Raw genomic sequence first — 55,025 nt, forward strand, 5'->3', positions numbered from 1 at the left:
CAGATCCATCTCGACAACCGCCCCGAGGGTGAAGCCGTCGCGAGCAACTTCAAGCTCGTGACCGCCGAAACCCCGCCGCTGGCAGAGAACCAGGTGCTCGTGCGCCACCACTACATGAGCCTCGACCCCTACATGCGCGGGCGCATGAACGATGCCAAGAGCTATGCCCAGCCGCAGCCGCTCGGCCAGGTCATGCAGGGCGGTGCTGCCGGCGAGGTGGTCGAGAGCCGGCATCCCAAGTTTGCCGTGGGCGACAAGGTCGTCGGCTTCGGCGGCTGGCAGGAATACAGCGTGGTCGACGCCTCGCAGCCCGGTGCGCTCAAGAAGGTCGACACCACGCAGGTGCCGCTGTCGCATTACCTGGGGGCCGTCGGCATGCCGGGCGTCACCGCCTGGTACGGCCTGGTGAAGATCATTGCGCCCAAGGCCGGCGACACGCTGGTGGTCACCGCTGCCAGCGGCGCCGTCGGCAGCGCGTTCGGTGCGCTCGCCAAGGCGCGCGGCTGCCGCGTGGTCGGCATCGCCGGCGGCCCGGAAAAGTGCAAGTACGTGACCGACGAGCTGGGCTTCGACGCATGCATCGACTACCGCCAGCACCCCGACGTCAAGAGCATGGGCGCCGCGCTCAAGGAAGCCTGCCCCGACGGCATCGACGGCTACTTCGAGAACGTCGGCGGCTACATCTTCGATGCCGTGCTGCTGCGCACCAACGCCTTCGCGCGCGTGGCGCTGTGCGGAATGATCGCGGGCTACGACGGCCAGCCGCTGCCGCTCGCGAACCCGTCGCTGATCCTCATCAACCGCCTCAAGATCGAAGGCTTCATCGTGAGCGAGCACATGGAGGTCTGGCCCGAGGCGCTGGCCGAACTCGGCGGCCTCGTCGCGAGCGGCAAGCTCCGGCCGCGCGAGTCGGTGGCCGTGGGCATCGAGTCCGCCCCCGATGCCTTCCTGGGTTTGCTCAAGGGCAAGAATTTCGGCAAGCAACTGGTGAAGCTGATCTGACATGCACTGAATGAACGCACGGCAAGGAGGCCGCTGATGGAAATCACGCACGAGGTGTTCAACCAACCTGAACCGCTCACGGGCTACAACCTCTTCGAAACCCACCGGCCCTTGCGCGATGCGCTGAAGTTCAACGCGCCGAAGCTCGACGTGGCGCCCTTGCAGGCACTGGGCGCCAGTCTCGGCACCGCCGGCATGCAGGCGCATGCGCGGCTCGCCAACACGCACGCGCCCGCGCTGCACACGCACGACCGCCAGGGCCGGCGCATCGACGAGGTCGAGTTCCATCCGAGCTACCACGCGCTGATGACCGCCGCGGTGGGCGCGGGCCTGCACGGCGCGCCGTGGGGCGACGCGCCCGGCCCGACGGCCTCGCCGCATGTGCTGCGCGCAGCGGGCTTCATGCTCTTCACCGAGCTGGAGCCGTCGATCCTGTGCCCGATCTCGATGAGCTATGCCGCCACGCCCGCGTTGCGCGGCAATGCGGCGGTGTACGCCGACTGGGGGCCCAAGCTGACCAGCCTGCACTACGACCCCGCGCTCAAGCGCCTTAATGACAAGCCCGGCGTCACCATGGGCATGGGCATGACCGAGAAGCAGGGCGGCTCGGACGTGCGGGCCAACACCACGCAGGCGGCGCGCGACGGCAGCGACGCCTGGGGCGAGCGCTACCGGATCACGGGCCACAAGTGGTTCTTCTCGGCGCCGATGTGCGATGCCTTCCTGGTGCTCGCGCAAGCGCCGGCCGGCCTGAGCTGCTTCTTCCTGCCGCGCGTGCTGCCCGACGGCAGCCGCAATGCGCTGCACATCCAGCGCCTGAAGGACAAGCTCGGCAACAAGGCCAATGCGAGTTCCGAGGTCGAGTTCCACGGCGCCATCGCCTGGCTCGTGGGCGAAGAGGGCCGCGGCATTCCGCAGATCCTCGAGATGGGCACCATGACCCGGCTCGACTGCGCGCTCGGCACCAGCGGGCTCATGCGGCAGGCTGTGGCGCTCGCCATCGACCACACGGTGCAGCGCAGCGCCTTCGGCAAGCCGCTGATCGCCCAGCCGCTCATGAAGAACGTGCTGGCCGACCTGGCGCTCGAGAGCGAGGCCGCCACCGCGCTCGCGCTGCGCCTCGCGCGCGCCTTCGACCGGCAACACGACGAGCACGAGCGCCTGATGGCGCGGCTGCTTACGCCGGTCGCCAAGTTCTGGATCTGCAAGCGTGGCAGCCACCTGGCGCAGGAGGCGATGGAATGCCTCGGCGGCAACGGCTATGTGGAAGAGGGCGGCCAGGGCACCATGGCGCGCATCTACCGCGAGATGCCGCTCAATTCGATCTGGGAGGGCGCCGGCAACATCATGGCGCTCGACCTGCTGCGCGGCCTGCGCAAGGGCGATGCGGTGGCGGCGCTGGTCGCCGAACTCGCGCCCGCGCGCGGCCAGCAGGGCGCACTCGACCGCCTGGCCGACGCGCTGCCCGCGCGCATCGAGGCCATGGCCTCCGAGACCGAGGCGCGCCGCCTGGCACAGGACGTGGCGCTGGCGGTGCAGGCTGCGCTGCTGGTGCAGACCGCGCCGGGCGCCGTGGCTGCGGCGTTCTGCGCCTCGCGGCTCGGCGGCGACTGGGGCCATGCCTTCGGCATGCTGGGCACGGGCACCGATTTCGACGCGATCATCGCGCGCGCGCGTCCGCGCTGAGCGCACCCTCCGCACCCCATTTCGACACCCGCGGCTCGACCGCACACAAGGAACCCCGATGGCCGAACTCATCCTGCACCACTACAACACCTCGCCGTTCTCCGAGAAGGTCCGGCTCATCCTCGGGGCCAAGAAGCTGCCGTGGAAATCGGTGCTGATCCCGGCCATCATGCCCAAGCCCGAGGTGGAGACGCTCACCGGCGGCTACCGCAAGACGCCGTTCCTGCAGATCGGCGCCGACATGTACTGCGACACCGCGCTCATCGCCGACGTGCTCGAGCATCTGCAGCCCGAGCCATCGCTCTACCCGGAGCCCGAGAAGGGCATGTCGCGCATCCTCGCGCAGTGGGCCGACAGCACGCTATTCTGGGCCGCGATGGCCTGGAACATGCAGCCGCGCGGCGTGGCCGAAGTGTTCGCCAAGGCGCCGCCCGAAGCGGCCAAGGCCTTCGGCGAAGACCGAGGCAAGATGAGCGCCGGCAACATGACGCGGCTGCGCCCGGCCGATGCCACCAGCGCCTACAAGTCGTACCTGCGGCGCCTGTCGGACATGTTCGACGACAAGCCCTTTCTGCTCGGCGAGGTTCCGTGCATCGCCGATTTCTCGGCCTACCACCCGCTCTGGTACACCCGGCGCATCGACGCGGTGCGCGGCATCCTCGACCTGACGCCCGCGGTGGTCGACTGGATGGACCGCATGGCCGCCATCGGCCATGGCGCGCCCGAGAAGTCCACTGCCGACGAGGCCATCGCCGCGGCCAAGGCGGCAGTGCCGCACACGCTGCTGACCGACAGCACCTTCCAGGACGACCATGGCATTCCGCTCGGCAGCGCCGTCACCGTGCGCGCCGAGAGCTTCGGCCTCGAGGAAACCCCGGGCACGCTGGTGGCGGCCACGCGCACGCACTACACGCTCGCGCGCAGCAGCGAGCGCGTCGGCACGGTGCATGTGCACTTTCCGCGCATCGGCTATGTGCTGAAGAAGGCCGAGGCCTGAAGCGCAGCGGGGGACATCCGCGGGCACCTTCGTGACTGCGCCGGTGCGCGTTCCGTATTTCAATAGCGCCTCCAGCTTCAGAGACATTCAACGCAAGAAGGACACCGGCAATGATTCAGGACTTCAAGGGCAAGACCGCCGTTCTCACCGGTGCGGGATCGGGCTTCGGGCTCGAATGCGCACGCATCGGCGCCGCACGCGGCATGAACCTCGTCTTGGTCGACGTGCAGCAGGACGCGCTCGACAAGGCCCGCGCCGAGGCCGAGGCTGCCGGCGCGCAGGTGCTCGCGCGCAAGGTCGACGTCTCGGACGCCGCCCAGATGGAGGCCCTGGCCGCCGCCGTGAAAGAGCGCTTCGGCGCGCCGCATTTCGTCTTCAACAATGCCGGCGTGGGCGCGGGTGGCCTGGTGTGGGAGAACACCGTGGCCGACTGGGAATGGGTGCTCGGCGTCGATCTCTGGGGCGTGATACACGGCGTGCGCCTGTTCACGCCCATGATGCTCGAAGCCGCCGCCAAAGACCCGGCCTGGCGCGGCCACATCACCAACACCGCCAGCATGGCCGGCCTGCTCACGCCGCCCAACATGGGCATCTACAACGCCGCCAAGGCCGCCGTGGTGAGCCTGACCGAGACGCTCTACCAGGACCTGAACCTCGTGACCGACCAGATCGGCGCCAGCCTGCTGTGCCCGTACTTCGTGCCCACCGGCATCACGACGAGCGAGCGCAACCGTCCCAACGCGCCCAAGGAGAGCGAGCTCACCAAGAGCCAGCTCATCGGCCAGGCCATGAGCAACAAGGCCGTGAGCAGCGGCAGGATCAGCGCGGCCGAGGTGGCGGCGAAGGTGTTCGACGCCATCAGCGCCAACCAGTTCTACGTGTTCAGCCATCCCAAGGCGCTCGGTAACGTGAAGAGCCGCATGGAGAACATCGTGTCGATCACCAACCCCGCCGATCCCTTCCTCGAGCGGCCCGAGATCGGGCAAAAGCTGCGCGAGCAGTTGCGCGCGGGCTGAGCGCGCGTCACGTCACCGCGCCTGCAGCGTGCTCACCAGCGTCTCGATGCGCGTGAGCGCTGCGTTCATCGAGCGCGCAAGCTCCTCGTCGCGGTCCTCGGCATGCTCGACCGCCACGCTGTGGACCTCGGTGAGCCCGAGCAGCGCGAGCGGGCTCGCGATGCCGGGCGTCAGCAGATCGCTGTGCGCCTGCCAGCCGCCCGGGCCGTAGCCGCTGCTGCCGCACGATGTCAACAGCACCGTGCGGCGGTGGCGCTCGGCCAGCAGCGGCACGTACGGGTTCTCGCGCTCGCGGTCGTAGTCGAAGGTGGCGCCGATGCGCACCACGTTGTCGATCCATGACTTGAGCGGCGCCGGCATGCCGAAGTTGTACATCGGCACGCCGATCACCAGCACGTCCGCACGGCGGATCTCGTCGATGAGCACATCGCTTTCCACCAGCACCGCATGCATCCATGGTTCGCGCTGGTCCGCCGGCGTGTAGCCCGCGGCGATCCATTCGCCCGTGATGCTCGCGGGCGGCGCGGCGCCGATGTCGCGGTAGATCACTTCGTCGTCCGGGCGTGCCGCGCGCCATGCGCTCACGAAGTGGTGGCCGAGCCGGCGCGAATGCGAGCCGTGCAGGTGGGTGCCCGAACGCCCGGGACGGGCGCTGGCGTCGATGTGGAGCAGGGTGGTGGTCATGGTGGTTTTCCGGTCTGGGTGGATGAAGGAAATTCAGCTGTCTCTTGACATGCTTCGCAATTTATCCAAGCATCCGAAGCGCGACAAACGACGATTTATTTGCGCTGCTGAAAAATCAATTCATCCATGAATCGGCTGCACTCACTCCCGCCCCTGGCTTCGCTGCGCGCCTTCGAGGCTGCCGCGCGGCACTGCAGCGCCAAGCTCGCCGCGAACGAGCTCTCGGTCACGCCCACGGCCATCAGCCATCAGGTGCGGCAGCTCGAAGAGTCACTCGGCGTGGCGCTCTTCATCCGCCAGCCGCGCCAGCTGGTGCTGACGCCGCATGGCAGCGAACTGCAGGCGGTGCTGAGCGATTCGTTCGCCGCCATGGCGCAGGCCGTGGCGCGGCTGCGGGCACCGCCCGAGCGCAGCGCGATCACCTTGTCGACCACGCCCGCCGTGGCCGCGCGCTGGCTGCTGCCGCGCGTGGGTGCGCTGCGCGCGGCGCACCCGCGGCTCGACCTGCGCATCCATGCCTCGCACGATGCGGTGCCGCTCGACGGGCTCACGGCCGACGTCGCCATCCGCTACGGCAAGGGCCAGTGGCCGGGCCTCGTGGCCGAGAAGCTCTTCGACACGGTCTTCGCGCCGGCCTGCAGCCCGGCGCTCAAGCTGCGCCGTCCGGCCGACCTCGCGAAGCACACGCTGCTGCATTTCGCGGTGCCGAACAGCAGGAACCAGCCGGGCACCTGGGCCGCCTGGCAGCAGGTGGCGCAGGTGCCGGGACTCGACGTGACGGCCGGTCCTGTGTTCTCCGACGAAACCCACACCGTCTCGGCCGCGCTGCAGGGGCAGGGCGTGGCGCTGATGGGCCTGGCACTCATCGCCGACGAGCTGCGCGCGGGCAACCTGGTGCAGCCCTTCGGGCCGGTGCTGCAGGGCTCGCCGTTCTACCTCGTGTGCCCGCAGGCGCGGCGCGACGATCCCAACGTGGCGGCGGTGTTCGAGTGGGTGAAGGGGCTGTCGCCGCTGGACGGCGGCGTGCCCTGAGCGACGGCGGCGACACAATCGCGTGCACTGCTGTGTCGATGTGCCAATCCCCATGAAAACTACCCCGACTTCTTCCATCCTGCAGATCCAGAACCTGCACTTCGCCTACCCCGACCAGCCCGCGCTGGCCGACGGCTGGTCAATCGCCGTCAGCGATGGCGTCACGCAGCTCTACGGAGACACCGGCAGCGGCAAGTCGACCTTGCTGCGCGTGCTGGCGGGTGCGCTGCCTGCATCGGGCGGGCAACTGTGCGTGAACAGCGTGGCGCTCAACGCCGAACCCGAGGCCTACCGGCGCCAGGTCTTCTTCTGCGAGCCGGCGTCGGAAGCTTTCGACCCGCTCGGCGTGCAGGCCTGCACGGCCTTGCTGGGCGAGGGCGATGCGGGTTTCGACCAGGCCGAGTGGCAGCGCCTTGCCGAAGCCTTTTCGCTCGTGCCGCATCTGGAGAAGCAGATGTTCATGCTGTCGACCGGCTCCCGTCGCAAGGTCGGCCTGGCTGCCGCGCTCGCGTCGGGGCGGCCCGTGGTGCTGCTGGACGATCCGGTCGCCGCGCTCGACGCGCGTTCGATCCACGGCCTGTGGCAGGCGATCGAGCGGCGCATCGCGCAACCGGGGCGGGCCGTGATCGTGGCCAGCAGCGAGCGCATCACGGCGGTGCCGCTGGCGGCGTGCATCGAACTGCCGCTGGGCTGATCAACTGGTCGGCGAGTAGCCGGCCTCAGCCTGCCGCAGCCTGGGCAGCGATCCAATCCCATACCGCGCGCACCGGCGCTTCGTTCTCCCGCCCTTCAGCCACCGCAAGGAAATAGCTCCCGGTATCGAGCGCGGGGCCGAAGGGCTGCACCAGCGCGCCGCTCGCGATCTCTTCGGCGGCGAGCGTGAGGCTCAGGAGCGCCACGCCGTGGCCGCCGAGCGCGGCGAGCATGGCATGCGTCTCGTCGGAGAACGACAGGCCCGGCGACTTCATCGCGCGGCCGCGCGGCGGTGCAATGCCGGCCTCGCGGAACCAGCGCGGCCACACCGCGGGCGCGAGCGCATTCGGCTGCCAATCGCAGTGGATGAGCTGGTGCTTCGGCAGGTCGGCGACGCGCCGGAGCTTCAGCATCGGGCTGCACAGCGGCGCGTAGCGCTCGTGCATGAGTTCGCGCGCCACCAGCCCGGGCCAATTGCCGCGGCCCGAGCGGATGGCGATGTCGGCATCGCCGCGCGCGAGGTCGACCAGCCTGTCGCTCGCATGCAGGCGCAGCTCGACATCGGGGCAGGCCTTGCGGAAGGCCTCCATGCGCGGCAGCACCCAGCGCGCCGCGAACGCGGTGTTGGTGGTCAGCGTGACGGCCGGCGAGGCCGCGGGCCGGCGCAGCCTGTCGATGCCGGCCTCGAGCAGGTCGAAGCCCATGCGCAGGTCGTCGAACAGCCGTTCGCCGGCGGGCGTCAGCACCAGCTGCCGCGTGAGGCGCCGGAACAGCGCCTGGCCCAGCGAGTCTTCGAGCGCGCGCACCTGGTGGCTGATGGCGGACGGCGTGACCGACAGCTCCTGCGCGGCGCGCTGGAAACTCCGGTGTGCGGCAGCGGCTTCGAAGGCGCGCAGCGACAGCAGCGGCGGCAACCGGCGGCCGGGCCGAACAGGTGAGCTGATCTCTTGCATAGGTGGAAAAACGATCGTTTGTGGCGGAAGGACTTCGTCCCTAGATTCAAGGCCTGCGTCGCCATTGTGGCAGCGCCCCATGCACCAAGGAACCTCATCCATGAAATTCGACCACCTGAACCTCCTCCACATCGACGCCAGCGCCCGTCCGGGCCGCTCGGGCATCGATCCGCATGGCTCGCACACGCGCCGCCTGTCCGCACGCTTCGTCGAGCGCTGGCAAGCCGTGCGCCCCGGCGACCGTGTCGACTACCTCGACGTCGGCCAGCATCCGCCCGCGCATGTCGATGCGCGCTGGATCCACGCGGCCTTCACGCCGCCCGAGGCGCGCGAGCCGTGGATGGCCGAGGTGCTGGCCGAAAGCGATCGGCTCGTCGACCAGCTCGTCGCGGCCGACCTGATCGTGGTCGGCCTGCCGATGTACAACTTCAGCGTGCCCGCGCAGTTCAAGGCCTGGATCGACAACATCGTGCGCGTGGGCCGCACCTTCGGCTTCGACCGCGCGCGCGGTGCGGTGCCGTATTGGCCGATGCTCGCGGACATGGGCAAGCGCATGGTCCTGCTGGGCGCGCGCGGCGACCACGGCTACGACCCCGGCGGGCGCATCGCGCACCTCAACCACACTGAAAGCAGCGTGCGTTCGGTGTTCGGCTACATCGGCGTCACCGACATGCACGAGGCCGCGGTCGAATGCGACGAGTTCGGCGGCGAGCAACTGGCGCAGTCGCTCGCCAAGGCCGAAGCCGCGGTCGACCGGCTGGTGGACGAACTCGCGGCGGCGGCGGCGATGCCGGCGCCGGAGCCCGTCGCCGCTTGAGGGCCGAGCCGCTCAGCCCGGCAACTGCTGCACCGCCACCGGGCTGCGTTCGGCGAACTGCCCGTTCCAGTACGGGTAATAGGGGTACGGCGGCGGCACCGCGCTCGCCGCGTCGAGCCGCCGGCGCTGGTCGTCGCTGAGCTGCCAGCCGAGCGCGCCGAGGTTCTGTTCAAGCTGCGCCTCGTTGCGCGCGCCGATCAGCACGCTCGACACCGTGGGCCGCTGCAGCAGCCAGTTGAGCGCGATCTGCGGCAGCGTCTTGCCGGTTTCCTCGGCCACCTGGTCCATCGCATCGACCACGCGGTACAGGCGCTCGTCGTCGACCGGCGGCGCGAAGCCGGCGGTCTCGTGCAGGCGGCTGCCTTCGGGCAGCGGCTGGCCGCGGCGGACCTTGCCCGTCAACCGGCCCCAGCCCAGCGGGCTCCAGACGATCGCACCCAGGCCCTGGTCGACGCCCAGCGGCATGAGCTCGAATTCGTAGTCGCGGCCAATCAGCGAGTAGTAGGTCTGGTTGGCCACGAAGCGCTGCAGCCCGAGCCGGTCGGAGGCGGCCAGCGACTTCATGAGCTGCCAGCCCGAGAAGTTCGAGGCGCCGATGAGCCGCACCTTGCCGACGCGCACCAGGTCGTCGAGCGTGTCGAGCACCATCTCGACCGGCGTCATCGCGTCGAAGGCGTGCAGCTGCAGGATGTCGATGTAGTCGGTGCCGAGCCGCTTGAGCGCGGCCTCGGTCGCGGCGATCAGATGGTGGCGCGAGGCGCCCACGTCGTTCGGCCCGTCGCCCGCGCGCAGCGAGAGCTTGGTCGAGATGATGGCCTTGTCGCGCCGCCCCTTGAGCGCCGCGCCGAGGATCGATTCGGACGCGCCGTTCGAATACACGTCGGCGGTGTCGAACAAGGTGACACCAGCGCCGAGCGCGAGGTCGACGATGCTGCGCGCACCTTCGACGTCGGTGTTGCCCCAGGCGCTGAAGAGCGGACCCTGGCCGCCGAAGGTGCCGGCGCCGAAGCCGAGTGCGGGCACCTTGAAGCCCGAGCGGCCGAGAAAACGTTGTTCCATGGTGTTGGCTTTCGAGTGGTTGGAAGAGAGAAGAAAAAGGGAAAAGGATTCGTCAGGCCCGCGCCGAGGCGCAGTCCGCCGTCGTGCCATCGCTCTCGCGGCGGTCGAGCGCGCGGCTCCAGAGTGCGATCGCCAGCCCCGCGAGCGTCAGCAGCGCGGCCACCCAGCCGAGCGCGCGCAGCCCCGGCCCGTGGTCGATGACCACGCCGCCGATCCAGGCGCCGAGCGCATTGCCGAGGTTGAAGGCCGCGATGTTGAGGCTCGATGCCAGGTTCTGGCCGGCGCCCGTGGCCTTTTCGAGCACGCGCAATTGCATCGGCGCCACCGTGGCGAACGCGGCGAGGCCGAGCAGGCCGACGAACACCACCGCGGCGACCGGCGTGCCGATGGCGAACTGCATCGCACCGAGCACCGCGGCCAGCGCCACCAGCGTGCCGAGCACCGCGGGCATGGTCGCCCGGTCGGCCAGCCGGCCGCCGAGCAGGTTGCCGGCCGCCAGGCCCGCGCCGAACACCAGCAGGATCGGCGACACGGCCGATTCGGCAACGCCCGTCACCTGGGTCAGCAGCGGCTGGATGTAGGTGAACACGACGAACACGCCCGCATAGCCGAGCACCGTCATCGCAAGCCCGAGCAGCACCTGGCCGCGCGCGAGCACCGCGAGTTCGTCGCGCACGCTGGCCGGCGCGGCCTCGGCCTTGACGCGCGGCACGAACAGCGCGAGCACCGTGAAGGCCAGCACGCCGATCAGCGCGACGGCCCAGAAGGTGGCGCGCCAGCCGTGGTGCAGCCCGAGCCAGGCGCCCGCCGGCACGCCGAGCAGCATGGCGGCCGTGAGGCCGGTGAACATGATCGCGATGGCCGAGGCGCGGCGCTCGGGCGCGACCAGCCCGGTCGCCACCACCGCGCCGACGCCGAAGAAGGTGCCGTGCGCGAGCGAGGTGACCACGCGCGCGGCCATGAGCATCTCGTAGTTCGGCGCCAGCGCACAGGCCAGGTTGCCGAGCGTGAAGATCGCCATCAGCGCGAGCAGCACGGTCTTGCGCGGCAGCCGCCGCGTGGCGATGGTGAGCAGCGGCGCGCCCACTGCGACGCCGAGCGCATAGCCCGAGATCAGCAGGCCGGCGGCCGTGATGGAGACGTGGAGGTCGCTCGAGACCTGCAGCAGCAGGCCCATGATGACGAATTCGGTGGTGCCTATTCCGAAGGCACCGGCGGTGAGGGCGAGAAGGGCGATGGGCATGATGCACGTACTGTGCGGCCATCTCCCGCTTGTGACTAGAATGCCGCTGCTACACGCACTTGTGAACTGAATTCACAGAAAGAGCCCGCCATGCCCCGCATCGACGTCAACCGCTCCGGCGAAATGGAAGCTTTCGTGCAGGTGGTCGAGTCAGGTGGCTTCTCGGCCGCCGCGCGGCTGCTCGACATGACGCCCTCGGCCGTGAGCAAGCTGGTGGCGAGGCTCGAGCAGCGCCTCGGGGTGCAGCTCGTGCACCGTTCCACGCGCAAGCTGCAGCTCACGCCCGAGGGGCTGCACTTCTACGAGCGCAGCACGCGCGTGCTGGCCGACCTCGAGGAGGCCGAGCGCTGCGCCGCCGCGGGCGCCGCGCCGCGCGGGCGCGTGAGCATCAATGCGAGCGTGTCCTTCGGGCACCACAAGCTGGTGCCGCTGGTGCCGCGCCTGCTCGAGCAGCATCCGCAGATCACGCTCGACATCGCGTTCACCGACCGCATCGTCGACCTGATGGACGAGCGCGCCGACATCGCGATCCGCTGGGGCCAGCTGCCGCCGTCCGACCTGGTGGCGCGGCGCCTGGGCGAGACCAGCCAGTCGATCGTGGCCGCGCCCGCTTACCTGGAAAGGTATGGCACGCCGCGCACGCCGCAGGAGCTCGAGGCGCACAACCGCCTGGGCTGGAGCTACCGGCGCAACACACCCGAGTGGCCGCTGCGCGTGGACGGGCGCGCGATCGCGCTGCCGGTGGCCGGCCCGGTGCGCGCGGGCGACGGCGAGACGCTGCGCCAGCTGGCGATCGCGGGCGCGGGCGTGGCGCGGTTGTCGCTGTATCACGTCCAGCACGACATCGACGCAGGCCGGCTGGTGCCGCTGCTGGAGGAATTCAACCCCGGCGAGGTCGAGCCGATCCACGCGGTCTACATCGGCAAGGCGGGCACGCTGCCGGCGCGGGTGCGCGCGGTGCTCGACTTCCTGGTGGCGAATGCGGGCGTGGGCGGCGGGCGCTACACGCTCAGGCGCAGCGCGCCGATGCCGTCGAATGCCACCGTGACCTGATCGCCGCGCCGGCACGGCAGGATGCCGACCCACGAGCCGGTGGTGACGATGCTGCCGGCCGGCACGGTGCGGCCGTGGCGCGTGAGGTGGCGCAGCCAGGCCGGCAGCAGCCAGGCCGGGTCGCCGAGGGGATGCGTGCCTTGGCGCACCACGGGTTCGGCACTGCCGACGGTGGTCTCGCAGCGCTGCGAGGCCCAGTCGACGGCGGCAAAGGGCTTCCATTCGCCGAGCGCGAGTGCGCCATGCACCTGCGAATCGGCAAGGCGCAGCAATGCGGGCGTGGCGGCCAGGTCCTGCCAGCGCGAATCGACGATCTCGACGGAGACCGCGATGGCGTCGACGAGCGCGGTGGCACCGGCGGCATCGAGCGAGGCGGCCATCGCTGGCGTGACGTCGCGGCCGAGGCGCAGCGCGATCTCGGCCTCGATGCCGGGCGCATGGAAGTGGATGTCGCCGAAATCGGCCGGGGCGGTGCGCACGCCGGCGGGTGGCAGCGGCGCATGCGTGAGGGTCGCGCTGCGCGAGGCGCCGCCCGATTTCCAGGCGCGAGGTGCGGCCTCGTCGGCGAACCATCCGAGCGCTGCGGCGACGGCGTCCTGCACTTCATAGGCCTCGTTGGCGTTTTCCAGCGTGTCGAGCCAGGGCGTGGCATCGAGGGTCTTGTTGGATTGGCGGGCTTGGATCAGGGCTTGGGCGAGGGTTGTTTGCTTAGGGGTCATTCTTTGGATTGTCTTCGGCGTTGCCGGTGTTTTTGTTGTCGTTGTTCGGGGCGCGTGCCCAGGCCACCGGGTACTCCCCTCCGCGAATGTCCCCCGCCTTCGGCTCCTCCTTTATTTCGCTGCGGGGAGCACCCGGTACCCTGGGCACAGGGCACGCTCGTTGTGCATCGGCGATCAATGACTGCTCTGTGCATGATCACGCCGATGGGGTGCCTTGCGCAGCGAAATAAAGGAGGAGGGCGAAGCCCGGGGGACATTCGCGGAGCAAGGTACCCCGTCGGCGTGATCGCGCCCTCGAAACGAACCACGGCACAAAGCACACAAGGCCTCAGGTATTGACCTGAACCTTCCCGTCCTTCACCACCTTGGCCCATTTCGTGATCTCGGTCGAGATGAATTGCTTGAACTTGTCCTGCGACCCGCCACCGTCTTCCGCGCCATAGGTGTCGAGCTTCTCCTGCACGTCAGGCATCGCGAGCACCGTGTTGACGTCGCGGTTGACCTTGTCGGCCACATGCTGCGGCAGCTTGCCTGGGCCCGCAAGGCCATACCAGGTGGTTGCCTCGAAACCCGCGAAGCCTTGCTCCTGCATCGTCGGCACGTTCGGGTGGCCCTTGGCGCGCTTGGCGCGCGTCTGCGCCACGGCCAGCACGCGGCCGCTCTTCACATGCGGCGTGGCCGCGGTCATGGTCTCGAAGCTGTACTGGATCTGTCCGCCCATCAGGTCGGCGAGCAATGGCCCGCTGCCCTTGTAGGGCACGTGCATCGCATCCACGCCGGCCTGCAGCTTGAACATTTCCAGCGCCAGGTGCTGCGCCGAGCCCGCGCCCGCGGAGCCGAAGCTCACGTTGCCCGGCGACGCCTTGCACAGCGCCACGATGTCCTTGGCCGAGAGCGCCTTCTGCGCCGGGCTCGCGATCAGAAGGTTGGGCGTGACCCCGACCAGCACGATCGGCACGAAGTCGCGCTCCACGCTGTAGCGCAGCCTGGGTTGCAGGCTCGGCGCCAGCGCGTGGCTGTTGATGTGCGCCATGAGCAGCGTGCTGCCGTCGCTGGGCTGCTGCGACACGTACTCGGCCGCCAGCACGCCGGCCACGCCCGCCTTGTTCTCGACCACCACCTGATGGTTCCACATCGTCCCGAGCTTCTGCGCCACCACGCGCGCCAGCGCATCGGTGCCGCCGCCGGGCGGAAAGCCCACCACGATGCGCACCGGCGCGGTAGGCCACTCCTGCGCAAAAAGCCGCGGCACGCCGAGCGTCGCGGCCGCGGCACCTGCGACCTGGATCAGGGAACGTCTCTGCATCATCTTTGTCTCCGTTGGGGTTGGGTGTCGTCGATGCGTGGCGGCCGCCGCATCGTTCGAGCGATGCGCTGCGGCCGGCCAGGGTCCCTGTGGCGCCGCCGACGCTAGGCGGCCTTCTTCATCGTCTGAGCGGTGGGCGCCGGATGGCTGGCGAAGTGGTCCATCGCGGCCTGCACGCCGCTGCCCGCGAGCTGGATGCCGGTGAGCTTCATGCCCATCTCGACGCCCGCGACCATCGCCACCAGCGTGAGGTCGTTGCTGTCGCCGAGGTGGCCCATGCGGAACATGCGGCCCTTGAGCTTGCCCAGGCCGGTGCCGAGCGACAGGTCGAAGCGCTCGTGGATCAGCCGGCGCAGCGCATCGGCGTCGACGCCCTCGGGCGTGATCACGCCGGTCAGCACGGGCGAGTACACGGCCGGGTCGGCGCACTGGATCGGCAGGCCCCAGGCATTGACTGCCGCGCGCACGCCGGCGCCCCAGCGCTGGTGGCGCGCGAACACGTTGTCGAGCCCTTCGCCAAGCAGCATGTCGAGTGATTCCGACAGGCCGTAGAGCAGGTTGGTGTTGGGCGTGTAGGGCCAGTAGCCGTCCTTGTTCATGGCCACGATCTCGTCCCAGGCCCAGAACGCGCGCGGCAGCTTCGCGGTCTTGGAAGCCTCGAGCGCGCGCGGCGACAGCGCGTTGAAGCTGATGCCCGGCGGCAGCATGAGGCCCTTCTGCGAACCGCTCACGGTCACGTCCACGCCCCATTCGTCGTGCCGGAAGTCGGCGCTCGCAAGGCCCGAGATGCTGTCGACCATCAGCAGCGCCGGGTGGCCCGCCGCATCGATGGCGCCGCGCACCGCGGCGATGTCGGAGGTGACGCCGGTGGAGGTCTCGTTGTGCACCACGCAGAGGGCCTTGATCTTCTTCTCCGTGTCCTTCTGCAAGCGCGCCTCGATCAGCTCGGCCTGCACGCCGCGGCGCCAGCTCGGGGCTGCGGGCAACTGCTCGTCCTTGCCCGACCAGGCGAGGAACTCGGTCGAGACGCCGAGCCGCGCGGCCATCTTCTGCCACAGCGATGCGAAGTGGCCGGTCTCGTACATCAGCACATGGTCGCCCGGGCTCAGCGTGTTGCAGAGCGCGGCCTCCCAGGCGCCGGTGCCCGAGGCGGGATAGATCGCCACCGGATGCCGGGTCTTGAAGATCTGCTGGATGCCGCCCAGCACCTTCAGGCCGAGCACGCCGAACTCGGGGCCGCGGTGGTCGATGGTGGGCAGGCTCATGGCCCGCAGGATGCGGTCGGGCACCGGGCTTGGGCCAGGAATCTGGAGGAAGTGGCGGCCGGTGGGATGGATGTCGAGTTGCAGCATGGGCGGTCCTTTCGCCGCAAGTTTTGCATTCAAAATATGATTTGACGTTGTGGTTTACCCTTAAACGTCGGGCTTGTTGCTGTTGTTTTTTGCATTCAAAATGCATTCAAGGGAAACACACATGACCGCAGACATCATCGAGATCTCGCGCCTCGCGTTGCACGACCAGGTTGCTTCGCGCCTTCGCACGATGCTGGTCGAAGGCCACATCGCGCCGGGCGCCAAGCTCAACGAGCGCGAGCTCTGCCTGCAGCTGCACGTCTCGCGCACGCCGCTGCGCGAGGCCATCAAGCTGCTCGCGGCCGAGGGGCTGGTCGATCTGCTGCCGAACCGCGGGGCGGTGGCGGTGAAGCTCACCGAGGCCGATGTGCTCAACACCTTCGAGGTGCTCGCGATGCTCGAGGGCATGTCGGGCGAGCTCGCGGCCAAGCGCATCACCGAGGAAGAACTCGCCGAGGTGCGTGCGCTGCACTACGAAATGATGGCTTGCTTCGCACGGCGCGACCTGTCGGGCTACTACCGGCTCAACGCGCGCATCCATACCGCCATCAACGAGGCCGCCGGCAACCCGGTGCTCGCGGGCACCTACCGCTCGATCAATGCCCGCGTGCAGTCGCTGCGCTTTCGCACCAACCAGGACGACGCGAAGTGGAAGCACGCCGTCGAAGAGCACGAGCAGATGATCGCGGCCCTGGCCGCGCGCGACGCGGCCGCAATGCGCCGGGTGCTGGTCTCGCACCTGATGCGCAAGCGCGACACGGTGCTCGAGCTCATGCGCGCCGGCGAAATCTATCCACGAACCACTTCAAGCTGAGACCCCCTTCATGCGCATCGATCCCGCCAGCCACATGCAGCCAGCCGGAACCGTCCTGCCGCCCAACGAGACCTGCGAAGCGCTGGCCCGCCGGCTGCGCGCCGAGACGCAGGGCGAAGTGCTGTTCGACAGCGGCTCGCGCGGCCGCTACGCCACCGACGCCTCGATCTACCAGATCACGCCGGTCGGCGCCTTCGTGCCGACCAACGACACCGACGTCGCCTGCGCGATCGACATCGCGCGCGAGCTGAAGGTGCCGGTGCTCGCGCGCGGCGGCGGCACCAGCCAGTGCGGCCAGACCACCGGCGCCGCGCTGGTGATCGACAACAGCAAGCATTTCCGGCGCATGCTCGAGCTGAACGTGGAAGAGGGCACCGCCACCGTCGAGCCCGGCCTGGTGCTCGACCACCTGAATGCGCAGCTCAAGCCGCACGGCCTCTGGTATCCGGTCGACGTGTCGACCAGCGCGCAGGCCACGCTGGGCGGCATGGCCGGCAACAACTCGTGCGGCTCGCGCTCGATCGCCTACGGCAACATGGTGCACAACGTGCTGGGCGCGAGCGCCTGGCTGTCGAACGGCGAGCTGGTCGAGTTCGGTCCGCAGCGCACGCTCGGTGCGCGCGCGGCGGGCATTGCCGAATTCGTGCACGGGCTCGCGCGCAAGCACCACGACGCCATGGCGCAGCACTGGCCCAAGGTGATGCGCCGCGTGGCGGGCTACAACCTCGACATCTTCGACAACCAGAGCGAGCGGCCCTACACCGCCGACGGCAGCGTCAATCTCGCGCACCTGCTGATCGGCGCCGAGGGCACGCTGGCCTACACCAAGAGCCTCAAGCTCCAGCTCGCACCGCTGCCGCGCGCCAAGGTGCTCGGCGTCGTCAACTTTCCGACCTTCCATGCGGCCATGGACGCGGCCCAGCACATCGTGAAGCTCGGCCCCACGGCGGTCGAGCTGGTCGACCGCACGATGATCGAGCTGAGCCTTGCCAACCCGGCCTTCAAGCCCACGGTCGAAACCGCGCTGATCGGCCGGCCCGCGGCGATTTTGCTGGTGGAGTTCTCGGGCGCCGAGAAGGCGCCGCTCTTGCCGCAGCTCGCGCGGCTGGTCGAGCTCATGGGCGACCTGGGCCTGCCCGGCAGCGTGGTCGAGATGCCCGACGAGGCGCGCCAGAAGAACCTGTGGGAAGTGCGCAAGGCCGGCCTCAACATCATGATGAGCCTCAAGGGCGACGGCAAGCCGGTCAGCTTCATCGAGGACTGCGCGGTGCCGCTCGCGCACCTGGCCGAATACACCGATGCGCTGACCGAGGTGTTCGCGCGCCACGGCAGCCGCGGCACCTGGTATGCGCATGCGTCGGTCGGCACGCTGCATGTGCGGCCGATCCTCGACATGCGCGTCGATGGCGCCGCCAAGATGCGCGCAATCGCCGAGGAAGCCGCGGCGCTGGTGCGCAAGTACAAGGGCGCCTTCAGCGGCGAGCATGGCGACGGCCTGTGCCGCGGCGAATGGATCGAGTGGCAGTTCGGCCCGGCGATCAACGAGGCCTTCCGCGCGATCAAGCAGGAGCTCGACCCGATCGGCCTCTTCAACCCCGGCAAGATCGTCGATCCGCCGCGCATGGACGACGGTTCGCTGTTCCGCTTCGCGCCGCCCACGGCACCCAGGCCCTACCGCCGCATCGAACTCAAGCCGGTGCTCGACTGGTCGGCCTGGAACGTGAACGCCGACCCGGTGACCGAGGAAACCACCGCGCCCGGCACCGGTGGCGACAGCACCGGCGGTTTGGCCAAGGCCGTGGAGATGTGCAACAACAACGGCCATTGCCGCAAGTTCGATGCCGGCACCATGTGCCCGAGCTACCGCGTGACGCGCGACGAGCAGCACCTGACGCGCGGCCGCGCCAACACGCTGCGGCTCGCGCTCTCGGGCCAGCTCGGACCCGACGCCTTTACCAGCGAGGAGATGCACGAGACCATGGACCTGTGCGTTGGCTGCAAGGGCTGCAAGCGCGACTGCCCGACCGGCGTCGACATGGCGAAGATGAAGATCGAGTTCCTCGACCACTACAAACAACGCCATGGCCACACGCTCAAGGACCGGCTGGTGGCCCGCATGCCCGACTACGCGCACCGCGCGAGCCGCGTGCCGTGGCTCATGAACCTGCGCAACACGGTGCCCGGCGCGGCCTGGCTCGGCGAGAAACTGCTGGGCTTTTCGGCCCGCCGCTCGCTGCCCGAATGGCGCTCCGACACCTTCTGGCGCGCCAAGGCCGACCTGCACGGCATGTTCGCCAGCCGCGAGGCCGTGCTGTCGGTGCAGGCGAACGGCGGCCGGGCGGCGGTGCTCTTCGTCGACACCTTCAACGGCACCTTCGAAAGCGAGAACGCGCTGGCGGCGGCCCGCGTGCTCAAGGCCGCCGGCTACACGCTGCACACGGTCGAGAAGCGCGGCGGGCACCATTGCTGCGGCCGCACTTTCCTGGCCAGCGGCATGGTGAGCGAGGCCAAGCGCCGTGCCGAAGCACTGATCGACGCGCTCAGGCCGCTGGCCGAGGCCGGGGTTCCCATCGTCGGCCTCGAGCCCTCGTGCCTGCTCACGCTGCGCGACGAAGCCCTGGTGATGGGCTTCGGCAAGAAGGCCGAAACCGTGGCGAAGCAGGCTTTGCTGTTCGAGGAGTTCATTGCGCGCGAGCTGAAGGCCAGCCGCTTCCAGCTCGCACTCACGCCCGCCACCGCCCCGATCCTGCTGCATGGCCATTGTCACCAGAAGGCCTTCGGCGCGGTGAGCCCGGTGCTCGAGGTGCTGCGGCTCATCCCCGGCGCAGAACCCGAGCTGATCGAGAGCTCGTGCTGCGGCATGGCCGGCAGCTTTGGCTACGAGGCGCGCCACATCGACGTCTCGATGCGGATGGCCGAGGCCAGCCTGCTGCCGGCGATCCGCGCGCGGCCCGAGGCCATCGTGGTGGCCGACGGCACGAGCTGCCGGCACCAGATCGCCGATGGCGCGGCCCGCGAGGCGGTGCATGTGGCGGTGCTGCTGGAGCGGCATCTGCTGCCGGACGCGGGGTGAACGACCCGCCCACGCTGCGGCTCGCGTTCGCGCTCTCGATGGGCGCGGCCGTCTCGCTGGGCATCGCGCGCTTCTCGTATGCGCTCTTGCTGCCGCCGATGCGTGACGACCTGGGCTGGACCTATGCGCTGGCGGGCGGCATGAACACCGCCAACGCGATCGGCTACCTGCTCGGCGCACTCGCCACGCCGGCGCTGATGCGCCGCTTCGGCACGGCGCGGCTGTTGATGGTGGGCGCCGTGCTCACGAGCCTGTTCATGGCGGGCAGCGGCTTCGTGAGCGCGGCGCCCGCGCTGCTGCTGCAGCGGCTCTTGGCCGGCATCGCGAGCGCCTGGGTCTTCGTGGCCGGCGGGCTGATGGCCGCGCGGCTCGGCGAGGCTGGCTCCGCGCGCGGCGGGCTGCTGCTGGGCATCTATTACGGCGGCACCGGCTTCGGCATCGTGCTGTCGGCGCTCTTGGTGCCGCAGGTGCTGCGTGCTGCCGTCGACCAGCCGCACGGCTGGGCCTGGGCGTGGTGGGCGCTGGCGCTGGCCTGTGCGGCGGGCACCGGGCTGCTGGGCTGGGCGGCGCGTGCGATGCCGGTCCGGCCTGCGGCACCCGCAGCGGCTGCGTCGCATCCGGGTTCGGCCGGCGACGCCGCCACGCTGCGCCGCTTCGGCTGGGCGCTTGCGGGCTACGGCATGTTCGGCGTGGGCTACATCGGCTACATGACCTTCGTGATTGCGCTGCTGCGCGAGCAAGGTGCGGGCACCGCGTTCGTGACCCTGTTCTATGCCTTGCTCGGCCTGGCCTGCATCGCGTCCTCGCGGCTCTGGGCCGGGCTTCTGGAGCGCCACCGCGGCGGGCGGCCGCAGGCGCTGCTCAACGGGCTGCTCGGCATCGCGACGCTGCTGCCGGTGCTCAGCGCGTCGGTGCCGGTGGCGCTGGCCTCGGGACTGTTGTTCGGCGCGGTGTTCCTGTCGGTGGTGGCTTCGACCACCGCGCTGGTGCGCCACAACCTGCCGCACGCGCAGTGGGCGCAGGGCATCAGCGCCTTCACGGTCGTGTTCGCGCTCGGCCAGATCGTCGGGCCGACCGTGACGGGCTGGATCTCCGATGGGCCGGGCGGACTGGCGCGCGGCCTCGTGGCGTCGGCGATCGTGCTGTGGGGTGGGGCGCTGCTGGCCGCGCGCCAGCGTCCGCTGCGCGAGGGCGGAGAATGGCGCCCATGACCGCTGCCATCGACGACACCGCCTTGCCGATCGACGACGCGAACGCGCCGGGCTTTGCCGTGTTCGACACGGCGATCGGCGCCTGCGGCCTCGCTTGGGGACCGCGCGGGCTGATCGTCGGCGTGCAATTGCCGCAGGATGACTCCGGCGCCGAGGCCACGCGGCGGCGCATGCGGCAGCGCTTTCCCGCGCTGGCCGAGGCCGCGCCGCCCGCGAGCGCACTGCGCGCCATCGCTGCGGTGCAGGCACTGCTCGACGGCACGCACGACGACCTGCGCCACATCGAACTCGACATGGCCGGCGTGTCGGATTTTCATCGCCGCGTCTACGAGATCGCGCGCCGCATTCCGCCGGGCCAGACCCGCACCTACGGCGAGATCGCGGCCGAGCTCGGTGACCTGGGCCTTTCACGCGCGGTGGGGCAGGCCATGGGCCTCAACCCGTTCGCGCCCGTGGTGCCGTGCCACCGCGTGCTCGCGGCCGGCAACAGGCCGGGCGGCTTCTCGGCCGGCGGCGGGGCATTGACCAAGCTGAAGATGCTCGACATCGAGGGCGCCACGCCGAGCGGGACGCTGCCGTTGTTCTGAGCGCCACGCTGTACTGAAAAAAGCTGAACGCGCCGGCGACGACCCCACGCCTGCAGCGATCGCCGCGCTTGGCGACAATTGCCGCGATGCGTTCTCGTTCTCCTTCTTCTCCGTTCTTCAAGATGGCTCTGCTGCTGGGCCTGCTGTCCGCCATCGGCCCCTTCGCCATCGACATGTACCTGCCGGCGCTGCCGGCCATCGGCCAGACGCTCGGCGCCGACATCGGTGCGGTGCAGATGAGCCTCACGGCGTTCTTCCTCTCGCTCGGCGCGGGCCAACTGCTGTTCGGGCCGGTCTCGGACATGGTCGGGCGCAAGCCGCCGCTCTATGCGGGGCTGGCGCTGTTCGCGCTGGCGAGCATCGGCTGCGCGCTCGCCACCGACATCCAGACGCTGATCGTGCTGCGCCTGCTGCAGGGCCTGGGCGCGGCAGCGGGCATGGCGATTCCGCGTGCGGTGGTGCGCGACCTGCACACCGGCACCGACGCCGCGCGGCTCATGTCGTTGCTCATCCTGGTGTTCAGCGTCTCGCCGATCCTTGCGCCGCTCGTGGGCAGCGCGGTGATCGCGGTCGCAGGCTGGCGCGGCGTGTTCTGGGCGGTGACGATCGCGGCGGTCGCGGGCCTCGCGATGACGGCCGCGCAGCTCAAGGAAACACGGCCGCCGTCGCAGCGCGTCGAGAGCAGCATTGGCAGCGCGCTTGCCGCGTACTGGCTGCTGCTGCGCGACCGGCACTATCTCGGCCTGGTGTTCATCGGCGGCTTCGCGATGGCGGGCTTCTTCACCTACCTGGCCAATTCGTCGTTCGTGATGATCGACCATTACGGCCTCTCGCCCGCAATGTACAGCGTGGCTTTCGGCGTGAATGCGGCGGCCTTCATCGGCGCCTCGCAGCTCACCGGCCCGCTGGGCGAGCGCCATGGCCTCGTGGCGCTGGTGAAGTTCGGCGTGGTGGCGTCGAGCGTCACCATGCTCGCGATGTTCGTCTACTTCGCGGCCGGCGGCGACAGCCTATGGGTGCTGATCGTGCTGTACTTCATCGCCTCGGGCTTCATGGGCCTGGTGATCCCGACTACCGGGGTGCTCGCGCTCGAGATGCACGGCGCCATCGCCGGCACGGCCTCGGCGCTGCTCGGTACGCTGCAGATGCTGACCGGCGCACTGGCCATGGCCGTGGTGGGCCTGTTCAGCGACGGACGGCCGCTGCCGATGGTCACCGGCATGGCGACCGGCGCCTTCGTTTCGCTGGTGCTCACCTGGCTCACGCTGGGCCGCGTGCGCACCGAGCCCGGACGCAGGGTGCAGGGGGCGTGAGGGGCACCGCAGGCACGCAAGCACCGGCCGGCGAGGCGCCGCAGGTCGTCGACGGGCTGCCCCAGCCGGCGCGCCGCAACGCGATGCTGGTCATCATCCTCGGCATCATGGTGGCGGTGCTCGACGGCACCATCGTCAACCTCGCGCTGCCGGGCATCGCACACGAGCTGCAGACCAGCGCCTCGCATGCGATCTGGGTGGTCAACGCGTACCAGATCGCGACGCTCGTGATGCTGCTGCCGCTGGCCTCGCTCGGCGACCTGGTCGGCTACCGGCGCGTCTACCTGGTGGGCATGGCAGTGTTTACCGTGGCCTCGGTCGGCGCCATGTTCGCGAATTCGCTAGCCACGCTGATCGCGGCGCGCACCTTCCAGGGCCTCGGTGCTGCGGGGATCATGAGCGTGAATGCGGCGCTGGTGCGGCTGGTGTTTCCTGCTGCGCTGCTCGGTCGCGGCATGGCGATCAACTCGATGGTGGTCGCCACGTCCTCGGTGGCGGGGCCGTCGGTGGCGGCGGCGATCCTGTCGGTGGCCTCGTGGCCGTGGCTGTTCGCGCTCAACGTGCCGCTCGGGGTGCTGGTCTTCGCGCTGGGCCTGAAGTCGCTGCCGTTCAACCGCGTGCCGCCGGCGGCCGGGCTGCGTTTTTCGCCCATCGACGTGGCGCTCAACGTGCTGATGTTCGCGCTGGTGTTCCTCGGCGTCGACCGGCTCGGCGTGCGCGACCCGGCAGCGGCAGGCGGCGGCGCGCACTGGTCGGCCTGGGCGATCCTGCTGGCCGGCGTGGCGGTCGGCTTCGTCTACCTGCGGCGGCAGCGCCGGCTCGCGGTGCCGCTGTTTCCGATCGACCTGCTGCGCATCCCGGTGTTCGCGCTGTCGATGGGCACTTCGGTGGCCGCCTTCTGCGCCCAGATGCTGGCCTACATCGCGCTGCCTTTCCTGCTGCTCGAGGCCTATGGCCGCAGCCACCTCGAGGCCGGCCTGCTGATCACCGCCTGGCCGCTCGCGATCGTGGCCATGGCGCCGTTCGCGGGGCGGCTGATCGGGCGCTATCCCGACGGGCTGCTCGGCGGCATCGGCCTGGGCCTGCTCGCGCTCGGCCTGGCGCTGTTGGCCGCCTTGCCCGCGGATCCCGGCAACGTCGACATCGCCTGGCGCATGGCGGTCTGCGGCCTGGGCTTCGGCCTGTTCCAGTCGCCGAACAACCACACGATCGTGACCTCGCCGCCCGCGCACCGAAGCGGTGCGGCCAGCGGCATGCTCGGGACCGCACGGCTCACCGGCCAGACGCTCGGCGCCGTGGTGCTGGCCGGCGTTTTCAGCATCTGGAGCCCGCACGGCGGCCATGGGCCGGTGGTGGCGCTGGTGCTGGCCGCCTGTTTTGCCGGCGCAGCGGCAGTTTTCAGCACTCTGCGGTTAAAGACGACGGGGCACGCGGGCTGAATCGGTTAGGGTACGACCCCATGACGGAAGTACCTGAAACCGTGGTGTGCCCGGGCTGCGACGCGGTCTTCCAGCGCGCGCGCCTCGCGCGGCGGGAGGTGTCGTGCTGCGCGCGCTGCGGCACCGAGCTCTACCGGCACCCGGGCGACCTGCAGCGCAGCATCTTGCCGCTGACGCTCGCAAGCCTGATCATGTTCGCCATCGCCAACCTGTTCCCGATCGTCGAGATCGAACTGCAGGGCCTGCGCAGCCAGACAACGCTGGCCGGCGCGGTGGTGGTGCTGAGCAGCGAGGGCATGTCGATCGTGGCGCTGCTGGTGCTGGCCACCACGCTGCTCTTTCCGCTGCTGCAGCTGTGCATCCTGGCCTACCTGCTTGTGCCGCTGCGGCATCAGCGCCGGCCCGCGGGTTTCGCGATGCTGGTGCGCGCCATGCAGATGCTGCGACCGTGGGGCATGGTCGAGGTGTTCCTGCTCGGCGTGCTGGTGGCGATCGTCAAGCTCTCGAGCATGGCCACGGTGGTGGCCGGGCCGGCGCTCTGGGCCTTCATGGCGCTCACGGTCATGCTCACGGCGGTGCTGTCGTTCAACCCCAACGCCTTCTGGGAAATGACCTTTCGCCCGCCCGGCGAGCCGCGGGAGGAGGGCGCGTGAAGGGTTTCTACCGCGAAGTACCCGACGACAGCGAAGACACGCCGCTCGCGACCGCCGCCTCGATGGGACTGCTGGCCTGCCCGCACTGCGACGCCGTGTGGCGCGATGCGGCCGAAGGCGAGCGCTGCGAGCGCTGCGGCACGCACCTGTACCGGCGCAAGCCCTACAGCCTGAGCCGCACCTGGGCCTTCCTCATTGCGGCCTGCATCATGTACATCCCGGCCAATCTGCTGCCAGTGATGATCACGCGCTCGCTGTTCGGCGCGCAGTACGACACCATCCTGAGCGGCGTGATCTACTTCTGGATCTCGGGCTCCTACGGGCTCGCGGCGATCATCTTCATCGCGAGCTTTCTGGTGCCGCTGTTCAAGCTGACGGTGCTGCTCCTGCTGACCGTGCTGGCCCAGCGCGGCAGCGACTGGCGCCGGCCCGAGCGCGCCAAGCTCTATCACATCGTCGAGATCATCGGCCGCTGGTCGATGCTCGACGTGTTCGTCGTCTCGTTGCTGGCCGGACTGGTGCAGATCCAGGGCTTTGCGGTGATCCACGCGGGCGTGGGCATCGCGGCCTTCGGGTCGGTGGTGGTGCTGACCATGCTGGCCTCACTGAGCTTCGATCCGAGGCTCACCTGGGACAGCCGACAGCAGCAGCAGCAGGCCGATCGGGAACGACGTGAACCAACCAGTGACGACCGGGAAGCAAGAACAGCATGAGTGACGAAGACCAAGCCAAAGCCAATGACCAGACGACGCCGCCGGGCCTTCCGCCGCCGCGCGTGGTGCGCCGGCGCGAATGGCTGCCATCGTTGATCTGGCTGATACCCATCGTCGCCGCGCTGGTGGGCGTGATGCTGGTGGTGCGCATCATCATGGAGCGCGGACCCGAGATCGTGCTCACCTTCGAGACCGCCGAAGGCCTCGAGGCCAACAAGACGGCCGTCAAGTACAAGGACGTGCAGATCGGCACCGTGCAGAGCCTGCGGCTCGCACGCGACCGCTCGCACGTGCGGGTCACGGTGCAGCTCGGCAAGGACGCCGAGAGCTTCACCGCCGAGGATTCGCGCTACTGGGTGGTGCGGCCGCGGCTCGACACCTCGGGCATCTCGGGCCTGGGCACGCTGCTGTCGGGTGCCTACATCGGTGCCGATGCGGGCGTGTCGGAAGAGACCGCGAGCGAATTCAAGGGCCTGGAAGACCCGCCCATCGTGACGCGCGACGCCACGGGCCGGCAGTTCCTTTTGCGTGCCGCCGACGTGGGTTCGCTCGACGTGGGATCGCCGGTGTATTTCAGGCGCATCAAGGTGGGCCAGGTCGCGACCTACGAACTCGATGGCGATGGCCGCGGCGTGACGATGCGCGTGTTCGTCAATGCGCCATACGACAAGTTCGTGGGCGTCAACACCCGCTTCTGGCAGGCCAGCGGCATCGACGCGCAGCTCAGTGCGAGCGGCTTCACGCTGCGCACGCAATCGCTTGCCACGATCCTGCTCGGCGGCATTGCCTTCGGCGCGCCCGAGGACGCCATGGGGCCGCGCGCCGAGGAGAACGCGGCCTTCGCGCTCGCGGGCGACGAGACCACCGCGATGAAGGAGCCCGATGGCCCGTCGCAGACGCTGCTGATGTACTTCAACCAGTCGCTGCGCGGCCTGACACCGGGGGCGCCGGTCGACTTCCGCGGCGTGGTGATCGGCGAGGTCAAGTCGATCGGCGTGGAGTTCGACCGCAATGCGCGCGAGTTCCGCATGCCGGTGCTGGTGCAGGTCTACCCCGACCGGCTGCGGCGCCGGGCCGGCGAACGCGGCACCGAGTCACGCTTCTCGCAGCAAGAGCGCCTGCGCTTCCTGGCCGAGAAAGGGCTGCGCGCCCAACTGCGCAACGGCAACCTGCTGACCGGGCAGGTGTATGTGGCGCTCGACTTCTTCCCCAAGGCGCCGCCCGCGAAGATCGACCTCGAGAAGAACCCGATCGAGCTCGCCACCGTGCCCAACAGCCTGGACGAGATTCAGTCGCAGGTGCAGGAGATCGCGAGCAAGCTCAACAAGGTGCCGTACGAGCAGATCGCGGCCGACCTGCGCACCACGCTGAACACGCTCAACAAGACGCTGACCACGGCCGAGCAGGCGGTGAGCCGCATCAACAACGACGTCACGCCCGAGCTCGCGGCCGCCATGAAGGACGTGCGCAAGACCGTCAACACGGCCGAGCGCACGCTGGCCGACGACTCGCCGCTGCAGCAGGACATGCGCCAGACGCTGCGCGAACTGACGCGCGCCGCGGGCTCGGTGCGCGTGCTGACCGACTACCTCGAACGCCATCCCGAATCGCTTTTGCGCGGCAAACCGGACGACAAGAAGAAATGATGAAGAACAGCAAACCAGGCCGACCCTTCGCCTCGCGCGCCGCCCTGGCGGCGGCCGCCGCGCTGCTTGCCCTTGCCGGCTGCGCGAGCAAGTCCGACAGCTACTACACGCTGGCGAGCCCGGTGCCGGCCGCGGAGGCCGCGCCCTCGACGCTCGGCACCGCCGCGCCGATCTATGTCGAGCTCGCGCCCGTTGCCGTGCCCGAGCGGCTCGCCCGGCCGCAGATGGTGGTGGGGCGCTCGGCCGGCAGCGTTCAGGTCGACGTGCTCGAGCAGCACCGCTGGGCCTCGTCGTTCGAGAACGAATTGCGCGATGCGCTGGCGAGCGGCATTGCCGACCGGCTCGGCGCGGTCGACGTCACCAAGGGCGGCCGGCCCAATGCACAGCCCGCGTGGCGCATCGCGGTGCAGGTGCGCCGCTTCGATGCGGTCGACGGCGGCCGCGTCGACGCGGCCTTCAGCTGGACGCTGCGCCGCTCCGACGAGGCGCGCTCGATGTCCTGCCAGTTCGAGGTGGGCGAGGGGGTCGCCAGCGGTATCGACGCGGTGGCGCAGGGCGCACAGCGCCTGACCGCGGCCGCGGCGGCGGCGATGGCGCGCAGCGTGAACGCGGCACGGTCGAATCCGGCCGCCACCGCATGCCCGGCCTGAGTCTTTCTCCCTCCCCCTCCGGGGGAGGGCAGGGGGGGCGGCATGGCGGCGGTCATCGAGGCGCGGCGCGCGGTGGCAAGCAGGGAGCTCCCATCCCAACCTTCCCCCAGAGGGGGAAGGAGTAAAGCAGAGACTCTCCCCATGGCCCAGATCGGCAAGCCACCCTGCGACCACGCGCTGATCCTGCACGGCGCCGCCGCGCGCGAAGACGCCTGTCCCGAGGCGTCGAAGCCCTGGGTGCTCGCCGCGGCCATCGTCGGTTCGAGCATGGCCTTCATCGACGGTACCGTCGTCAACGTCGCACTGCCGGCGATCCAGGCCGATCTGCGCGCCACCGCGTTCCAGGCGCAGTGGGTGGTCGAGTCCTATGCCTTGCTGCTGGCCGCGCTGCTGCTCGTGGGCGGCGCGCTCGGCGACCGCTTCGGACGGCGCCGCATCTTCGCCGTGGGCGTCGCGATCTTCGCGCTCGCCTCGGTCGGCTGCGCCCTCGCGGGTACCGTGCAGCAGCTCATCGCGGCGCGCGCGGTGCAGGGCATCGGCGGCGCCTTGCTGGTGCCGGGGAGCCTGGCGCTGATCAGCGCTGCCTTCCCCGAGAAGGAGCGCGGCCGCGCGATCGGCATCTGGTCGGGCTTCAGCGGCGTCACGGCCGCCGCCGGTCCGGTGCTCGGCGGCTTCCTGGTCGACCACTTCTCGTGGACCTGGGCGTTTCTCATCAACCTGCCGATGGCGCTGCTGGTGCTGTGGATCGCCTGGCGCCACGTGCCCGAAAGCCGCGGTGCCGCGGCCGGCGGCGGGCTGGACATGGCCGGTGCACTGCTCGCGACCGCCGGGCTCGGCGGCATCGTCTACGCCTTCATCGAAGCGCCGACGCAGCACTGGGATTCGCCCATGGTGCTGGCGGCACTGGGCGTCGGCCTGGCCGCGAGCGCGGGCTTCGTCGTGGCGGAGCACAGGACGCGCACGCCGATGCTGCCGCTCGGCCTGTTTCGCATCGGCAATTTCAGCGGCGCCAACCTGCTGACGCTGCTGCTGTACGCCGCACTCGGCGGCGGGCTGTATTTCTTTCCGCTCAACCTGATCCAGGTGCAGGGCTACTCGGCCACCGCGGCGGGTGCCGCGCTGCTGCCGTTCATCCTCATCATGTTCGCGCTTTCGGGCTGGGCCGGGCAGCTCGTCGACCGCTTCGGGCCGCGCCTGCCGCTGGTCGTCGGCCCCGCCATCGCGGCGGTGGGCTTTGCGCTGTTCGCGCTGCCCGGGGTCGGTGCGAGCTATTGGCAAGGGTTCTTTCCCGCCGTGGTGGTGCTGGGCTTCGGCATGACAGTGACCGTGGCGCCGCTCACCACCACGGTGATGAACGCGGTCGGCCCCGAGCAGGCGGGCGTGGCCTCGGGCGTGAACAACGCGGTGTCGCGCGCGGCCGCGGTGCTGGCCATTGCGGTGTTCGGCGTGGTCATGGCATGGGCCTTCGATGCCACGCTGGCCGAGGGGCTGCGCGGCATGGGCGCCTCGGCCGAAGTGTCGGCCTTCCTCGAGGCCGAGCGCAGCAAGCTTGCGGGCGCTGCACTGCCGCCCGGTGTCGACGCCGATACCGCGGCCGCGCTCAAGGGGCTGGTGGCCGAATCCTTCGTTGCGGGCTTTCGCTGGGTGATGCTGCTGAGCGCCGGGCTCGCGGTGCTCAGTGCGCTGAGTGCGTGGCGCATGATCGAAGGCGCACGCGGCGACCGCGCTTGACAAGCGCGCGTAGGCTGTTGATACTGAACTCATCGGTTCATCATCAACAGTCCAGGAGATTCCCATGCAGAAGATCGTTCCCTGCCTCTGGTTCGACCGCAACGGCGAAGACGCGCTGAAGTTCTACAGCGCGATCTTTCCGAACTCGCGGGTGACCGACACGCTGCTCTGGGGCGAGACCAACCCCGAGCGCCAGGGAACGCTGCTGACGGCAACCTTCGAGCTCGACGGGCAGTCGTTCATGGTGCTCAACGGCGGGCCGGAGTACAAGTTCACGCCGGCGATCTCGATGGCCGTGCATTGCGAGACCCAGGCCGAGGTCGACCACTACTGGGAGAAGCTGCTCGAGGGCGGCGGCCAGCCGTTGCAATGCGGCTGGCTCACCGACCGCTTCGGCGTGTCGTGGCAGACCGTGCCCATGCCGATGATCCGGATGTTCCAGGACAAGGACTCGGCCAAGGCCGCGCGCGCGATGCGGGCCATGATGAAGATGGTCAAGCTCGACATCGCCGAGGTCCAGCGCGCCTTCGACGGCGACTGAGCCGCCGCGGCCCGTGAGCGGCAGGGCGGGGCAGCTACACCAGCCGCGCGATCGCCTTCTTGCGCCACACCAAGCGGTAGTAGGCCGTTTGCAGCAGCAGCATTGCGCTAAAGGTCACCGGGTACGCGTACCAGATGCCGTTGAGCCCGATGCGGTCGCTGAGGAACCAGGCAACCGGCACCTCGAGGCCGAGCAGGCAGACGATCGAGATCAGCGTGGGCACCAGCACCGAGCCGCTCGCGCGCATGATGCCCGACAGGGCCGACGCCATGCCGAAGATCACCAGGCTCCACAGCATGATGTGCAGCAGCGTCTGCGCGATCTCGATCACGGGCGCGCTCGTGATGAAGAAGCCCATGAGGTGGCGCGAGAACAGGTAGCCCAGCAGCACCAGCCCGCCCGTCAGCGCCAGGTTCATCAGCATCGCGGTCTTGGCGATGGCGCCGAGTCGGTCGGCCCGGCCCGCGCCGATGGCCTGCGCGCCGAGGATCGACGCGGTGATCGCGATCGAGATGGCCGGGAACTGTACGTACGCCACCACCTGGTTGACCGCGCCGTAGGCCGCCGTCGCGCTCGAGCCGTGGCTGTTGACCAGCGAGAGCAGCACCAGTTCGGACAGCGCCACCACGATCATCTGCACGCCCGTGGGCACGCCCACCTTGAGCACCGCCTTGAGCAGCTTCGGATCGATGCGCATGCTGTGCAGGAAGGCCAGGTCGGGCGCGAGAGGGCTCTTGCGCCGGTGCAGGCGCCAGCCCATCCACAGCGTCGCGAGCATGAAGGCGAGCACGCTGGCCCAGGCGGCACTCGCCACGCCGAGCTGCGGCAGCCCGCCCCAGCCGCGGATCAGTGCGGGCGTGACGACGAGCCCGATCGCCGTCGAGATGATCAGCGTGATCAGCGGCGTGATCGTGTCGCCGACCCCGCGCAGCATGGCGGTGGACAGCAGGAAGACGAACAGCCCCGGCATCGCGATCAGCATGATGCGGGCATAGCTCGTGGCGTCGGCCAGCACGTCGGGCGGCGTGCCCAGGGCGGCGAGCATCGGTGTGGTGAAAGCGCCGCCGAACACCGCGATCACCAACCCCATGAGGACGCCGACAGTGAGCGTGGTGCCGGCAATGGCCTTGGCCTTGGCCGCATCGCGTGCGCCCCAGGCCTGGCCGATCAGCACCGAGGCGCCGGCGCCCAGGCCGATGACGAAGGCGATGAAGAAGAACATCACCGGAAAGAAGCTCGACACCGCGGCCAGCGCACCGACGCCGATCATCTGGCCGATGTAGATGTTGTTGAGCGTGCCCGAAAGGGACTGCAGGATGTTGCTGAGCAGCATCGGCGCCAGGAAGAACAGGAAGGTCTTCCAGAGCGCGCGCGGCGCACCGACGGGTGCCACGGGCGCGCCCTGCAGGCCGCTCGGGTTGGGCGGGGCGTTCTCGGTCTTGTCGTTCATTCTTGGGGCCAGCTCGGGCCGGACAGTTCGTGCAGATGGGTGCGCAGATCGTCGGGCCAGCCGGCGAGATGCGCTTCGAAGCCGGCGCGGTCGCCCGCGAAGAGGGCGCGGGTGGCTTCCTCGAAACCCGGCAGGTTGCCCGCCAAGCCGGTCATCACGCCGTAGACGGCTTCGCGTGCGGCGCGGGCGGCATCGCGCCCGGCATGCACTCGGCGTGCTTCGTCGACCAGCCGGCGCAGCGCGACCGAGGCGCCACCGGGCTGGCGCGCGAGCCATTCCCACTGGCGCGGCAGCAGCGTGACCTCGCGCGCGACCACGCCGAGCTTCGGTCGGCCCACGCCGCGCGGCGGCTCGCCCGGCAGGGCGGCCTCGGGCGGCTGCGCGGCGTCGCGCAGGTCGAGATCGACCTGCATGCCGGTGTGGTCGTCGAACACGAGGCAGGTTGCAGCGTCGCCGCGGGTGCGCAGCGCGGCGATCACCTCGGCGCGCGAACCGCGGGCAATGCGCTCGAAGCCGCAGAAGGCGGTGAGGGTGGCCGGCAAGGCGGCGGTCGAAGGATCGGGGGTCTTGGAAATCATGGCGGTGGCGAGGTAATTTACCCGGGAACAATTTCGCCGACCGCGCTTCTCGCGCGGCGACAGGAAAAACAGCGCAATGGGCGCGGCGGGCATGCGGTCAGGGCTTGCGCTTGGCGGGGCCGTTGTAGCCCTGCGTGCCGTGGCAGTCGCATTCCTCGCACCACAGCGCGAACAGCGCTTCGAGTTCCGCCGCGCGGTCGAACGCGGGATCGTCCCGCTCCTTCACGCGCGCGAATTCCTCGAAGCGGAAGGCGCCGGATCCGAGTGCGGTCCAGTCCTGCTGCAGCGCGCGGTTGGGGTGCTTGCCCTGGTCGAGCTGGAAGCGCTGGCGGTTCATCATGCTGGTCAGGTCGAGGCTCGCCAGCACGAGCACGCGGCCGCTCTCGAGGTTGCGGATGGCGAACACGCCGGCGGGGCGCACCGTTTCCTTGTACTGGCGCGTCAGCGCGCGCCGGGAGTCGTGTGAAAGCATCATTCCGAAATTTTGCCCGGGTAAAACTATGCAGTCAATATACCCGGGTAAAAATCAAAATGCTGGGGTCGCCGTTTTTCGCTATGGCAAACTCCCGCGCTTCATTCGACCAACGCGACCGGCCCGGCCGATCGCAGCGACAGGGACGCCACTCAGCAATGCAGAAAATCATTCGCCAGCTCGCCGCCGAGATCAAGGTGGGAGAGCATCAGGTGAAGGCCGCCGTCGAGCTGCTCGACGGGGGCGCCACGGTTCCATTCATCGCGCGCTACCGCAAGGAGGCGACCGACGGCCTCGACGACACCCAGCTGCGCGAACTCGAAGCCCGGCTTTCGTACCTGCGCGAGCTCGAGGACCGCCGCGCCGCGGTGATCAAGGCCATCGACGAGCAGGGCAAGCTCACGCCCGAACTGCGCGCCGCGATCGAGTTCGCGCCGACCAAGCAGGAGCTCGAGGATCTGTACCTGCCGTTCAAGCAGAAGCGCCGCACCAAGGGCCAGATCGCGCGCGAGTTCGGCATCGAGCCGCTGGCGGACAAGCTCATGGCCGACCCGACGCTCGATCCCGCCGCCGAGGCCAAGGCCTTCCTGCAGCCCGCCACCACGCTCGACGACGGCAAGCCGGGCCCCGATTTCTCGGCCGTGCCCGCGGTGCTCGACGGCGTGCGCGACATCCTGTCGGAGCGCTGGGCCGAGGATGCGGTGCTGGTGCAGCGCCTGCGCGAATGGCTCTGGAGCGAAGGCCTGCTCAAGTCGAGCCTGATGGCCGGCAAGGACGAAAACAACCCCGACGTCGCCAAGTTCCGCGACTACTTCGACTACGACGAGCCGATCGGGCGCGTGCCTTCGCACCGGGCGCTCGCGGTGTTCCGTGGCCGCTCGCTCGAGATCCTGGACGCCAAGCTCGCGCTGCCCGTCGAGCCCGAGCCGGGCAAGCCCAGCATCGCCGAGGGCCGGATCGCGCTGCACCTGGGCTGGAGCCATGCCGGCCGCGCGGGGGACGACCTGATCCGCAAGTGCGTGGCCTGGGCCTGGCGCGTGAAGCTCGCGCTGTCGACCGAGCGCGACCTGTTCACGCGGCTGCGCGAAGAGGCCGAGAAGGTCGCGATCAAGGTGTTTGCCGACAACCTGCGCGACCTGCTGCTCGCCGCACCGGCCGGCCCGCGCGTGGTGATGGGCCTGGACCCCGGCATCCGCACCGGCGTGAAAGTGGCCGTGGTCGATGCCACCGGCAAGCTGGTCGAGACCGCCACCGTGTTCCCGCACGAGCCGCGCAGGGACTGGGAAGGCTCGCTGCACACGCTCGGCAAGCTCTGCGCCAAGCATGGCGTGAACCTGATCGCCATCGGCAACGGCACCGCGAGCCGCGAGACCGACAAGCTCGCGGCCGACCTGATCAAGCTGATCGCCAAGATGGCCGCACAGGCCGGCGCACCCGAGATGACGGTCGAGAAGGTGGTGGTTAGCGAAGCCGGCGCCTCGGTGTATTCGGCGAGCGAATTCGCCTCGCAGGAGATGCCGGACGTGGACGTGAGCCTGCGCGGCGCCGCCAGCATCGCGCGCCGGCTGCAGGACCCGCTGGCCGAGCTGGTCAAGATCGACCCCAAGAGCATCGGCGTGGGCCAGTACCAGCACGACGTGAACCAGAGCGAGCTTGCGCGCACGCTGCAGACGGTGGTGGAGGATTGCGTGAACTCGGTCGGCGTCGACCTCAACACCGCGAGCGTGCCGCTCTTGAGCCGCGTCTCGGGCCTGTCGGGCAGCGTGGCCAAGGCGGTGGTGCGCTGGCGCGAGGCGAACGGCGCGTTCTCCACGCGCAAGCAATTGCTCGACGTGACGGGCTTCGGTCCCAAGGCCTTCGAGCAGAGCGCGGGCTTCTTGCGCATTCGCGGCGGCGCCGACCCGCTCGACATCACCGGCGTGCACCCCGAGACCTATCCGCTGGTCGAGCAGATCATCGTCAAGACCGGCAAGCCCATCGCCGAGCTGATGGGCCGCGCCGACATGCTCAAGACGCTCAAGCCCGAGCTGTTCGCGAACGAGAAGTTCGGCGTCATCACGGTCAAGGACATCCTCGGCGAGCTCGAGAAGCCCGGCCGCGACCCGCGTCCCGATTTCAAGGTGGCGCGCTTCAACGACGGCGTGGACGACATTGCCGACCTCGTCGAAGGCATGATCCTCGAGGGCACCGTGAGCAACGTGGCGCAGTTCGGCGCCTTCGTCGACCTGGGCGTGCACCAGGACGGCCTGGTGCATGTGAGCCAGCTGAGCCACAAGTTCGTGAACGATGCGCGCGAGGTCGTGAAGACCGGCGACATCGTCAAGGTCAAGGTGATGGAAGTGGACGTGGCGCGCAAGCGCATCGGCCTGTCGATGAAGCTCGACGCTGCGCCCGCGCGCCGCGACGGCCCGCGCGACAACCGCTTCGAGGGCGCAGGCCGCGGCCAGCAGGGGCCGCGCCGAGACAACTCGCCGCAGCCCGCGGGGCAGATGGCCAGCGCGTTCGCCAAGCTGCAGGGGTTGCGCAGGCCCTGAGCCGGCGAGGTGAGGCTACCGCGCGGCGGCCTTGTCGCGGCGCGGCAGCTTCCAGTCGGGCCGCACGAAGTGGCAGGTGTAGCCGTTCGGGAGGCGCTCCAGATAGTCCTGGTGCTCCGGTTCGGCCTCCCAGAAAGGGCCGGCCGGCTCGAGTTCGGTGACGACCTTGCCCGGCCACAAGCCCGAGGCATCGACGTCGGCGATGATGTCCAGCGCCACCGCCTTCTGTTCGGGCGACGTGAAATAGATAGCGGAGCGGTAGGAAGTGCCCAGGTCGTTGCCCTGCCGGTTGCGGGTGCTCGGATCGTGGATCTGGAAGAAGAACTCCAGCAGCGCGCGGTAGCTGGTCTGCGCCGGGTCGAACACCACCTCGATCGCTTCGGCATGCGTGCCGTGGTTGCGGTACGTGGCATTGGGCACGTCCCCGCCGGTATAGCCGACGCGGGTGTGCAGGACGCCGGGCATCTTGCGGATCAGGTCCTGCATGCCCCAAAAGCAGCCTCCTGCGAGGATGGCGGTTTCTGTCGAACTCATGGTGGTGCTCCTTGCGTGACCGGCCGCCGTAACACAGGCGGCCGGAATGGGTTAGGTGACGATCGATGGCACCAATTCAAGCACATGCCGTCATCGGGCGGCAGCCTCGAGGATCGCCTGCAACTGGGCGGCGTCCGCGGGGCGCGAGATCAGCCGCGTCGACTGGTAGGCGGCTGCGCCGCGTGCCATCTCCGGCAGCAGTCGCGTGAACCGGTCGAGTGCGATGCCCGCGCCGCTGACCGTCGTGGCGAGCCCGATGCGCTGCGCGAAGGCCTCGGTGGCGCGGGCGAGCTCGTGCGCGGCCTGCGGGTCCGTCGCGGCGGCGATGCCCAGGTGGGCCGCCATCTCGCCGAGGCGCGCGGCCGTTGCCGGATCTTCGGCCAGGAGTTCGATCGCGGCGGGCAGCGTAAGGGCGTGCGCCGCGCCGTGCAGCACGCCCAGCTTCGCCGAATACATCGAGGTCATCGAATGCACGATGCCGGAGAACAGGTTGCTGACCGCCACGCTACCGCCCCAGATGCCCGCCTGGACCTGCGCCCGCGCGGCCACGTCGCCCTGATCGGCGAGCAGGGCGGGCAGGTGGTCGTGCAGGGCCTTGGCGCCCTGCAGGCACGCGGCCTTGACGATCGGCAGGTCGACGTCGTGAGCGAAGCATTCGATGCAGTGCGTGAAGGAGTCGAAGCCCTGGGCGGCCAGGTCGTCGGCGGTTACGGTCGTGAGCAGCGCCGGATCCAGCACGAGGCGCGTCGGCAGCAGCGCATCGTCGAGGTAGGCGTTGGTGAGGTCGTCGCGGAAGCTTGCGAAAACGAAATGGCCGAACTCGCCGCCGAGCATGTAGGCGGCGGGAATGGCGACATGGATGGCCCGTCCGGCGCGGCGGACCACCGACACGTGCTGCGCCTGCACGAAGTCGGTACTCAGCCGCCGGACGTCGAACTGCGGATCCTCGGCCAGCATCCAGATGAACTTGGCGACGAAGTTGAGGAAGTTGCCGCCGAGCGACATGTAGCACCCATAGGACTGGGTGTTGATGCGCCCGGCCAGCGTGACGATATCTTCGTACTTGGCACCGGGATCGGCCAGGTGGGTATCGAACTGCAAGCCCAGCGACTGAAGGCTTTCCTCGAGCACACCGAGCACGCCCTGGGACTGCGCGCTTTCGTCGCTGATGAGCGCGATGCGGCCGATGCCTTCGTCCTGCAGATGCTGCAAGGCGGTGCGATGGCTCGCCGTGCCGAAATAGACCTTTTGATGAAAGCGACTGAAGCGGGTCATTGGAATGGACTCTCTGGGATGGTGTTTGTGGTTGGTCCGACATGGTGGCGGGACCGGTTCCGCGCGCGCCGCCTTCGCCGAGCGACATCCATCGCAACTGTGCATTTGTGCCGCTTCCTGGGAGCAACGCCGGCACTTGGCGCTGGCCCCCACGATGGGCCGTGTTAAACTAGTCAGATAACTAGTCTGAAGGGTCGCAATGAAGACTTGGCCGGTACAAGACGCCAAGGCGCGTTTTAGTGAATTTCTCGATGCATGCCTCGCCGAAGGGCCGCAGATGGTGACCAAGCGCGGCGCCGAAGCGGCCGTGCTGGTTCCTGCGGCGGAATGGCGGCGGCTGCATGCCACGGCCCAGCCATCGCTCAAGGATCTGCTGCTCTCGGCGGAAGCGCGCACCGATTTCCTGGTGCCGCCGCGCGGCAACGCGCGCCGGCGCCGGGTCGCGCCGATGCGCTGAGAGCGGCCATGTACCTGCTCGACACGAACGTCATCTCGGAACTGCGCAGAGCCCGCCCGCATGGCGCGGTGCTCGCATGGCTGACGCCGATCGCTGACGCCGACCTGCACCTGTCGGCGGTCACGCTGGGCGAGATTCAGGCCGGCATCGAACTCACCCGCGAACAGGATTCCGCGAAGGCCACCGAGATCGAGCAGTGGGCCGCGCTGGTTGCCGCGTCCTACAACGTGCTGCCGATGGATGCCGAAACCTTCAGGCTCTGGGCCAAGCTGATGCATCGCAGTTCGAACACTCTGTACGAGGACGCGATGATCGCCGCCACGGCCAAGCAGCACGCGCTGATCGTCGTGACGCGCAACGTCGGCGACTTCGCGGGTTTCGGTGTCGAGGTGCTCGATCCCTTCGCGCAACGATGAAAGCCCTGCGCATCTACGCCGGCCCCGCGGCCCGCAGGCACATCGAACAGCACGGCCTGCGCCCGAACGACGTGCGCACGATCCCCGGCGCGGCGGGCGGGCCCAAGGGGCTGGTGCTCGGGCCGCTCGACCGCTTCATCTTCGGGCGCTGGCTTGCCCGGTCGAGCCAGCCGGTCGACCTGGTGGGCGCATCGATCGGCGCCTGGCGGCTCGCGACGGCCTGCCTGGCCGATCCGCAGAGGGCCTTCGAGCGCTTCGAGCACGACTACGTGCGCCAGCAGTTCGATATTCCGCCGGGGCAGAAGCGGCTCAGTCCGCACCAACTCAGCGAACGCTTTGCGGAAAGCCTGACCACGTTCTATGGCGGACGCATCGGCGAGGTGCTCGGGCATTCGCGCTACCGGCTCCATGTGGTGACCTCGCGCGGGCGCCACATCCTCGGGCGCGAGGGCAGGGCGCGCACGCCCTTCGGCTACCTGGGCGCCTTTGCCACCAACAGCGTGTACCGCAAGGGCCTGGGCGCGTGGCTCGAGCGCTGCGTGTTCTCGACGCCGGGCGCTGCGCTGCCTTTCGGCACGCGCGACTTCCGTACGCGCCAGCATGCGCTCAGCGAAGCGAACTTCAACCTGGTGCTGCAGGCCTCGTGCTCGATCCCGTTCCTGCTGTCCGCAGTGCACGACATTCCGGGCGCGCCGCGCGGCGCCTACTGGGACGGCGGCATCACCGACTACCACCTGCACCTCGACTACCAGCCGGCGGACGAGGGCATCGTGCTGTACCCGCATTTCCAGCGCGCGGTGGTGCCGGGCTGGCTCGACAAGGGCCTGCGCTGGCGCCACCGGGCGACCGGCTTCCTCGACCGCATGGTGGTGCTCGCGCCCGACCCGGCGTGGGTGCGCTCGCTGCCCAACGGCAAGCTGCCCGACCGCAAGGACTTCATTCACTTTGCGCACGACACGCCGGCGCGCGTGGCCGCGTGGCACAAGGCCACGCGCGAGGCCCAACGGCTGTCGGACGAGTTCGAGGCCTGGCTCGACGCAGGTGCGGAACGCGTGCGCGACGTGCTGCCGCTCTGATGAGAAAACCGCGCCTGCGCGCGGCGGGCAAACCCTGAGCGCGGCGCCGTGGTTGCGCTTCGAGAATGAATGTTTACTTCCGTCAGAGAAAGCCGCCTTCATGTCCTCGATCAAAATTTCGCGCCGCCATTTCACGCTCGCTGCCGCAGCCGCCGCGAGCAGCAGCCTCGCCGTTCCTGCCTTCGCCCAATCTGCCTGGCCCAGCAAGCCGGTCCGCATCGTCGTGCCGTACACGCCGGGCGGTTTCACCGACCAGATGGCGCGGCTCGTGCAGGTGGGCCTGCAGGCCCGGCTCGGGCAGCCGGTGCTGATCGACAACAAGCCCGGTGCCAACAGCCTGATCGGCGTCGACGCGGTGGCCAAGGCCGCGCCCGACGGCAGCACCTTCGGCGTGGTGATCGCGGCCTATGCGGCCAACACCACGCTCTATCCCAAGCTGCCCTACGACCCGCAGAAGGACCTCACGGGCGTGTCGCTCATGGGCGTGTCGCCGCTGCTGGCCGCAGTCAACAGCGACGCGCCGTTCAAGACCGCGCGCGAACTGATCGCCTATGCGCGCGCCAATCCGGGCAAGGTGAGCTTCGGCTCGTCGGGCAACGGCTCGGCCGCGCACCTGACGACCGAGCTCTGGAAGTCGCTCACGCAGACCTACATGATCCACATCCCGTACCGCGGTGCCGCGCCCGCGCTAACCGACCTGATGGGCGGGCAGATCCAGCTCTTCTTCGACGCGCCCACCGGCCTGATCAACCAGGCCAAGGCGGGCAAGGTGCGGCTCATCGGCGTGGCGGGCGACAAGCGCCTGGCCGCGGCGCCCGAGGTGCCGACCTTCATCGAGCAGGGCTTCGCGGGCTTCACCGGCAGCACCTGGGCAGGCATGATCGCGCCCGCGGGCACGCCGCGCGAGATCGTCAAGCGCATGTCCGACGAGGTGTCGCGCATCATCAAGAGCGACGAGACGCGCGCAAAGCTCGACGCGATGGGCACCATTCCCGCGGGCAGCACGCCCGAGGAGTTCGACGCGTTCATCGTCGCCGAGACCACCAAGTGGGCCAAGGTGATCCGCAGCGCGGGCGTGAAGCTCGAGTAGCGCCGCCGGGCTATGCGGCGAGAACCAAGACCTTGAACTGGCTCGGCACGATCCGCATGCCGACCATGTTGCAGCGGTTCTGCACCGACAGGCTCGTCATCCGCGTGCACGGCGTGCCCTTGAGCAGCACGGTGAAGGCGCCGGTGATGTGGCGCGAGGGGCCCATCACGGTCTGCGATACCACGCCCATGAGCACGCCCGCGTTGTCGCCGTTGGTGATCGGCGTGACCGTGGCCATGTTGTGCGCCGGGGTGCCGCCGTAGAGGATGTTCCACGCGTTCGGAATCGCGGTCGGGCCGAGTGCGAAGTTGGGGTAGGGGATCGGCAGCGCGGGCGGCGTCTTGCAGACGTCGGGGAAGGCGAGGTCCACGCCCATCATCTGTGCATTGGCGAACATGTGTCGTTGCTCCTTCGTTGCGGGGCGGGTTCAGCCCATGTGGATCTGCTCGGCGTCGACCTTGACCAGCGCCTTGCTGCTGACCAGGGTGTTCTTCGCATGCAGGCGCATCGTCTCCGTCGCCTGCATGTCGATCTGGCCTGCGCGCACCTGTTCGACCTCTTCGGTCAGGCGGAAGCTGGAGCGCGTGAGCACGCTCAGCCGGTCGAGCACCGTCTCGAGCGTGCGGCCGACGAAGCGTGCGACCAGCGTCGTTACGCGGACCTCGGCGCCGCGATAGTCCAGGTCGGTCAGTTCGACCTGCGCCTTCCGTGCCTGCAGGTTGAACTCGGTCGCGCGAAGGTCGAGCTGCGTGTCGGCCTGCAGCGCGATACCGCCGCTGCGTGCGTGCAGCGTCAGATCGCCGTTCACCACGAGCTGCGAGCGGCCCGGATCGGCCTGGGCGACGACCGCGATCAGGTAGAGCTGCTCGCGCTCCGGCCCCGCTACGAGCACGGTGTCGCCGATGGCCGGCTGCAGCAGGCAGCTCGCGGCGCGGGTGCAGCGCCAGCGCTCGCCGCCCGCCTGCGCGGCGACGCGATAGCCGTCGCTGCCGAGCGCCTCGACGACGGTGCCGAGGGCGCTGCCGTTCCAGGCGGTCGATGCCGCCGCCGGCAGCGGCCGGCGCAGCAGCACGTGCATCTCGTCGGGCATGGCCTCGGCGGGCGCCGGGTCGGCTTCGGGCTGCCGAGCGGTGCGTTGGTTCATGGCATGGTCTCCTCGGAAGGGCCGGAAGGGCCGGAAGGATCGGCGCCAGGCGGCAGCGGACGCCCGAAGGTGTCGCGGCCTGCGCGCTGCGGGCGCAGCCGCCGTGCCGCCGAGAAGCGCTCGGCCTCGAACAGCGCGGGGTCGCTGTCGAGCACGCCGAGGCGGTCGCTCCATCGCGTGCCGGCCTGCAGCGCACGATGGGTCTGGGTGCGCTGGAACATTGCGCCGCGCATGTCGGCGTCGCTGAGGTCGGCATAGGCGAAGTCGGCATACACCAGATGGCTGCGCGCGAACGAGGTCCGCCGGCAGTGCGCGCGGTGGAACACGCATTGCGTGAGCTGCGCATCCGACAGGTCGGCATCGTCGAGCAGGGCATCGACCCAGAGGCTCTGATCGAAGCGCGCGCCGCGCGCGTCGGCATGCCGCAGGTCGGCCTCGGGAAAGAGGCACTGCGGTGCCTCGACGTCGGTGAGCACCGCGCGCGCCAGCTTCGCGCCCTTGAAGTTGCATTGGCTCAACTGCGCCCGATCGAAGTTGCAGCCGCGCAGGTTGGCATCGATGAACTGGCACAGGTGGAACGATTGTCCCGAGAAATCCTGCCCCGCGAGATCGGCCTCGCTGAAGATGACGTTGTGGAAGCTGGCGCCCGCGAAGTGCGCGCCGCGCAGTTCGGCGCGGTAGTACACGGTGGTGTTCAGCGCCACCTCTGTGAAGCGGGTCTCCGCGAGATTCGATTCGCCGAACACCGCCTTGGTCAGGTCCGCGCGCTGGAAGTCCGCTGCCTGGAGCTGGCTCTGGTGGAAGGTGGCGAGCCCGGCCGCGGCCTCGGCGAAATCGGCTTCGCGCAGGTCGCAGCCGCTGAAGGTGGTCCGGCCCATCGCGGCGCCGCGCAGGCGCGCGCCGGACAATGCGCACTGGTGGAAGGCCGCGCGCTGCAGGTCGGCGCCGTCGAGCACCGCGGCCTCGAACCGGCAGGCGTCGAAAGCCGACTCCCCGAGGCGCGCGCCGCGCAGGCTGGCCCCCGAAAAGTCGCATTCGCGCAGCGCGCCCCCTCGCAGGTCGAGGCCGTCGAAGTTCATGCCCTTGAAGTCCTGCCCCTGGATGTGTTCGCCGGTGCGGAGTTTCTGCGCCAGAGTCTCCGGCGTCATTGCACCGGATCCGCCGCGCGGCGTGGGAGGGTCTTGGCCTGCTCGAGGTAGGCGCCGCGGGTTTCGGTCACCGTGTCGATCACCGACTGGGACACGTCGGCGCGGAACAGGTTGGCGTCGCGCAGGTCGGTGCCGGCGAAGCGGGATTTCTGCAGATGCGCATTCATGAGGTTGGCGCCGGAGAGCGAGGCGTGCGTGAAGTCGGCGCGGATGAAAAGGCTGTCGGGCGCGTCGACCGCGCTCAGGTCGGCGCCGACGAGCGCGCACGACGAGAGATCGCAGGTGTCGAGCGTGGCGGCGACGAAGCGCGCGCCATGGAGCGGCATCTCGCGCAGGCTGCAGTGCAGCAGCGTGGCACCCTCGAAGTCGGCATTGCGCAGGCTGCTGGTGCCGACGAAGCAGCTGGTGCGCAGCGTGGCGCCGCGAAACACCACGCCGGTGTCGCCCGGCGTGTGGGCCCAGGCGCAGGCTTCGAGCGAAGCGCCCGAAAAATCGAGGTGCTCGACGCGGCACGCGATGATCCCGAACTTGTGCAGCCGCGCCTCGCGAAAACTGCAATCGACGAGCCGGCTGCCTTCGAGCAGCGTGACGTAGTCGAGCTGTGCGGCGTCGAAGCGGCAGCCTTCGAAATGCATGCCGAAGAGGTTCAGGTGCGCGAGCCGCGCGCCGCTGAAGTCGCAGTGGTCGAAGCGGGTCTTCTCGATCGTGGTCTCGTGCAGCGCCGCGCCGGCGAACGAGGTGTGCGCGCAGTGCGCGAGGCTCAGGTTGGCCTGGTGCAGCACGCAGCCGGCCAGCGACGCGCGCGACAGGTCGGCGCGCACCAGCACGGCTTCGGTCGCATCGGCGCCGTCGAGCTGCGCGCCCACGAGCCTGGCGCTTTCGAGCAGCGTGCGGCGCAGCACCGCGCCGCGCAGGTCCATGCCCGAGAGGTCGGCGCCGGTCAGGTCCATGCCGGAGAGGTCGCGCGTGGTGGCCATGATGTCGCGCACACGCTCGCGCACCTCGGCGGCGCGCTCGCCGTCCAGCGCATCGGCCGCGGTCTGGTGCTGCGCGCCGAGCCGGTACATGTCGATCAGTCCGCGCCGCCCGCGTTCGGCCGCCTGCGCGAGTTCGTGCTGCTGCTCGGGCGGCATCTGCGCGCTGCGCGTGGCGGGCGCGATGCCGAGCATGCCCTTCATCACGCTCTTCGCATCGAACGCCGGCGGGCCCTTGACCTGCGTGCGGCCGGCGTTCTCGACCATCTCGCCGGTGTCGAAGCCGACCTTGCGCGACTGCACCGCATTGGCCTTGCCGTGCGCGGCGAGTTCGCGCCGGGCCTCTTCGAGCTTTTGCGTCTGTTCGCGCTCGAAGACTTTGGCCTGCGCCATGAACTCGGGCAGCTCGCTCAGCGTGGGCATGCGCGTGAAGGGCTCGGGCACCGGGCGCTCCTTGAAGTGGCGCGCCTTGTGGCCCGCGGCCATGCCGTGCCGTGCGATGTCTTCGCGAAGCAGGCGGGCGCGCTCCTGCATGTTGCGCATGAGCGGCGATTCCTCCTCGTCCTGCGCGGTGCGGTCGATCCACGGCCCGATGCATTCGGCCGGCAGCAATTCCTCGTCGCGGAAGGTGTGGAGCGCGCCGGTCTCGGGGTTGCTGCGCCGCTGCAGGGTTTCGAGGTAGTGCGCGAGCGGGCGGGGCGGCTCGGCGGCCCGTTCGATGGCCGGCATGACGTGCGTGACGTCGGCGGCGTCGTCTTCCGCGATGTCGGTCTCGCCATGGAAGATCAGCGCGATCTGCTCGCGGTGCGGAAAGAACCAGGCGGTGGTGAGCCGCAGGTCGATCTCCTCGAAGCGCTCGGGCTCTGCACTTGCGCCCGCGCCGGTCCGGCGCGCGATGAAGCCGCGGGCGCGCCAGTCGGGCAGCCGCCCGCGCTGCACGGGCTCGGCGGGATGCATGTTGAGGATCTGGTAGGGCGTGCCGCCGGCGATGCGGTCGTCCTGCGGCCAGCGCTGCGCGGGCGCGGCGGCGTTGAAGAGCCGCCAGTCCATGTCTTCGGCAAAGCCGGGGAAGAGGTTCTCACGCCAGTGCGTGCCGTAGTCGCTGCCGATCAGGCGCATGCGTGCGGGCCAGCTCACGTCGATGGCGCCGGGGCAGGCCGGTTCGACGGCGCGTCCGGGGTGGTCGATGCGGCGGTTCGGATGCTCCACGTTGGGCAGCCGCTGCACCTCCAGGCCCTGGACGAGTTCGGGTTGGTGCCCGATGCCCAACGGATTGTCGGCACAGGCGGGACCGCCGAAGGCGCGCGTCCAGTCGAGCCGCATCGATTCGAAGGGCTGCGGCGCGCTCGCGCGGCCGTCGATCCAGTAGCGGTCGCCGAAGACCACGAACTGCCGCACCAGCGCGCCCACCTGGAGCTCGACCGCGCAGGCGGTCTTGTCGGCCTGGTGGTCCGTATAGGCATGGCCCGTGGCGAGGAACTCGGCGCAGGGCTTGGGCATGCCGAGGTCGATGGCACCGGTCGGGCCGAGCTCCTCGGAAACCGTCTTCCAGAACTCGGTCTCGGGCAGCAGCACGGGCTTTTCGTCCATCGAGACCATGCCCATCACGGTGAGCGCCAGGCGCTTGCGGCCTGAGCGCAGGAAAGGCCGCGTGATCACGCTCAGCCGCAATGGTTTAACGGTTTTCACGCGGAGGCGCGGGGAATCTCGAGCGGCGTGCGCGAGCGGTCGATGGCGAGGATCGAGGCGTCGTTCGGGTCGCGCAGCAGGTGCACCGGCTTGCCGGGCACCGCGAACTGCGGCAGCAGCCCCTCGTCGATCAGCGTGCGCACCACCGCGGGCCGTTCGGCCCATGCCGCATCGTTGTCGACCAGCCGCAACGCCAGCTCGACGGCACACACCTTCTGCCCCTGCGTGCCGCCGCGGGTCAGCTCGTTCTCGGAACGCTTGAGCGACTCGACCACGGCCTCGGCGGGCACGCCGGTCTGCGCCAGGCGCTCCCAGGTCTTTGCCTCGGCCGAATAGATGCGGTTCTCGTGCGTGGCCACGATCACCACCGAGGCCGCCACCACGAGCATCGATCCCATCAGCACCGCGAAGACGATCCAGAGAAAAATTTCCATCGTTGCCGGTTCGCTCCAGGCCTCTCAGGCCACCAGTGTCAGGACCTTGAACTTCGCCGCCAGGCCGCCGGTGGCGATCAGCATGCCCTTGTTCGCGATCGACAGCCCCGTGGCCTTGACCTCCATCGGCTCGTTCTTGAGCGAGAACAGGGCCACATCGATCTTGATCGTGGCGATCTGCGCGTTGAGCACCGCGTAGTACTGCAGGCGCGCGCCCCACACGTCGAGCGACACGCCCACGAGGCTCACCCGGAGTCCCACGCCGCCGATGCGAACGAGCCGCCAGTCGCCGCTGGTGGCGTAGTTGTTGTTGTAGACGTTGGAGTTGTTCGTGTAGTTGTTCGTCGTGTTGTTGTAGGTGGTCGACGTGGTGTTGTAGACGTTGGTGTTGATGACGTGCTGCGTCGTGTTGTGGATGTGGTTCGTGGTGTTGAAGATCACGTCGGGCGAGGTGTGCACCGTGGGCCCGGTCACCACCGTGTTCGACGGGCCGTTGACGGTCACGTTGTTGATCGTGTTGACCGTGTCGTTGCGCCCACCGCTCACGAAGCGGATTTCCTGGCCGTCGATGGTGCCGTTGAAGCCGCCCGAGATCGCCAGGTTCACGCCGCCGCTGATGGTGTCGTTCAGGCCGCCGCTGAGCGTGCGCGTCTTGCCGCCCGTGATGCTCTGCGTGACGCCGCCGCTCACCGTCTCGCTGAAGCCGCCGGTCACGTCGCGGGTGTCGCCGCCGGTGATGGTCTCCGTGGCACCGGCCGTGATGTCGCGCGTTTCGCCGCTCAGGTAGGTGGACGACTCGTGGCCTTCGATGCGCGTGGTGCGCGTGCCGCCGGTGGTGTGCGTCTCGTCGGCCTCGACCTCGACGTCGAGGTTGCGCTCGGCATGCAGCAGGATCTGCTCGGCGCCCGTGCGGTCCTCGAAACGCAGCATGTTGGCCTGGTTGGCCGCGCCGCCGCTGCTGGAGCGCGTGAGGATGCCGCTGGCCGTGGCGTTGGCGGGCAGCTCCCAGGGCGGCATCTGGTCGTTGTTGTAGACGCGGCCGGTGATGATCGGCCGGTCGGGCTCGCCGCCGATGAAATCGACGATCACTTCCTGGCCCACGCGCGGCATGTGCATGGTGCCGAAGTTGGCGCCGGCCCAACTGCTAGACACCCGTACCCAGCACGAGCTGTTCTCGTCGGCCTGCCCGTAGCGGTCCCAACGGAACTGCAGCTTCACGCGGCCGAAGCGGTCGGTCCAGATCTCTTCGGGGCCGACGACGGTGGCGGTCTGCGGGCCGTTGGTGCGCGGCTTCGGTGTCTTGCGCGCGGGGCGAAAGGGCACGCTCGACGGCAGCACGGTGAAGTCGAACTGGCAGATCGACTCGGTGGTCCCCGTGGAATAGTCGGGTTCCTGCAGGTCGTAGCGCGTCTCGGTGACGAGGTATTCGCGGTTGTCCGATTCGCGCGGGCAGTGCGTCATCTCGAACAGGTAGCCCGGCGCCATGCCGACCACGTTGGTGTGGCCCGCGGCGAGTTCGTGCGCGGACTGCAGCTCCTGCAGCCGGATCTTGGCGTAGGTGTCGCCCTGCTGGTGTTCGCTGTAGCCGCCGAGCCATTCATAGACTTCGTAGCTCGAATGGTCGTGGCCCTTCGGGTCCTGGCGCACGCTCTGCAGCGAGGCGCGCGATTTCCTGAAGTCGAAGTCGTCGAGCATCACGCGGCCCGCGGTGATCTGCTCGGCGACGCGCCACTGGTCGATGCACGGCTCCATCGCATGCAGCACGCGGTCGCGCGAGCGGTAGGCGATGCGCGGGTAGGCGGGCAGCTTGCCGTAGCTGCCGGTGTCGTCGGCCAGCACCAGCAGGTGGGTGTTGCGCGCGTGCTCGAAGTGGTAAGCGATGCCTTCGTGCTCCATGAGCCGGCTCACGAATGCGAAATCGCTCTCCTGGTACTGCACGCAATATTCCCAGGGGCGGTAGTTGCCCGTGAGGCGCTTCTCGAACTCGAAGCCGTATTTGCCGAGCACCTCGTCGAGCACGTCGGGCACGCTCTTGTTCTGAAAGATGCGGCAGTCGGTGGTGCGCGTGAGGAACCAGAGCCACGGCTGCACCAGCGCGCGGTACACGTAGTGGCGGCCGGTTTCGTTGGCACGGCCCACGAGCTCGAAGCGCACCACGATGCCGTTGAGGTGGCGCGGCGTGGCGCCATCGGTGATCTCGAGGGTGAGCGAGGTGCCGAGCAGCTTCTTCAAATCGAGGTTGAAGCTGGGGCTGACCATGTCGACCTCGAACTCGAACAGCTGCGAGAGGCCTTCCCGTCCCCGCATCGCGCGGAACCTGAGCTGCTCGGCGGTCAGTGCGGTGTGGACCTGGACGGTACGCGTCATTCGGATTTCCCTGGCTACCTGGGGCTGCTGCGGTTGCAGGCCTTCGGAAACAGTCTAGGAAATGCTTGTGTCATGTGGATGACGTGCGGGGCTTTCATTCAGGGCGGGTGCCCAGGGTACCGGGTACTCCCCTCCGCGAATGTCCCCCGCCGGCGTGATCGCCGCCCTGAACAGCCGCCCCCGAACAGAGCAGCGCTCGAACCGCCCCTACATCGACGCTTCGAGCATCGCCGTGTAGTCGTCGCGCGAGGCGAGCCGCGGATTGGTCTTGTGGCAGTGGTCGGCCATGGCGCCGTCGATGATCTTCTCGAACATCGCGGGCGTCACGCCCACTTCGGCCAGGCCCTTGGGCATGCCCAGGCGCGCGTTCATGTCGCGGATCGCCTCGGCCAGGTCGCCGGCCGAATCGAGGTGCATGGCCTGCGCCATGCGCTGCAAGCGCTGCTCTTTCTGGACCGATTCGGCCCCCGCGTTGAAGCGGATCACCGCGGGCAGGAAGAGGGCGTTGAGCGTGCCGTGGTGCAGCCGCGGGTCGACGCCACCCAGGCTGTGGCTCAGCGAGTGCACGCAGCCCAGGCCCTTCTGGAACGCCATGGCGCCCTGCATCGACGCGCTCATGAGGTTGAGGCGTGCCTCGCGGTCGCTGCCGTCGTTGGTGGCGCGCTCGATGTGGCCCCAGGCGCGCTCCAGGCCGTCGAGCGCGATGCCGTCGGCCGGCGGGTTGAAGGCCGCCGACATGAAGGTTTCCATGCAGTGCGCGATCGCGTCCATGCCGGTGGCGGCCGTGAGCCGGGGCGGCAGGCCGAGCGTGAGCTCGGGGTCGCAGATTGCGGCCTTGGGCATCAGGAACCAGCTGTGGAAGCCGAGCTTGCGGTGGTCGTCCACGATGACGATCGCGCCGCGCGCCACCTCGCTGCCGGTGCCGCTGGTGGTGGGCACCGCGACGATCGGCACCACGCGCTCGGTGATCTTCGGTGAGCCGCCTTCGATGGTGGCGTAGGTCTTGAGCGGGCCCTCGTGCGTGGCCGCGATCGCCACGCCCTTGGCGCAGTCGATCGCCGAGCCGCCGCCAACGGCGATGAGCCCGTCGCAGCGCGCGCTGCGGTACATCTCGACCGCAGCGCGCACCGCCGCCTCGGTGGGGTTGGAGGGCGTCTGGTCGAACACGGCGACGTCGTCGAGATCGGTGAGGGCGTCGAGCGCCTTCTGCAGCACGCCCGCCGCGCGCACACCGGCGTCGGTGACGATCAGCGGGCGCTGAATGCCGATGCGGGCGCATTCGCTGGCGAGCAGCTTGATCGCGCCGAATTCGAACTGGATCTGGGTGAGGTATTGGATCAGGGCCATGGGCGTGAGTGCGTGGGGCAGTACGATTGCCGACCATCGAATCTATCAAGAGCAGCCAGTCTTGCACATGAACAAAACCCTTGGCGCTGTCGCGTCGGGCACATCGCTGACCGCCAAGATGGCCAGCGTCGTCGAACGCATGGCGCGTGCCGGCCACCCGAGCCTGGACCAGCTCACCCCCGACGAGGCCAAAGCCGCCTACGAGAAAGGCGCCGGCGTGCTCGAGGTGCCCAAGCCCGAGCTGGCGCGCATCGAGGATTTCGCGATTGCCGCGCGCGACGGCGCCGAACTGCCGGCGCGGCTCTATGCACCTTCAATGCCGTCGGCGCAGAAGCTCCCGGCGCTGGTGTACTTTCACGGCGGCGGCTTCACCGTGGGCAGCATCCGCACGCACGACACGCTCTGCCGCGTGCTGAGCGCGAAGAGCGGCTGCGCGGTGGTGTCGGTCGACTACCGGCTCGCGCCCGCGCACAAGTTCCCGACCGCCTCGAACGATGCCTGGGACGCCTTCGCGTTCGTGGCGAAGGAAGGCGGGCGCCTCGACCTCGACACCGGCCGCCTTGCCGTGGGCGGCGACAGCGCGGGCGGCACGCTGGCCGCGGTGTGCGCCATCCTCGCGCGCGACGCGGGGCTGCCGCTCGCGCTGCAGATGCTGATCTACCCGGGCACTACGGCGCACCAGGACACCGACTCGCACCGGCGCTTCGCCGACGGGCCGCTCCTGACCCAGGCCATGATCGACTTTTTCTTCAGCCAGTACGTGAACACACCGGTCGACCGCGACGACTGGCGCTTTGCGCCGCTGCTGGCCGACGACGTCGACGGCGTGGCGCCGGCCTGGATCGGGCTGGCCGAATGCGATCCGGTGGTGGACGAAGGCATCGCCTATGCCGACAAGCTGCGTGCGGCCGGCGTGCCGGTCGACCTCGAGATCTACCGCGGCGTCATCCATGAATTTCTTAAGATGGGCCGTGCCATTCCCGAGGCACTGCAGGCGCAGGACGATGCCGCGCGCGCACTCCGAGAAGCATTGAAATCATGACCGAGACAACAACGACCCTTCCCCAGCGAAAAGACTTCCGCTTCTTCCATCGGCTGCGCGTGCGCTGGGCCGAGGTCGACATGCAGAAGATCGTATTCAACGCGCACTACCTGATGTATTTCGACACCGCCGTCGCCGACTACTGGCGCGCGCTCGCGCTGCCGTACGAGGAGGCCATGCAGGCGCTGGGCGGCGACCTGTACGTGCGCCGCGCGACGATCGACTTCCGCGCCTCGGCGCGCATGGACGACGTGATCGACGTGGGCATGAAATGCGCGCGTGTCGGCAATTCGTCGATGGTGTTCGAGGGCGCGCTGTTCCGCCAGGACCAGTACCTGGTCGGCTGCGAACTGGTCTACGTGTTCGCCGATCCGGCCACGCAGACCTCGAAGCCGGTGCCCGCGGCGCTGCGTGAGACGCTGCTGGGCTTCGAGGCCGGCGAGCCGATGTGCACGGTGGAGACCGGCGACTGGAAGACGCTCGGCGAAGGTGCGGGCGCGCTGCGCCGCGCGGTCTTCATCGAGGAACAGAACATCCCCAAGGAGCTCGAGTGGGACGCGCACGATGAAGTGGTGCTGCATGCGGTGGTGCGCAACCGGCTCGGCCAGGTGATCGCCACCGGCCGCCTGCTCGACGCCGTCGACGGCACCGCGATGCTCGGCCGCATGGCGGTGCACCGCACGCTGCGCAGCGGCGGCCATGGCGCGTCCGTCATGCAGGCGCTCGAGGACGCCGCCCGCGCGCGGGGCGACCGCGAGATCGGCCTGCATGCGCAGCGCCGCGCCGAGCGCTTCTATGCGCGGCGGGGCTACCAGGTGCATGGCGAGCCCTTCGAGGAAGCCGGCATCCCGCACATCGAGATGCGGCGGGCGCTGAACTGAGAAGTCTCAGTACCGCGGCGGCGGATCGGGCACGTAGCCCGTGTCCGACCTAGGGAAGGCCGACGGACCTTCTGGGCGCGGCCAGCGCGGCGGCGGCACGGGGATGATGCCGGCCGCCACCAGGTTTTCGCGGCTGTCGTAGCGGATGCGCACCACCTCGTTGGGCGACGGACCTGCGCGCTCGAAGGTGGTGTGGCCCACGTGCGAGGCCTCGCGCCGGCCGTGACCGGTGCCGAGGCTGGGAGCAGGTGCCGCCTGCCGCGCGAGGCCGCCCTTGGCCGAGGCGCCCGGCATTGCGGCTTCCGCCGCGCTGTCGGCAGCGCGGGCCTGCGGCACGACGGGCTCGTCCGGCACAGGCGGATGCGGCACGCGCTCGCGGAACATCGCCACGCCGATCACGCCCACGTCGTCGGGCCGGCCGGTGCGGCTCGCGTACGACGCACCGACCGAGGTGAACTCGAAGGCCGCGATCTGCGAGTCGCTCTTGCGCCAGCCCGCGATGTCGCTGCGTTTGCCGCCCGAAAAGACGTAGCCGTTCTGCAGCACGCCCGCGGTTTCGCCGGTGACGATGTTGATGCCGTCCACCGACATCACGGCCATGATGCGTTCGCCGCCTGGATGGCGCACGCGGATCGCATAGCGCGCGCCGGGCCGGCCGGCGACCCAGTGGTCGCCCCGGTGGCGGTACAGCGGAAGTTCGCGGCCGCTGGCGCGGTCGATCACGCTGACCTGCATCAGCGCGCCCAGGCGGTGGGCAACCGGTGGCGCCGGGTACGGCCACAGGGGGCTTTCGGCCGAGGCGGCAAGCGGGGCCATGGCAATGGCGAGGGCAATCGGAAGCAGGCGTCTGCGTTTCATGGTGGATTTCCTTGGGCCGTAGTGGATCGGTCCGGCTTCTACGGGCCGGGGATCGAGACGGGGTCAAGGCGCAGGCAAAAAAAATGGCGCTGCCTTGTCGGGGCAGCGCCAGCCATCGCATCGCGCAAGGATGCGCGGGAACATTCCTGAAGTTAGATGTCTTCGAGCAGCGGGTAGGGCAGCGGTTCGACCGTGAGTGCCGGCCCGTCGGCACCGCCCGCGCGGAGGCCGCCGGCCTCGAGTGCCGAGATCTGGACCGACACCAGCGCCGCCCAGCCGCCGGCGGGCGCCTCGGCGGCCTGCACGACGGCGCCGACGGGCTGTTCGGCGTCGCCTGCGGCGAACACTTCCTGGCCCGCGCCGAGCGGCGCATCAGCCCGCACGATGTAGGTGCGGCGCTTGAGCGTGCCGCGAAACTGGCTGCGCGCTACCACCTCCTGGCCCGGGTAGCAGCCCTTCTTGAAATTGACGCCCCCGACCGATTCGTAATTGATCATCTGCGGCACGAAGGCCTCGACCACCGGCGTGGTCAGGGTCGCGATGCCGCTCCGAACCTCGCTCCAGAGCCAGAGCGCGGCGTCCAGCGGCGCACCGGTGGGCGCGGGGCTGTCCACCGGCGCGATCCAGAGCGCGCGCGGCACGCCGTCGGCCGGGTAGAGCGAGACCGCGCTCGCATCCTCGCCCACCGCGGAGCGTTGGCCGGGCAGGGCTGCAGCGTCGAGGCCGTTAGCCGCCAACGCGGTGCCCGCCACGCCGTAGAGCGCGAACTGCCCGGTTGCATCGCTGAGCTTGGCCTTGGCGCGCAGCACGTACATCGACAAGCGCTTGAGCGTGGCCGCCAGGATGTCCTGGCTGCAGACCAGCAGCACCAGGTCGGGCTGCGGCCGGATGCCGATGAAGCTTGCGATCGCGCGTCCCTTGGCCGTGCAGAGCGCCGCCAGGCGGGCCTCGGTGGGGCCGAGCAGCGCGAAGTCCTGCGTCAGCTGGCCGTGCAGGAAGCTCGCGGCATCGGGACCCTCGGCGCGGATCACGCCGAGGTGTGAAAGAGCGGTAACACCATTGAGAACGACAGGGGTCATCGCTGAATTATCATGGTCGCGGCCGTTTCGTCGCGCCTGCAGGGAATCCCGCCCCGGTTTCCGCAGGGCCACTGGCCATTGGTTCCGATCCGCTCGCCCATTCTTCCAACTCCCGCTACTGCAACGGACCCGTGCGCCGCTTCTTTCTCACGCTCTTCCTGCTGGCCGCATTCACCGTGCTCGGCCTTGGTGCCGCCGGCCTCTGGTGGGTGCACCAGCCGCTCAAGTTGTCCGCGCCCAGCCTCGACCTGTCGGTCGAACCCGGTACCACGCCGCGCGGCGTCGCGCAGGCCGTGGCCGATGCGGGCGCCGACGTGGAGCCGCAACTGCTCTACCTCTGGTTCCGTCTTTCGGGGCAAGACCGGCAGATCCGCGCCGGCAGCTACGAGCTGGCGCGCGGCATCACGCCCCAGACGCTGCTCAGCGTGCTGGTACGCGGCGAAGAGGCCACGCGGAGCGTGGTGCTCGTCGAAGGCTGGAACATCCGCCAGGTGCGCGCCGCGCTCGCCAAGGCCGAACAGCTCAAGCCCGAGACCGTCGGCCTGCCCGACGACGCACTGATGGCCCGGCTCGGCCGGCCCGGCGTGCATCCCGAGGGCCGCTTCTTTCCCGACACCTACACCTATTCGAAGGGCTCGACCGACATCGCGCTGCTGCAGCGCGCGATGCGGGCCATGGACAAGAAGCTCGAAGCCGCCTGGGCGGCGCGGGCGTCCGACCTGCCGCTGAAATCGCCCGATGACGCGCTGATTCTGGCCAGTATTGTCGAAAAGGAGACAGGCAAGGCCCAGGATCGCGCCGAGATCTCGGCCGTGTTCGCGAACCGGCTGCGCGTCGGGATGCCGCTGCAGACCGATCCGACGGTGATCTACGGCCTGGGCACCGCCTTCGACGGCAACCTGCGCAAGAAAGACCTGCAGGCCGACACGCCCTGGAACACCTACACCCGCGGCGGCCTGCCGCCGACGCCGATCGCGATGCCCGGCAAGGCCGCGCTGCTGGCCGCGGTGCAGCCGGCGTCGAGCAAGTCGCTCTACTTCGTCTCGCGCGGCGACGGCACCAGCCAGTTCAGCCATTCGCTCGACGAGCACAACCGCGCCGTCAACCGCTACCAGCGCGGGGGTGGTGGCAACAGTGTCGAACCCAAGCCGCCGAAGGCCCCCCAATGAGCCGCGGGGAAGGACTTTTTCTCACGCTCGAGGGCATCGATGGCGCCGGCAAGTCGAGCCACCTCGACGCCATCGAGGCGCGCTTCCGGGCCCAGGGTCGCGCGGTGGTGCGCACCCGCGAGCCGGGCGGCACGCCGCTGGCCGAAACGCTGAGGGGCCTGGTGCTCGAACAGCCGATGGACCCGCTGACCGAATCGCTGCTGGTGTTCGCTGCACGCCGCGACCACGTGGTGCGGGTGATCGTGCCGGCGCTCGCGCGCGGCGATGTGGTGCTGTGCGACCGCTTCACCGACGCCACTTTTGCCTACCAAGGCGCAGGGCGCGACTTCGACGCCGCCGTGCTCTCGACGCTCGAACAGTGGGTGCAGGGGGGCAGGGGAGCGGCAGGGCAGCTGCTGCAGCCGCACATCACGCTGTGGTTCGACCTCGCGCCCGAGATCGCGGCCGAGCGTCTCGCGGGCGCGCGGCTGCCCGACAAGTTCGAATCGCAGCCGGTCGAATTCTTTCGCCGCGTGGCCGCCGGCTACGCGGCCCGCGCAGCCGCCGATGCGGCGCGCTTTGCCCGCATCGACGCCAGCCAGACCCGCGACCAGGTCTGGCAGCAGGTCGAGGCGTTGCTCGTGGCGCGCGGGGTGTTCGCGCCGGCATCGGTGGGGGTCGGGCGATGAGCGCTGCGCCGGGCCGCCCCAAGCAAGCTCGCTCCCGCTTGGCGGGAAGGCGCGCAGCGCCAAGGGTGCACCAATGAGCGCTCCCTCCGCACTGTCGCCCTGGCTGCGCCGGCCGCTCGCCGAGTTGCTGCGCCAGCGCGGCCATGCCTGGCTGCTGCAGGGCCCTTCGGGGCTGGGCCAGTACGAACTGGCGCTCGCGCTCGCGGCCGCCTGGCTTTGCGAACAGCCGGCGGAAGAGGGCGGCAGCGCCTGCGGCCACTGCCCGAGCTGCCATGCGATCGCGGTGCGCACGCATGCCGACCTCTGTGTGCTGATGCCCGAGGTCGCGATGCAGGAGCTGGGCTGGCCTCTCGACGAGAA

Annotated in this window: 51 protein-coding genes (2 of these 51 running past the window's edge); 30 read left to right on the forward strand and 21 right to left on the reverse strand. The window is 69.4% G+C overall.

Annotated features, from left to right (window positions below):
* From AC3A6R_RS04185 to AC3A6R_RS04200, 4 genes are all read left to right on the forward strand, one after another.
* On the forward strand, positions 1-1,002 hold the 3' portion of the coding sequence (locus AC3A6R_RS04185) for an NADP-dependent oxidoreductase (protein WP_487863850.1). It extends 15 nt beyond the left edge of the window; 1,002 of the gene's 1,017 nt are visible here — the last part of the coding sequence; its start codon lies beyond the left edge, outside the window; its stop codon occupies positions 1,000-1,002.
* Positions 1,003-1,038: 36 nt separating this feature from the next.
* The gene (locus tag AC3A6R_RS04190; RefSeq protein WP_487863851.1) at positions 1,039-2,688 is read left to right on the forward strand and encodes an isovaleryl-CoA dehydrogenase; all 1,650 of its coding nucleotides are present in this window, start codon (positions 1,039-1,041) and stop codon (positions 2,686-2,688) included.
* Positions 2,689-2,746: 58 nt separating this feature from the next.
* On the forward strand, positions 2,747-3,685 hold the full coding sequence (locus tag AC3A6R_RS04195) for a glutathione S-transferase family protein (RefSeq protein WP_487859061.1): 939 nt from the start codon (positions 2,747-2,749) through the stop codon (positions 3,683-3,685).
* 110 nt (positions 3,686-3,795) lie between these two features.
* Positions 3,796-4,701, forward strand: coding sequence for an SDR family oxidoreductase (locus AC3A6R_RS04200; RefSeq protein ID WP_487863852.1), 906 nt, complete (start codon positions 3,796-3,798; stop codon positions 4,699-4,701).
* A gap of 12 nt (positions 4,702-4,713) precedes the next feature.
* Here the strand turns inward: AC3A6R_RS04200 and AC3A6R_RS04205 are convergent, their stop codons facing one another.
* Positions 4,714-5,385: an FMN-dependent NADH-azoreductase gene (locus AC3A6R_RS04205; protein ID WP_487863853.1), complete on the reverse strand. Its 672-nt coding sequence runs from the start codon at positions 5,383-5,385 to the stop codon at positions 4,714-4,716.
* Between the two features lie 126 nt (positions 5,386-5,511).
* On the opposite strand from AC3A6R_RS04205, the gene AC3A6R_RS04210 reads away from it, so the two are divergent.
* Positions 5,512-6,417 (forward strand): LysR substrate-binding domain-containing protein, encoded by a 906-nt coding sequence (locus tag AC3A6R_RS04210; protein WP_487863854.1) that lies wholly within the window; start codon positions 5,512-5,514, stop codon positions 6,415-6,417.
* A gap of 52 nt (positions 6,418-6,469) precedes the next feature.
* On the forward strand, positions 6,470-7,111 hold the full coding sequence (locus AC3A6R_RS04215) for an ABC transporter ATP-binding protein (protein ID WP_487863855.1): 642 nt from the start codon (positions 6,470-6,472) through the stop codon (positions 7,109-7,111).
* Between the two features lie 25 nt (positions 7,112-7,136).
* Here AC3A6R_RS04215 and AC3A6R_RS04220 read toward each other — a convergent pair whose 3' ends face one another.
* Complete coding sequence (locus tag AC3A6R_RS04220) at positions 7,137-8,063, reverse strand: LysR substrate-binding domain-containing protein (protein ID WP_487863856.1); 927 nt, start codon at positions 8,061-8,063, stop codon at positions 7,137-7,139.
* Between the two features lie 100 nt (positions 8,064-8,163).
* On the opposite strand from AC3A6R_RS04220, the gene AC3A6R_RS04225 reads away from it, so the two are divergent.
* Entirely contained in the window at positions 8,164-8,880 is a 717-nt protein-coding gene (locus AC3A6R_RS04225) for an FMN-dependent NADH-azoreductase (protein ID WP_487863857.1), read from the forward strand.
* A gap of 12 nt (positions 8,881-8,892) precedes the next feature.
* Here AC3A6R_RS04225 and AC3A6R_RS04230 read toward each other — a convergent pair whose 3' ends face one another.
* Both AC3A6R_RS04230 and AC3A6R_RS04235 read right to left on the reverse strand, forming a co-directional pair.
* The gene (locus AC3A6R_RS04230; protein ID WP_487863858.1) at positions 8,893-9,939 is read right to left on the reverse strand and encodes an aldo/keto reductase; all 1,047 of its coding nucleotides are present in this window, start codon (positions 9,937-9,939) and stop codon (positions 8,893-8,895) included.
* 52 nt (positions 9,940-9,991) lie between these two features.
* On the reverse strand, positions 9,992-11,182 hold the full coding sequence (locus tag AC3A6R_RS04235; protein WP_487859071.1) for an MFS transporter: 1,191 nt from the start codon (positions 11,180-11,182) through the stop codon (positions 9,992-9,994).
* Positions 11,183-11,272: 90 nt separating this feature from the next.
* Between AC3A6R_RS04235 and AC3A6R_RS04240 the strand changes: the two genes are divergently transcribed.
* Positions 11,273-12,235: a LysR family transcriptional regulator gene (locus AC3A6R_RS04240; protein ID WP_487863859.1), complete on the forward strand. Its 963-nt coding sequence runs from the start codon at positions 11,273-11,275 to the stop codon at positions 12,233-12,235.
* On the opposite strand, the gene AC3A6R_RS04245 is transcribed toward AC3A6R_RS04240, so the two are convergent.
* From AC3A6R_RS04245 to AC3A6R_RS04255, 3 genes are all read right to left on the reverse strand, one after another.
* Positions 12,184-12,954, reverse strand: coding sequence for a fumarylacetoacetate hydrolase family protein (locus tag AC3A6R_RS04245; RefSeq protein ID WP_487863860.1), 771 nt, complete (start codon positions 12,952-12,954; stop codon positions 12,184-12,186). The genes AC3A6R_RS04240 and AC3A6R_RS04245 overlap by 52 nt on opposite strands.
* A gap of 328 nt (positions 12,955-13,282) precedes the next feature.
* Positions 13,283-14,260, reverse strand: coding sequence for a Bug family tripartite tricarboxylate transporter substrate binding protein (locus AC3A6R_RS04250; RefSeq protein ID WP_487859074.1), 978 nt, complete (start codon positions 14,258-14,260; stop codon positions 13,283-13,285).
* A 104-nt stretch (positions 14,261-14,364) separates the two neighbouring features.
* On the reverse strand, positions 14,365-15,612 hold the full coding sequence (locus AC3A6R_RS04255) for a pyridoxal-phosphate-dependent aminotransferase family protein (RefSeq protein WP_487863861.1): 1,248 nt from the start codon (positions 15,610-15,612) through the stop codon (positions 14,365-14,367).
* A gap of 121 nt (positions 15,613-15,733) precedes the next feature.
* Between AC3A6R_RS04255 and AC3A6R_RS04260 the strand changes: the two genes are divergently transcribed.
* From AC3A6R_RS04260 to AC3A6R_RS04315, 12 genes are all read left to right on the forward strand, one after another.
* Positions 15,734-16,426: a GntR family transcriptional regulator gene (locus AC3A6R_RS04260; RefSeq protein WP_487859076.1), complete on the forward strand. Its 693-nt coding sequence runs from the start codon at positions 15,734-15,736 to the stop codon at positions 16,424-16,426.
* A 10-nt stretch (positions 16,427-16,436) separates the two neighbouring features.
* On the forward strand, positions 16,437-19,499 hold the full coding sequence (locus AC3A6R_RS04265; protein WP_487863862.1) for an FAD-binding and (Fe-S)-binding domain-containing protein: 3,063 nt from the start codon (positions 16,437-16,439) through the stop codon (positions 19,497-19,499).
* A gap of 38 nt (positions 19,500-19,537) precedes the next feature.
* Positions 19,538-20,710, forward strand: a complete 1,173-nt coding sequence (locus AC3A6R_RS04270) for a YbfB/YjiJ family MFS transporter (RefSeq protein ID WP_487863906.1) — start codon at positions 19,538-19,540, stop codon at positions 20,708-20,710.
* Positions 20,707-21,297, forward strand: a complete 591-nt coding sequence (locus AC3A6R_RS04275) for a methylated-DNA--[protein]-cysteine S-methyltransferase (protein WP_487863863.1) — start codon at positions 20,707-20,709, stop codon at positions 21,295-21,297. The genes AC3A6R_RS04270 and AC3A6R_RS04275 overlap by 4 nt, the downstream gene beginning before the upstream one ends.
* Positions 21,298-21,419: 122 nt before the next feature.
* Positions 21,420-22,610 (forward strand): multidrug effflux MFS transporter, encoded by a 1,191-nt coding sequence (locus tag AC3A6R_RS04280; protein ID WP_487863907.1) that lies wholly within the window; start codon positions 21,420-21,422, stop codon positions 22,608-22,610.
* An 83-nt stretch (positions 22,611-22,693) separates the two neighbouring features.
* Positions 22,694-24,049 (forward strand): MFS transporter, encoded by a 1,356-nt coding sequence (locus tag AC3A6R_RS04285; protein WP_487863908.1) that lies wholly within the window; start codon positions 22,694-22,696, stop codon positions 24,047-24,049.
* A 20-nt stretch (positions 24,050-24,069) separates the two neighbouring features.
* Positions 24,070-24,702, forward strand: coding sequence for a paraquat-inducible protein A (locus AC3A6R_RS04290; RefSeq protein WP_487859079.1), 633 nt, complete (start codon positions 24,070-24,072; stop codon positions 24,700-24,702).
* Positions 24,699-25,415, forward strand: coding sequence for a paraquat-inducible protein A (locus AC3A6R_RS04295; protein ID WP_487863864.1), 717 nt, complete (start codon positions 24,699-24,701; stop codon positions 25,413-25,415). Before AC3A6R_RS04290 ends, AC3A6R_RS04295 begins: the two co-directional genes overlap by 4 nt.
* Positions 25,412-27,061 (forward strand): PqiB family protein, encoded by a 1,650-nt coding sequence (locus AC3A6R_RS04300; protein ID WP_487863865.1) that lies wholly within the window; start codon positions 25,412-25,414, stop codon positions 27,059-27,061. Before AC3A6R_RS04295 ends, AC3A6R_RS04300 begins: the two co-directional genes overlap by 4 nt.
* Complete coding sequence (locus tag AC3A6R_RS04305) at positions 27,061-27,711, forward strand: PqiC family protein (RefSeq protein WP_487859081.1); 651 nt, start codon at positions 27,061-27,063, stop codon at positions 27,709-27,711. The genes AC3A6R_RS04300 and AC3A6R_RS04305 overlap by 1 nt, the downstream gene beginning before the upstream one ends.
* 141 nt (positions 27,712-27,852) lie before the next feature.
* Complete coding sequence (locus AC3A6R_RS04310; protein ID WP_487863866.1) at positions 27,853-29,442, forward strand: MFS transporter; 1,590 nt, start codon at positions 27,853-27,855, stop codon at positions 29,440-29,442.
* Positions 29,443-29,506: 64 nt separating this feature from the next.
* Positions 29,507-29,983: a VOC family protein gene (locus AC3A6R_RS04315; RefSeq protein WP_487863867.1), complete on the forward strand. Its 477-nt coding sequence runs from the start codon at positions 29,507-29,509 to the stop codon at positions 29,981-29,983.
* Positions 29,984-30,017: 34 nt separating this feature from the next.
* Here AC3A6R_RS04315 and AC3A6R_RS04320 read toward each other — a convergent pair whose 3' ends face one another.
* From AC3A6R_RS04320 to AC3A6R_RS04330, 3 genes are all read right to left on the reverse strand, one after another.
* The gene (locus AC3A6R_RS04320) at positions 30,018-31,433 is read right to left on the reverse strand and encodes an MATE family efflux transporter (RefSeq protein WP_487863868.1); all 1,416 of its coding nucleotides are present in this window, start codon (positions 31,431-31,433) and stop codon (positions 30,018-30,020) included.
* A complete protein-coding gene (locus tag AC3A6R_RS04325; RefSeq protein ID WP_487863869.1) occupies positions 31,430-32,011 on the reverse strand; it encodes a DUF2239 family protein in 582 nt (193 codons plus the stop codon). Before AC3A6R_RS04325 ends, AC3A6R_RS04320 begins: the two co-directional genes overlap by 4 nt.
* 97 nt (positions 32,012-32,108) lie before the next feature.
* Positions 32,109-32,486 carry a GIY-YIG nuclease family protein gene (locus tag AC3A6R_RS04330; protein WP_487863870.1) on the reverse strand — a complete coding sequence of 126 codons (378 nt, stop codon included), beginning with the start codon at positions 32,484-32,486 and terminating at the stop codon, positions 32,109-32,111.
* 155 nt (positions 32,487-32,641) lie between these two features.
* Between AC3A6R_RS04330 and AC3A6R_RS04335 the strand changes: the two genes are divergently transcribed.
* Positions 32,642-35,017, forward strand: coding sequence for a Tex family protein (locus AC3A6R_RS04335; protein ID WP_487863871.1), 2,376 nt, complete (start codon positions 32,642-32,644; stop codon positions 35,015-35,017).
* Positions 35,018-35,032: 15 nt separating this feature from the next.
* Here the strand turns inward: AC3A6R_RS04335 and msrA are convergent, their stop codons facing one another.
* Both msrA and AC3A6R_RS04345 read right to left on the reverse strand, forming a co-directional pair.
* Positions 35,033-35,551 (reverse strand): peptide-methionine (S)-S-oxide reductase MsrA, encoded by a 519-nt coding sequence (gene msrA, locus AC3A6R_RS04340; protein ID WP_487863872.1) that lies wholly within the window; start codon positions 35,549-35,551, stop codon positions 35,033-35,035.
* Positions 35,552-35,641: 90 nt separating this feature from the next.
* Positions 35,642-36,826 (reverse strand): hypothetical protein, encoded by a 1,185-nt coding sequence (locus AC3A6R_RS04345; protein ID WP_487863873.1) that lies wholly within the window; start codon positions 36,824-36,826, stop codon positions 35,642-35,644.
* Between the two features lie 199 nt (positions 36,827-37,025).
* Here AC3A6R_RS04345 and AC3A6R_RS04350 point away from each other — a divergent pair, with 199 nt between their 5' ends.
* The 4 genes from AC3A6R_RS04350 to AC3A6R_RS04365 all read left to right on the forward strand — a co-directional run bounded on the left by AC3A6R_RS04350 (position 37,026) and on the right by AC3A6R_RS04365 (position 39,865).
* Positions 37,026-37,283, forward strand: a complete 258-nt coding sequence (locus AC3A6R_RS04350) for a type II toxin-antitoxin system Phd/YefM family antitoxin (protein WP_487859090.1) — start codon at positions 37,026-37,028, stop codon at positions 37,281-37,283.
* A gap of 8 nt (positions 37,284-37,291) precedes the next feature.
* Entirely contained in the window at positions 37,292-37,699 is a 408-nt protein-coding gene (locus tag AC3A6R_RS04355; protein WP_487859091.1) for a PIN domain-containing protein, read from the forward strand.
* Complete coding sequence (locus AC3A6R_RS04360; RefSeq protein ID WP_487863874.1) at positions 37,696-38,775, forward strand: patatin-like phospholipase domain-containing protein; 1,080 nt, start codon at positions 37,696-37,698, stop codon at positions 38,773-38,775. Before AC3A6R_RS04355 ends, AC3A6R_RS04360 begins: the two co-directional genes overlap by 4 nt.
* Before the next feature lie 100 nt (positions 38,776-38,875).
* Positions 38,876-39,865 carry a tripartite tricarboxylate transporter substrate binding protein gene (locus AC3A6R_RS04365; RefSeq protein ID WP_487863875.1) on the forward strand — a complete coding sequence of 330 codons (990 nt, stop codon included), beginning with the start codon at positions 38,876-38,878 and terminating at the stop codon, positions 39,863-39,865.
* A gap of 10 nt (positions 39,866-39,875) precedes the next feature.
* Here AC3A6R_RS04365 and AC3A6R_RS04370 read toward each other — a convergent pair whose 3' ends face one another.
* From AC3A6R_RS04370 to AC3A6R_RS04400, 7 genes are all read right to left on the reverse strand, one after another.
* Positions 39,876-40,262 (reverse strand): DUF4150 domain-containing protein, encoded by a 387-nt coding sequence (locus AC3A6R_RS04370; RefSeq protein ID WP_487859094.1) that lies wholly within the window; start codon positions 40,260-40,262, stop codon positions 39,876-39,878.
* 30 nt (positions 40,263-40,292) lie between these two features.
* The gene (locus AC3A6R_RS04375; RefSeq protein ID WP_487859095.1) at positions 40,293-41,009 is read right to left on the reverse strand and encodes a DUF3540 domain-containing protein; all 717 of its coding nucleotides are present in this window, start codon (positions 41,007-41,009) and stop codon (positions 40,293-40,295) included.
* A complete protein-coding gene (locus AC3A6R_RS04380; RefSeq protein WP_487863876.1) occupies positions 41,006-42,157 on the reverse strand; it encodes a pentapeptide repeat-containing protein in 1,152 nt (383 codons plus the stop codon). The genes AC3A6R_RS04375 and AC3A6R_RS04380 overlap by 4 nt, the downstream gene beginning before the upstream one ends.
* On the reverse strand, positions 42,154-44,820 hold the full coding sequence (locus AC3A6R_RS04385) for a DUF2169 family type VI secretion system accessory protein (protein ID WP_487863877.1): 2,667 nt from the start codon (positions 44,818-44,820) through the stop codon (positions 42,154-42,156). The genes AC3A6R_RS04380 and AC3A6R_RS04385 overlap by 4 nt, the downstream gene beginning before the upstream one ends.
* Complete coding sequence (locus AC3A6R_RS04390; RefSeq protein ID WP_487863878.1) at positions 44,817-45,254, reverse strand: hypothetical protein; 438 nt, start codon at positions 45,252-45,254, stop codon at positions 44,817-44,819. Before AC3A6R_RS04390 ends, AC3A6R_RS04385 begins: the two co-directional genes overlap by 4 nt.
* Positions 45,255-45,278: 24 nt before the next feature.
* Complete coding sequence (locus AC3A6R_RS04395) at positions 45,279-47,621, reverse strand: type VI secretion system Vgr family protein (protein WP_487863879.1); 2,343 nt, start codon at positions 47,619-47,621, stop codon at positions 45,279-45,281.
* 207 nt (positions 47,622-47,828) lie between these two features.
* Positions 47,829-48,968, reverse strand: coding sequence for an iron-containing alcohol dehydrogenase (locus AC3A6R_RS04400; RefSeq protein ID WP_487863880.1), 1,140 nt, complete (start codon positions 48,966-48,968; stop codon positions 47,829-47,831).
* Positions 48,969-49,035: 67 nt separating this feature from the next.
* On the opposite strand from AC3A6R_RS04400, the gene AC3A6R_RS04405 reads away from it, so the two are divergent.
* Both AC3A6R_RS04405 and AC3A6R_RS04410 read left to right on the forward strand, forming a co-directional pair.
* A complete protein-coding gene (locus AC3A6R_RS04405) occupies positions 49,036-50,010 on the forward strand; it encodes an alpha/beta hydrolase (RefSeq protein WP_487863881.1) in 975 nt (324 codons plus the stop codon).
* The gene (locus AC3A6R_RS04410; protein WP_487859102.1) at positions 50,007-50,891 is read left to right on the forward strand and encodes a YbgC/FadM family acyl-CoA thioesterase; all 885 of its coding nucleotides are present in this window, start codon (positions 50,007-50,009) and stop codon (positions 50,889-50,891) included. Before AC3A6R_RS04405 ends, AC3A6R_RS04410 begins: the two co-directional genes overlap by 4 nt.
* A gap of 6 nt (positions 50,892-50,897) precedes the next feature.
* Here AC3A6R_RS04410 and AC3A6R_RS04415 read toward each other — a convergent pair whose 3' ends face one another.
* Entirely contained in the window at positions 50,898-51,749 is an 852-nt protein-coding gene (locus tag AC3A6R_RS04415) for a hypothetical protein (protein ID WP_487863882.1), read from the reverse strand.
* A 152-nt stretch (positions 51,750-51,901) separates the two neighbouring features.
* Positions 51,902-52,828: a CAF17-like 4Fe-4S cluster assembly/insertion protein YgfZ gene (gene ygfZ, locus AC3A6R_RS04420; RefSeq protein ID WP_487863883.1), complete on the reverse strand. Its 927-nt coding sequence runs from the start codon at positions 52,826-52,828 to the stop codon at positions 51,902-51,904.
* A gap of 131 nt (positions 52,829-52,959) precedes the next feature.
* Between ygfZ and mltG the strand changes: the two genes are divergently transcribed.
* The 3 genes from mltG to AC3A6R_RS04435 all read left to right on the forward strand — a co-directional run.
* Positions 52,960-53,997, forward strand: a complete 1,038-nt coding sequence (gene mltG / locus AC3A6R_RS04425; protein ID WP_487859105.1) for an endolytic transglycosylase MltG — start codon at positions 52,960-52,962, stop codon at positions 53,995-53,997.
* Complete coding sequence (gene tmk, locus AC3A6R_RS04430) at positions 53,994-54,665, forward strand: dTMP kinase (protein ID WP_487859106.1); 672 nt, start codon at positions 53,994-53,996, stop codon at positions 54,663-54,665. The genes mltG and tmk overlap by 4 nt, the downstream gene beginning before the upstream one ends.
* A gap of 73 nt (positions 54,666-54,738) precedes the next feature.
* Positions 54,739-55,025, forward strand: partial view of a DNA polymerase III subunit delta' gene (locus tag AC3A6R_RS04435; RefSeq protein ID WP_487859107.1) — the 5' portion only. 736 nt of this gene lie beyond the right edge of the window; 287 of the gene's 1,023 nt are visible here — the first part of the coding sequence; it begins with the start codon at positions 54,739-54,741; the stop codon falls past the right edge of the window.

Source organism: Variovorax sp. Soil_C_19, from assembly GCF_057657255.1.

Excerpts from the sequence above, each read along its gene's own strand:
- AC3A6R_RS04220 (WP_487863856.1), bottom strand. The coding sequence starts at position 8,063 with ATGCAAGAGATCAGCTCACCTGTTCGGCCCGGCCGCCGGTTGCCGCCG.
- AC3A6R_RS04305 (WP_487859081.1), top strand. The coding sequence starts at position 27,061 with ATGAAGAACAGCAAACCAGGCCGACCCTTCGCCTCGCGCGCCGCCCTG.
- AC3A6R_RS04250 (WP_487859074.1), bottom strand. The coding sequence starts at position 14,260 with ATGCAGAGACGTTCCCTGATCCAGGTCGCAGGTGCCGCGGCCGCGACG.
- AC3A6R_RS04410 (WP_487859102.1), top strand. The coding sequence starts at position 50,007 with ATGACCGAGACAACAACGACCCTTCCCCAGCGAAAAGACTTCCGCTTC.
- AC3A6R_RS04355 (WP_487859091.1), top strand. The coding sequence starts at position 37,292 with ATGTACCTGCTCGACACGAACGTCATCTCGGAACTGCGCAGAGCCCGC.
- AC3A6R_RS04370 (WP_487859094.1), bottom strand. The coding sequence starts at position 40,262 with ATGTTCGCCAATGCACAGATGATGGGCGTGGACCTCGCCTTCCCCGAC.
- AC3A6R_RS04215 (WP_487863855.1), top strand. The coding sequence starts at position 6,470 with ATGAAAACTACCCCGACTTCTTCCATCCTGCAGATCCAGAACCTGCAC.
- tmk (WP_487859106.1), top strand. The coding sequence starts at position 53,994 with ATGAGCCGCGGGGAAGGACTTTTTCTCACGCTCGAGGGCATCGATGGC.
- AC3A6R_RS04225 (WP_487863857.1), top strand. The coding sequence starts at position 8,164 with ATGAAATTCGACCACCTGAACCTCCTCCACATCGACGCCAGCGCCCGT.
- AC3A6R_RS04315 (WP_487863867.1), top strand. The coding sequence starts at position 29,507 with ATGCAGAAGATCGTTCCCTGCCTCTGGTTCGACCGCAACGGCGAAGAC.
- AC3A6R_RS04290 (WP_487859079.1), top strand. The coding sequence starts at position 24,070 with ATGACGGAAGTACCTGAAACCGTGGTGTGCCCGGGCTGCGACGCGGTC.
- AC3A6R_RS04330 (WP_487863870.1), bottom strand. The coding sequence starts at position 32,486 with ATGATGCTTTCACACGACTCCCGGCGCGCGCTGACGCGCCAGTACAAG.
- AC3A6R_RS04360 (WP_487863874.1), top strand. The coding sequence starts at position 37,696 with ATGAAAGCCCTGCGCATCTACGCCGGCCCCGCGGCCCGCAGGCACATC.
- AC3A6R_RS04240 (WP_487863859.1), top strand. The coding sequence starts at position 11,273 with ATGCCCCGCATCGACGTCAACCGCTCCGGCGAAATGGAAGCTTTCGTG.
- AC3A6R_RS04210 (WP_487863854.1), top strand. The coding sequence starts at position 5,512 with ATGAATCGGCTGCACTCACTCCCGCCCCTGGCTTCGCTGCGCGCCTTC.
- AC3A6R_RS04390 (WP_487863878.1), bottom strand. The coding sequence starts at position 45,254 with ATGGAAATTTTTCTCTGGATCGTCTTCGCGGTGCTGATGGGATCGATG.
- AC3A6R_RS04235 (WP_487859071.1), bottom strand. The coding sequence starts at position 11,182 with ATGCCCATCGCCCTTCTCGCCCTCACCGCCGGTGCCTTCGGAATAGGC.
- AC3A6R_RS04260 (WP_487859076.1), top strand. The coding sequence starts at position 15,734 with ATGACCGCAGACATCATCGAGATCTCGCGCCTCGCGTTGCACGACCAG.
- AC3A6R_RS04190 (WP_487863851.1), top strand. The coding sequence starts at position 1,039 with ATGGAAATCACGCACGAGGTGTTCAACCAACCTGAACCGCTCACGGGC.
- AC3A6R_RS04200 (WP_487863852.1), top strand. The coding sequence starts at position 3,796 with ATGATTCAGGACTTCAAGGGCAAGACCGCCGTTCTCACCGGTGCGGGA.
- AC3A6R_RS04335 (WP_487863871.1), top strand. The coding sequence starts at position 32,642 with ATGCAGAAAATCATTCGCCAGCTCGCCGCCGAGATCAAGGTGGGAGAG.
- AC3A6R_RS04365 (WP_487863875.1), top strand. The coding sequence starts at position 38,876 with ATGTCCTCGATCAAAATTTCGCGCCGCCATTTCACGCTCGCTGCCGCA.
- AC3A6R_RS04310 (WP_487863866.1), top strand. The coding sequence starts at position 27,853 with ATGGCCCAGATCGGCAAGCCACCCTGCGACCACGCGCTGATCCTGCAC.
- AC3A6R_RS04285 (WP_487863908.1), top strand. The coding sequence starts at position 22,694 with ATGCTGGTCATCATCCTCGGCATCATGGTGGCGGTGCTCGACGGCACC.
- AC3A6R_RS04395 (WP_487863879.1), bottom strand. The coding sequence starts at position 47,621 with ATGACGCGTACCGTCCAGGTCCACACCGCACTGACCGCCGAGCAGCTC.
- AC3A6R_RS04320 (WP_487863868.1), bottom strand. The coding sequence starts at position 31,433 with ATGAACGACAAGACCGAGAACGCCCCGCCCAACCCGAGCGGCCTGCAG.
- AC3A6R_RS04300 (WP_487863865.1), top strand. The coding sequence starts at position 25,412 with ATGAGTGACGAAGACCAAGCCAAAGCCAATGACCAGACGACGCCGCCG.
- AC3A6R_RS04350 (WP_487859090.1), top strand. The coding sequence starts at position 37,026 with ATGAAGACTTGGCCGGTACAAGACGCCAAGGCGCGTTTTAGTGAATTT.
- AC3A6R_RS04275 (WP_487863863.1), top strand. The coding sequence starts at position 20,707 with ATGACCGCTGCCATCGACGACACCGCCTTGCCGATCGACGACGCGAAC.
- AC3A6R_RS04415 (WP_487863882.1), bottom strand. The coding sequence starts at position 51,749 with ATGAAACGCAGACGCCTGCTTCCGATTGCCCTCGCCATTGCCATGGCC.
- AC3A6R_RS04325 (WP_487863869.1), bottom strand. The coding sequence starts at position 32,011 with ATGATTTCCAAGACCCCCGATCCTTCGACCGCCGCCTTGCCGGCCACC.
- AC3A6R_RS04245 (WP_487863860.1), bottom strand. The coding sequence starts at position 12,954 with ATGACCCCTAAGCAAACAACCCTCGCCCAAGCCCTGATCCAAGCCCGC.
- AC3A6R_RS04205 (WP_487863853.1), bottom strand. The coding sequence starts at position 5,385 with ATGACCACCACCCTGCTCCACATCGACGCCAGCGCCCGTCCCGGGCGT.
- AC3A6R_RS04400 (WP_487863880.1), bottom strand. The coding sequence starts at position 48,968 with ATGGCCCTGATCCAATACCTCACCCAGATCCAGTTCGAATTCGGCGCG.
- AC3A6R_RS04375 (WP_487859095.1), bottom strand. The coding sequence starts at position 41,009 with ATGAACCAACGCACCGCTCGGCAGCCCGAAGCCGACCCGGCGCCCGCC.
- AC3A6R_RS04265 (WP_487863862.1), top strand. The coding sequence starts at position 16,437 with ATGCGCATCGATCCCGCCAGCCACATGCAGCCAGCCGGAACCGTCCTG.
- AC3A6R_RS04280 (WP_487863907.1), top strand. The coding sequence starts at position 21,420 with ATGGCTCTGCTGCTGGGCCTGCTGTCCGCCATCGGCCCCTTCGCCATC.
- msrA (WP_487863872.1), bottom strand. The coding sequence starts at position 35,551 with ATGAGTTCGACAGAAACCGCCATCCTCGCAGGAGGCTGCTTTTGGGGC.
- AC3A6R_RS04405 (WP_487863881.1), top strand. The coding sequence starts at position 49,036 with ATGAACAAAACCCTTGGCGCTGTCGCGTCGGGCACATCGCTGACCGCC.
- ygfZ (WP_487863883.1), bottom strand. The coding sequence starts at position 52,828 with ATGACCCCTGTCGTTCTCAATGGTGTTACCGCTCTTTCACACCTCGGC.
- AC3A6R_RS04230 (WP_487863858.1), bottom strand. The coding sequence starts at position 9,939 with ATGGAACAACGTTTTCTCGGCCGCTCGGGCTTCAAGGTGCCCGCACTC.
- AC3A6R_RS04380 (WP_487863876.1), bottom strand. The coding sequence starts at position 42,157 with ATGACGCCGGAGACTCTGGCGCAGAAACTCCGCACCGGCGAACACATC.
- AC3A6R_RS04255 (WP_487863861.1), bottom strand. The coding sequence starts at position 15,612 with ATGCTGCAACTCGACATCCATCCCACCGGCCGCCACTTCCTCCAGATT.
- AC3A6R_RS04270 (WP_487863906.1), top strand. The coding sequence starts at position 19,538 with ATGGGCGCGGCCGTCTCGCTGGGCATCGCGCGCTTCTCGTATGCGCTC.
- AC3A6R_RS04345 (WP_487863873.1), bottom strand. The coding sequence starts at position 36,826 with ATGACCCGCTTCAGTCGCTTTCATCAAAAGGTCTATTTCGGCACGGCG.
- AC3A6R_RS04195 (WP_487859061.1), top strand. The coding sequence starts at position 2,747 with ATGGCCGAACTCATCCTGCACCACTACAACACCTCGCCGTTCTCCGAG.